At 51.0% G+C, this 57,671-nt stretch carries 57 protein-coding genes (2 of these 57 running past the window's edge); 46 read left to right on the plus strand and 11 right to left on the minus strand.

What is annotated here, in order from left to right:
* Positions 1 to 1,255 carry the 3' portion of an ABC1 kinase family protein gene (locus FYJ52_RS06430; protein WP_154576404.1) on the plus strand. It extends 386 nt beyond the left edge of the window, so the window shows 1,255 of its 1,641 coding nt (coding positions 387–1,641); its start codon lies off the left edge, out of view; it ends in the stop codon at positions 1,253 to 1,255.
* A gap of 103 nt (positions 1,256 to 1,358) precedes the next feature.
* Here the strand turns inward: FYJ52_RS06430 and rpe are convergent, their stop codons facing one another.
* The 7 genes from rpe to dnaA all read right to left on the minus strand — a co-directional run bounded on the left by rpe (position 1,359) and on the right by dnaA (position 10,836).
* Entirely contained in the window at positions 1,359 to 2,009 is a 651-nt protein-coding gene (gene rpe, locus FYJ52_RS06435; protein WP_154576405.1) for a ribulose-phosphate 3-epimerase, read from the minus strand.
* 21 nt (positions 2,010 to 2,030) lie between these two features.
* Positions 2,031 to 4,571 (minus strand): DNA gyrase subunit A, encoded by a 2,541-nt coding sequence (gene gyrA / locus FYJ52_RS06440; protein ID WP_154576406.1) that lies wholly within the window; start codon positions 4,569 to 4,571, stop codon positions 2,031 to 2,033.
* A gap of 21 nt (positions 4,572 to 4,592) precedes the next feature.
* Positions 4,593 to 6,512 carry a DNA topoisomerase (ATP-hydrolyzing) subunit B gene (gyrB, locus tag FYJ52_RS06445; protein WP_205960785.1) on the minus strand — a complete coding sequence of 640 codons (1,920 nt, stop codon included), beginning with the start codon at positions 6,510 to 6,512 and terminating at the stop codon, positions 4,593 to 4,595.
* A gap of 54 nt (positions 6,513 to 6,566) precedes the next feature.
* Complete coding sequence (recF, locus tag FYJ52_RS06450) at positions 6,567 to 7,685, minus strand: DNA replication/repair protein RecF (protein ID WP_154576408.1); 1,119 nt, start codon at positions 7,683 to 7,685, stop codon at positions 6,567 to 6,569.
* On the minus strand, positions 7,682 to 7,909 hold the full coding sequence (locus tag FYJ52_RS06455) for an RNA-binding S4 domain-containing protein (RefSeq protein ID WP_154576409.1): 228 nt from the start codon (positions 7,907 to 7,909) through the stop codon (positions 7,682 to 7,684). Before FYJ52_RS06455 ends, recF begins: the two co-directional genes overlap by 4 nt.
* A 273-nt stretch (positions 7,910 to 8,182) precedes the next feature.
* Complete coding sequence (gene dnaN, locus FYJ52_RS06460) at positions 8,183 to 9,292, minus strand: DNA polymerase III subunit beta (RefSeq protein WP_154576410.1); 1,110 nt, start codon at positions 9,290 to 9,292, stop codon at positions 8,183 to 8,185.
* A gap of 179 nt (positions 9,293 to 9,471) precedes the next feature.
* Positions 9,472 to 10,836, minus strand: a complete 1,365-nt coding sequence (dnaA, locus tag FYJ52_RS06465) for a chromosomal replication initiator protein DnaA (RefSeq protein ID WP_328598778.1) — start codon at positions 10,834 to 10,836, stop codon at positions 9,472 to 9,474.
* Between the two features lie 384 nt (positions 10,837 to 11,220).
* Between dnaA and rpmH the strand changes: the two genes are divergently transcribed.
* The 17 genes from rpmH (at position 11,221) to rpsR (ending at position 23,566) form a co-directional block, all read left to right on the plus strand.
* Entirely contained in the window at positions 11,221 to 11,355 is a 135-nt protein-coding gene (rpmH, locus tag FYJ52_RS06470; protein WP_154576411.1) for a 50S ribosomal protein L34, read from the plus strand.
* A 58-nt stretch (positions 11,356 to 11,413) separates the two neighbouring features.
* A complete protein-coding gene (rnpA, locus tag FYJ52_RS06475; protein WP_328598779.1) occupies positions 11,414 to 11,752 on the plus strand; it encodes a ribonuclease P protein component in 339 nt (112 codons plus the stop codon).
* Positions 11,749 to 11,991, plus strand: a complete 243-nt coding sequence (gene yidD / locus FYJ52_RS06480) for a membrane protein insertion efficiency factor YidD (protein WP_154576413.1) — start codon at positions 11,749 to 11,751, stop codon at positions 11,989 to 11,991. Before rnpA ends, yidD begins: the two co-directional genes overlap by 4 nt.
* Before the next feature lie 50 nt (positions 11,992 to 12,041).
* Entirely contained in the window at positions 12,042 to 12,944 is a 903-nt protein-coding gene (gene yidC, locus FYJ52_RS06485; RefSeq protein WP_154576414.1) for a membrane protein insertase YidC, read from the plus strand.
* 13 nt (positions 12,945 to 12,957) lie between these two features.
* The gene (gene jag, locus FYJ52_RS06490; protein ID WP_154576415.1) at positions 12,958 to 13,650 is read left to right on the plus strand and encodes an RNA-binding cell elongation regulator Jag/EloR; all 693 of its coding nucleotides are present in this window, start codon (positions 12,958 to 12,960) and stop codon (positions 13,648 to 13,650) included.
* A 98-nt stretch (positions 13,651 to 13,748) separates the two neighbouring features.
* A complete protein-coding gene (mnmE, locus tag FYJ52_RS06495) occupies positions 13,749 to 15,140 on the plus strand; it encodes a tRNA uridine-5-carboxymethylaminomethyl(34) synthesis GTPase MnmE (protein ID WP_154576416.1) in 1,392 nt (463 codons plus the stop codon).
* A 19-nt stretch (positions 15,141 to 15,159) separates the two neighbouring features.
* Positions 15,160 to 17,046 carry a tRNA uridine-5-carboxymethylaminomethyl(34) synthesis enzyme MnmG gene (mnmG, locus tag FYJ52_RS06500; protein ID WP_154576417.1) on the plus strand — a complete coding sequence of 629 codons (1,887 nt, stop codon included), beginning with the start codon at positions 15,160 to 15,162 and terminating at the stop codon, positions 17,044 to 17,046.
* On the plus strand, positions 17,039 to 17,758 hold the full coding sequence (rsmG, locus tag FYJ52_RS06505) for a 16S rRNA (guanine(527)-N(7))-methyltransferase RsmG (RefSeq protein WP_154576418.1): 720 nt from the start codon (positions 17,039 to 17,041) through the stop codon (positions 17,756 to 17,758). Before mnmG ends, rsmG begins: the two co-directional genes overlap by 8 nt.
* Positions 17,759 to 17,804: 46 nt before the next feature.
* Positions 17,805 to 18,647, plus strand: coding sequence for a ParB/RepB/Spo0J family partition protein (locus tag FYJ52_RS06510; protein WP_154576419.1), 843 nt, complete (start codon positions 17,805 to 17,807; stop codon positions 18,645 to 18,647).
* Between the two features lie 35 nt (positions 18,648 to 18,682).
* On the plus strand, positions 18,683 to 19,459 hold the full coding sequence (locus FYJ52_RS06515) for a ParA family protein (protein WP_154576420.1): 777 nt from the start codon (positions 18,683 to 18,685) through the stop codon (positions 19,457 to 19,459).
* The gene (locus FYJ52_RS06520; protein ID WP_154576421.1) at positions 19,449 to 20,351 is read left to right on the plus strand and encodes a ParB/RepB/Spo0J family partition protein; all 903 of its coding nucleotides are present in this window, start codon (positions 19,449 to 19,451) and stop codon (positions 20,349 to 20,351) included. The genes FYJ52_RS06515 and FYJ52_RS06520 overlap by 11 nt, the downstream gene beginning before the upstream one ends.
* A gap of 9 nt (positions 20,352 to 20,360) precedes the next feature.
* Positions 20,361 to 21,257 (plus strand): hypothetical protein, encoded by an 897-nt coding sequence (locus FYJ52_RS06525; protein WP_154576422.1) that lies wholly within the window; start codon positions 20,361 to 20,363, stop codon positions 21,255 to 21,257.
* Positions 21,258 to 21,327: 70 nt separating this feature from the next.
* Positions 21,328 to 22,230 (plus strand): mechanosensitive ion channel family protein, encoded by a 903-nt coding sequence (locus tag FYJ52_RS06530; protein WP_154576423.1) that lies wholly within the window; start codon positions 21,328 to 21,330, stop codon positions 22,228 to 22,230.
* Positions 22,211 to 22,393, plus strand: a complete 183-nt coding sequence (locus FYJ52_RS06535) for a DUF951 domain-containing protein (RefSeq protein WP_154576424.1) — start codon at positions 22,211 to 22,213, stop codon at positions 22,391 to 22,393. The genes FYJ52_RS06530 and FYJ52_RS06535 overlap by 20 nt, the downstream gene beginning before the upstream one ends.
* Before the next feature lie 158 nt (positions 22,394 to 22,551).
* Positions 22,552 to 22,839, plus strand: a complete 288-nt coding sequence (rpsF, locus tag FYJ52_RS06540; RefSeq protein WP_154576425.1) for a 30S ribosomal protein S6 — start codon at positions 22,552 to 22,554, stop codon at positions 22,837 to 22,839.
* Positions 22,840 to 22,873: 34 nt separating this feature from the next.
* Positions 22,874 to 23,311: a single-stranded DNA-binding protein gene (locus tag FYJ52_RS06545; RefSeq protein WP_154576426.1), complete on the plus strand. Its 438-nt coding sequence runs from the start codon at positions 22,874 to 22,876 to the stop codon at positions 23,309 to 23,311.
* Between the two features lie 24 nt (positions 23,312 to 23,335).
* A complete protein-coding gene (gene rpsR / locus FYJ52_RS06550; RefSeq protein WP_154576427.1) occupies positions 23,336 to 23,566 on the plus strand; it encodes a 30S ribosomal protein S18 in 231 nt (76 codons plus the stop codon).
* A gap of 105 nt (positions 23,567 to 23,671) precedes the next feature.
* On the opposite strand, the gene FYJ52_RS06555 is transcribed toward rpsR, so the two are convergent.
* Positions 23,672 to 23,944, minus strand: coding sequence for an acylphosphatase (locus FYJ52_RS06555; protein WP_154576428.1), 273 nt, complete (start codon positions 23,942 to 23,944; stop codon positions 23,672 to 23,674).
* A gap of 153 nt (positions 23,945 to 24,097) precedes the next feature.
* Here FYJ52_RS06555 and FYJ52_RS06560 point away from each other — a divergent pair, with 153 nt between their 5' ends.
* The 16 genes from FYJ52_RS06560 to FYJ52_RS06635 all read left to right on the plus strand — a co-directional run bounded on the left by FYJ52_RS06560 (position 24,098) and on the right by FYJ52_RS06635 (position 43,571).
* Positions 24,098 to 25,063 (plus strand): DUF2232 domain-containing protein, encoded by a 966-nt coding sequence (locus FYJ52_RS06560; protein WP_205960786.1) that lies wholly within the window; start codon positions 24,098 to 24,100, stop codon positions 25,061 to 25,063.
* A 2-nt stretch (positions 25,064 to 25,065) separates the two neighbouring features.
* A complete protein-coding gene (locus FYJ52_RS06565; RefSeq protein ID WP_154576430.1) occupies positions 25,066 to 27,036 on the plus strand; it encodes a DHH family phosphoesterase in 1,971 nt (656 codons plus the stop codon).
* Entirely contained in the window at positions 27,033 to 27,479 is a 447-nt protein-coding gene (gene rplI, locus FYJ52_RS06570) for a 50S ribosomal protein L9 (RefSeq protein ID WP_154576431.1), read from the plus strand. The genes FYJ52_RS06565 and rplI overlap by 4 nt, the downstream gene beginning before the upstream one ends.
* A gap of 14 nt (positions 27,480 to 27,493) precedes the next feature.
* On the plus strand, positions 27,494 to 28,870 hold the full coding sequence (gene dnaB, locus FYJ52_RS06575) for a replicative DNA helicase (protein WP_154576432.1): 1,377 nt from the start codon (positions 27,494 to 27,496) through the stop codon (positions 28,868 to 28,870).
* Between the two features lie 36 nt (positions 28,871 to 28,906).
* Positions 28,907 to 29,755 (plus strand): 16S rRNA (cytidine(1402)-2'-O)-methyltransferase, encoded by an 849-nt coding sequence (rsmI, locus tag FYJ52_RS06580; protein WP_154576433.1) that lies wholly within the window; start codon positions 28,907 to 28,909, stop codon positions 29,753 to 29,755.
* 106 nt (positions 29,756 to 29,861) lie between these two features.
* Entirely contained in the window at positions 29,862 to 31,823 is a 1,962-nt protein-coding gene (metG, locus tag FYJ52_RS06585; protein WP_154576434.1) for a methionine--tRNA ligase, read from the plus strand.
* A gap of 241 nt (positions 31,824 to 32,064) precedes the next feature.
* On the plus strand, positions 32,065 to 32,820 hold the full coding sequence (sufC, locus tag FYJ52_RS06590) for a Fe-S cluster assembly ATPase SufC (protein WP_154576435.1): 756 nt from the start codon (positions 32,065 to 32,067) through the stop codon (positions 32,818 to 32,820).
* Positions 32,821 to 32,835: 15 nt separating this feature from the next.
* On the plus strand, positions 32,836 to 34,251 hold the full coding sequence (gene sufB / locus FYJ52_RS06595; protein ID WP_154576436.1) for a Fe-S cluster assembly protein SufB: 1,416 nt from the start codon (positions 32,836 to 32,838) through the stop codon (positions 34,249 to 34,251).
* A gap of 5 nt (positions 34,252 to 34,256) precedes the next feature.
* Positions 34,257 to 35,327, plus strand: coding sequence for a SufB/SufD family protein (locus tag FYJ52_RS06600; RefSeq protein WP_205960787.1), 1,071 nt, complete (start codon positions 34,257 to 34,259; stop codon positions 35,325 to 35,327).
* A gap of 10 nt (positions 35,328 to 35,337) precedes the next feature.
* Complete coding sequence (locus FYJ52_RS06605) at positions 35,338 to 36,573, plus strand: aminotransferase class V-fold PLP-dependent enzyme (RefSeq protein ID WP_154576438.1); 1,236 nt, start codon at positions 35,338 to 35,340, stop codon at positions 36,571 to 36,573.
* Complete coding sequence (gene sufU / locus FYJ52_RS06610) at positions 36,566 to 37,039, plus strand: Fe-S cluster assembly sulfur transfer protein SufU (protein ID WP_154576439.1); 474 nt, start codon at positions 36,566 to 36,568, stop codon at positions 37,037 to 37,039. The genes FYJ52_RS06605 and sufU overlap by 8 nt, the downstream gene beginning before the upstream one ends.
* A gap of 301 nt (positions 37,040 to 37,340) precedes the next feature.
* Positions 37,341 to 38,822, plus strand: coding sequence for a 4Fe-4S dicluster domain-containing protein (locus tag FYJ52_RS06615; RefSeq protein ID WP_154576440.1), 1,482 nt, complete (start codon positions 37,341 to 37,343; stop codon positions 38,820 to 38,822).
* Between the two features lie 168 nt (positions 38,823 to 38,990).
* The gene (gene trpS, locus FYJ52_RS06620) at positions 38,991 to 40,037 is read left to right on the plus strand and encodes a tryptophan--tRNA ligase (RefSeq protein ID WP_154576441.1); all 1,047 of its coding nucleotides are present in this window, start codon (positions 38,991 to 38,993) and stop codon (positions 40,035 to 40,037) included.
* A 177-nt stretch (positions 40,038 to 40,214) separates the two neighbouring features.
* Positions 40,215 to 41,369 carry a 1-deoxy-D-xylulose-5-phosphate reductoisomerase gene (gene dxr / locus FYJ52_RS06625; RefSeq protein ID WP_328598780.1) on the plus strand — a complete coding sequence of 385 codons (1,155 nt, stop codon included), beginning with the start codon at positions 40,215 to 40,217 and terminating at the stop codon, positions 41,367 to 41,369.
* A complete protein-coding gene (dxs, locus tag FYJ52_RS06630; RefSeq protein ID WP_154576442.1) occupies positions 41,332 to 43,284 on the plus strand; it encodes a 1-deoxy-D-xylulose-5-phosphate synthase in 1,953 nt (650 codons plus the stop codon). The genes dxr and dxs overlap by 38 nt, the downstream gene beginning before the upstream one ends.
* A gap of 11 nt (positions 43,285 to 43,295) precedes the next feature.
* Positions 43,296 to 43,571, plus strand: a complete 276-nt coding sequence (locus tag FYJ52_RS06635; protein WP_154576443.1) for a GNAT family N-acetyltransferase — start codon at positions 43,296 to 43,298, stop codon at positions 43,569 to 43,571.
* Between the two features lie 59 nt (positions 43,572 to 43,630).
* Here the strand turns inward: FYJ52_RS06635 and FYJ52_RS06640 are convergent, their stop codons facing one another.
* Positions 43,631 to 44,188, minus strand: coding sequence for an LOG family protein (locus FYJ52_RS06640; RefSeq protein WP_154576444.1), 558 nt, complete (start codon positions 44,186 to 44,188; stop codon positions 43,631 to 43,633).
* Between the two features lie 45 nt (positions 44,189 to 44,233).
* Entirely contained in the window at positions 44,234 to 45,859 is a 1,626-nt protein-coding gene (locus tag FYJ52_RS06645; protein ID WP_154576445.1) for a putative manganese-dependent inorganic diphosphatase, read from the minus strand.
* Positions 45,860 to 46,011: 152 nt separating this feature from the next.
* Here FYJ52_RS06645 and rlmN point away from each other — a divergent pair, with 152 nt between their 5' ends.
* The 5 genes from rlmN to FYJ52_RS06670 are packed head-to-tail and all read left to right on the plus strand — an operon-like array spanning position 46,012 to position 51,068.
* On the plus strand, positions 46,012 to 47,034 hold the full coding sequence (rlmN, locus tag FYJ52_RS06650; protein WP_154576446.1) for a 23S rRNA (adenine(2503)-C(2))-methyltransferase RlmN: 1,023 nt from the start codon (positions 46,012 to 46,014) through the stop codon (positions 47,032 to 47,034).
* A 4-nt stretch (positions 47,035 to 47,038) separates the two neighbouring features.
* On the plus strand, positions 47,039 to 47,782 hold the full coding sequence (locus FYJ52_RS06655; protein ID WP_154576447.1) for a Stp1/IreP family PP2C-type Ser/Thr phosphatase: 744 nt from the start codon (positions 47,039 to 47,041) through the stop codon (positions 47,780 to 47,782).
* 1 nt (position 47,783) lies between these two features.
* Positions 47,784 to 49,496: a Stk1 family PASTA domain-containing Ser/Thr kinase gene (pknB, locus tag FYJ52_RS06660; RefSeq protein WP_328598781.1), complete on the plus strand. Its 1,713-nt coding sequence runs from the start codon at positions 47,784 to 47,786 to the stop codon at positions 49,494 to 49,496.
* 2 nt (positions 49,497 to 49,498) lie between these two features.
* Positions 49,499 to 50,407, plus strand: coding sequence for a ribosome small subunit-dependent GTPase A (rsgA, locus tag FYJ52_RS06665; RefSeq protein WP_154576448.1), 909 nt, complete (start codon positions 49,499 to 49,501; stop codon positions 50,405 to 50,407).
* Positions 50,400 to 51,068: a thiamine diphosphokinase gene (locus FYJ52_RS06670; RefSeq protein WP_154576449.1), complete on the plus strand. Its 669-nt coding sequence runs from the start codon at positions 50,400 to 50,402 to the stop codon at positions 51,066 to 51,068. The genes rsgA and FYJ52_RS06670 overlap by 8 nt, the downstream gene beginning before the upstream one ends.
* A 62-nt stretch (positions 51,069 to 51,130) precedes the next feature.
* Here FYJ52_RS06670 and rpmB read toward each other — a convergent pair whose 3' ends face one another.
* On the minus strand, positions 51,131 to 51,319 hold the full coding sequence (rpmB, locus tag FYJ52_RS06675; protein ID WP_154576450.1) for a 50S ribosomal protein L28: 189 nt from the start codon (positions 51,317 to 51,319) through the stop codon (positions 51,131 to 51,133).
* 210 nt (positions 51,320 to 51,529) lie between these two features.
* Between rpmB and FYJ52_RS06680 the strand changes: the two genes are divergently transcribed.
* The 7 genes in view from FYJ52_RS06680 to FYJ52_RS06710 are tightly spaced (at most 32 nt apart) and all read left to right on the plus strand, a layout consistent with a single transcriptional unit that may run on beyond the window.
* On the plus strand, positions 51,530 to 51,883 hold the full coding sequence (locus FYJ52_RS06680; RefSeq protein ID WP_154576451.1) for an Asp23/Gls24 family envelope stress response protein: 354 nt from the start codon (positions 51,530 to 51,532) through the stop codon (positions 51,881 to 51,883).
* Between the two features lie 16 nt (positions 51,884 to 51,899).
* On the plus strand, positions 51,900 to 53,531 hold the full coding sequence (locus FYJ52_RS06685) for a DAK2 domain-containing protein (protein ID WP_154576452.1): 1,632 nt from the start codon (positions 51,900 to 51,902) through the stop codon (positions 53,529 to 53,531).
* A gap of 13 nt (positions 53,532 to 53,544) precedes the next feature.
* Positions 53,545 to 55,599: an ATP-dependent DNA helicase RecG gene (gene recG / locus FYJ52_RS06690; protein ID WP_154576453.1), complete on the plus strand. Its 2,055-nt coding sequence runs from the start codon at positions 53,545 to 53,547 to the stop codon at positions 55,597 to 55,599.
* A gap of 8 nt (positions 55,600 to 55,607) precedes the next feature.
* Positions 55,608 to 56,225 (plus strand): 16S rRNA (guanine(966)-N(2))-methyltransferase RsmD, encoded by a 618-nt coding sequence (gene rsmD, locus FYJ52_RS06695; protein ID WP_154576454.1) that lies wholly within the window; start codon positions 55,608 to 55,610, stop codon positions 56,223 to 56,225.
* Positions 56,194 to 56,688, plus strand: coding sequence for a pantetheine-phosphate adenylyltransferase (gene coaD / locus FYJ52_RS06700; RefSeq protein ID WP_154576455.1), 495 nt, complete (start codon positions 56,194 to 56,196; stop codon positions 56,686 to 56,688). The genes rsmD and coaD overlap by 32 nt, the downstream gene beginning before the upstream one ends.
* Positions 56,681 to 57,130 (plus strand): hypothetical protein, encoded by a 450-nt coding sequence (locus tag FYJ52_RS06705; RefSeq protein ID WP_235901558.1) that lies wholly within the window; start codon positions 56,681 to 56,683, stop codon positions 57,128 to 57,130. Before coaD ends, FYJ52_RS06705 begins: the two co-directional genes overlap by 8 nt.
* Positions 57,131 to 57,162: 32 nt before the next feature.
* Positions 57,163 to 57,671: the 5' portion of a CvfB family protein gene (locus FYJ52_RS06710; RefSeq protein ID WP_154576456.1), read on the plus strand. 355 nt of this gene lie beyond the right edge of the window; the window shows 509 of its 864 coding nt (coding positions 1–509); its start codon is at positions 57,163 to 57,165; its stop codon lies off the right edge, out of view.

Raw genomic sequence — 57,671 nt, forward strand, 5'->3', positions numbered from 1 at the left:
GGTCAAAGTGCAGCGCCCGGGCATCGACGAAACCATGAAAATCGATTTGTCGATTTTGAGCCAGCTGACGTCCCTGCTTCAGCGCACCGGTGTCACCGGCGACGTCATCGATTTTAAAATGGTGCTCTCGGAGGTGGCAGCGACCGCCCGTCAGGAGATGGATTTCATGAACGAAGGGCACAACGCCGAAATCTTCGCCCACAACAATTCCGACATCCTTTACGTCGACTGTCCGACCATTTTTAAACACTACACCACGTCCAACGTGCTGATGATGTCTTACATGGGCGGCATCGACATCGACGACACCGACCATCTCGTCGCACAAGGCTACGACCTCGAGGAAATCGCGGTCAAACTCGTCGAAAACTACATCAAGCAAATCGTCGACGACGCCTTTTTCCAGGCCGACCCCCATCCGGGCAATATCCGCATTCACGACGGCAAAATCGGATGGATCGATCTCGGCATGATGGGCACCTTGAGCCGGCGGGACTGCGAGCTGTTCCGCGAGGCCATTTCAGCCGTCGCCGCTCAGGACATCAGCGCAATCAAAACTGTCGTCCTCAACTTAGGCGACCATACCGACAAAATCGACCACACCCGTCTTTACGCCGACCTCTCTGATCTGATGGATGAATACGGCAGTGTCAATATCGGCGAAATGAGCTTGTCAGAATTTCTGCAGGATCTGCTCCACATCTGCAATGAAAACCACATTCAAATGCCCCAGGGGATCACGATGCTGGTGCGCGGTGTAATGACCATTGAAAGCGTCGTGGCCAGGTTGGACCCGAACGCGAGCATCGTCAGCGTCATGCAGCAGCACATTCTCGAGCCGACCCTTAAAGAACTCGATCTCAAGACGACAGCGAAAAAACTGAGCCGCAGTCTGCTCAGCGCCGGCACCCACACACTGGAGCTGCCGGAAAATTTAAATAATCTATCGAAGGCCGCGCTGAAGGGGCAGTCCAAAATCAATTTGGAACTGGTGGGCAGCGAGGCGCCGATCAAGCAGCTCGGCAAAATGGTCAATCGGCTCGTGCTGGCGGTCATCACCGGCGCGCTGCTGCTCTCGTCGAGCTTTCTCGCCATCACCGACATGACGCCGAAAATTCTCGGCATCCCGGCACTGGCTTTCTTCGGCTACCTCGGCGCGTTGGTCCTCGGCGGCGGCACCCTCTACAGCGTGTACCGCAGCTGGCGAACAAAGAAAAAACGCCGCCCCTTTTTCTTTCCCAAAGAAAAATTATAACCCGTTTTCTGCAATTCAACCCGATGCACCAGCATCGGGTTTTTTACGTTCTGTGCATCTAAAAAACGGCCTGCCGAAGCAGACCGTTGATTAAAAATTGAACTTAAAATAATTGTTTAAACTTGTCGATATTGGACTGAATATCGCCTTTAAACAGGCAGGAGCCCGAGACGATGGTATCGGCGCCGGCCTCGAGAATTTCGGGCAAGGTATCGAAATTGACCCCGCCGTCGACTTCCAGGCGGATGTCCCGCCCAGAGGCGTCGATCATGGCGCGAATGGCCTTGAGCCGTTCTGTGGTTTCCGGAATGTAGGACTGGCCACCAAATCCTGGATGCACGCCCATGACCAGCACCATATCGACCCGATCGAGGTAAGGTTTCACCGCGTCGACCGGCGTTTCCGGAGAAATGACCACCGCTGGATGACAGCCGAGATTTTCGATTAAATCGAGGCAGGCGTCGGTATCGTCGTCCGCTTCGACGTGAACTGTAATGGTGTCGGCGCCGGCCTTTGCGAAACGTTCGATATAGGCGAGAGGGTGCGTGATCATCAGATGCACATCAAAAGGCAGATCGACCGATTGTCTGATCTGCGCCACTTGATCCGGCCCCATGGTGATATTCGGCACAAAGTGGCCGTCCATGATGTCCACGTGCAGCCAGTCAGTGCCGGCTGCTTCCGCTTCTTTTAAATGATCACCCAATCGGGTGAAATCCGCGCTGAGCATCGAAATGGAAATAAGTGTTTTCATGGTTCATTTTCCTTTTATTGTTTATTGATTTTCATCGTCCGACAACATGTTGACCTGTTCGGCCGTCGCGTTCGATTGTGTATCGCCGTCGGCAGATTCGTCGTCGGGCTCTTCATTCTGCACCTTGCAGATGGTCGCAATGCGTTCGTCACCTTTCAGGCGCATCAGGCGCGTGCCCTGGGTCGAGCGGCCAATTTGAGTAATGTCGTCGGTCTTGAGCTTGATCACGATGCCTTCGTTGTTGATCATCATGATTTCCCCGCCGTCTTCAATGACGTTAAAGCCGACGAGTTTGCCCGTTTTTTTCGAGCACTTGTAAGTCTGCACGCCCTTGCCGCCGCGGTTCTGAATGCGGTATTCATCGCCGGAGGTGCGTTTGCCGTAGCCCTTTTCAGCGACACAGAGCACCTTGCAGTCCTCGGAGAGAATGTCCATCCCGACGACGTAATCGTCAGGCCGCAGCGAGATCCCGCGGACGCCCATCGACGTGCGCCCGGTCGGTCGAACATCTGCGACGTGGAATCGAATCGCGTAACCGTCGTGGGTGCCCATCACAATATCTTGGCTGTCGTCGGCGATACGCACGTTGATCAGCTCGTCGCCGTCCTTGAGTTTGATACCGTTGATCCCGTTCTTCCGGCTCGACGAGTAATCTGACAGCGGCGTCTTTTTGATTAGCCCCATCTTCGTCGCCATCGTCAAATACTTGTTCGCTTCTTCGAAATCCTTGATCTGAATCATCGTCGTGATGTTTTCATCGCTGTCTAAATCCAGAATATTGACAATGGCCGTTCCTCTGGCGGTTCGGCCGGCTTCCGGAATCTCGTAAGCCTTTAAATTATAATACTTGCCTTTGTTCGTAAAGAAGAGTAAATCGTCGTGGGACGAGCAGGTGAAAATGTGCTCGATAAAGTCGTTTTCTCGGGTCGATAAGGCCGAGATCCCCTTGCCGCCGCGCCGCTGTGAGCGGTAGGTGTCAGCCGGAATCCGCTTGACGTAGCCGATATGGGTCATCGTGACCACGACTTCTTCTTCTTTGATCAAATCTTCCATGTTGAAATCGTCGACGTCGATATCGAAGGACGTCCGACGCGGATCGCCGTATTTTTCCTTGAGTTCAACCAGCTGATCTTTGATGATGCCGAGGACCAGATTTTCGTCAGCGAGAATCGCACGGTATTCGGCAATTTTCTTCACCAAGGCTGCGTATTCTTCCTCAATCTTTTCACGTTCGAGACCGGTCAGGCGCTGCAGACGCATGTCCAGAATGGCCTGCGCTTGAATATCAGTCAGCGTAAAATTGTCCATCAAACGCGCCTTCGCAATTTTCGCATCGTGAGATTCTCGGATAATTTTAATGACGGCGTCAATATTATCGAGGGCGATGCGGTAGCCTTCCAAAATATGGGCCCGCGCTTCGGCCTTCTTCAAATCGAATTTCGTCCGGCGGACCACCACTTCTTTTTGATGTTCGACGTAATAATAGAGAATCTGTTTCAGATTCAACACCTTCGGCTGGCCGTCGACCAGGGCCAGCATGATCACGCCGTAGGTGTCCTGAAGCTGAGTGTGTTTGTACAGCTGGTTAAGGATGATCGTCGCATTGGTGTCCCGCTTCAAATCGATCACGATTCGGATCCCGTGCTTTAAGTCAGTTTCGTCGCGGATATCGGTAATGCCTTCGACAACCTTGTCCTTGACCAGTTCCGCAATTTTCTGAATCAGCTTCGCCTTGTTAACCATATATGGTAATTCGGAGACGATGATCTGCTGCTTGCCGCGCTTGGTCTGCTGAATCTCGACCTTGGAGCGGACTTTGATGCGGCCGCGGCCTGTCGCGTAGGCGTCGCGGATACCGGATTTTCCGAGAATAACCCCGGCAGTCGGAAAGTCCGGCCCTTTAATGGTCTGCATCAATTCGTTGACCGAAATTTCCGGATTGTCAATGTAAGCGATGGTCCCGTCGCAGATTTCGCCGAGGTTGTGCGGCGGAATGTTGGTGGCCATCCCGACGGCAATCCCCTGGGAGCCATTGGCCAAAAGGTGGGGGAAACGGGCCGGCAACACCGACGGTTCTTTTTCGGAGCCATCAAAGTTGTCGATAAAGTCGACCGTTTCTTTATTGATATCTCGGAGCATTTCGACGCCGACTTTGCTCATCTTCGCTTCGGTGTAACGCATGGCAGCGGCGCCGTCGCCGTCAATGGAGCCGAAGTTCCCCTGACCGTTGACGGTCAGATAACGGGTCGAAAAATCCTGCGCCATTCGGACCATTGCATCGTAGACTGAGGAATCGCCGTGTGGATGATATTTCCCTAAAACTTCCCCAACGATACGCGCCGACTTTCTAAACGGCTTATCCGGCGTCATGCCCATTTGGTACATCGCGTAAAGGATACGGCGATGCACCGGCTTGAGGCCGTCTCTGACGTCAGGAAGGGCTCGCCCAATGATAACGCTCATCGCGTAATCAATGTAGCAGTTCTTCATTTCGTCTTCGATCTTGACGTCGCGCAGATCCTTCGCCACTGATGTCATTTGATTATTTTCGTTATTGTCCATACTCTATCTTTCTATCCTTGCTTAAATATCCAGATTCTTGACTTTCTTCGCGTTGCGTTCGATGAATTCCTTCCGCGGCTGGACTTTATCGCCCATCAGCATCGTGAAGATTTCATCCGCGTAGGTCGCGTCTTCAATGCCAACCCGCAGCATGGTGCGCGTTTCAGGATTCATTGTCGTTTCCCAAAGCTGTTCCGCATCCATTTCACCAAGCCCTTTGTATCGCTGCAGGGCGACACGGCTGCGGTCGCGCCCGGCGAGACGGCGTTCGAGATCGGCGTCGTCGTAGGCGTATTCGATGTGTTTGCCCCAGCTGATCTTGTACAGCGGCGGCTGCGCGATGTAAACGTAGCCGTTTTCGATGAGCCCGCGCATGTAGCGGTAGAAGAAGGTGAGCAGCAGTGTTCTGATGTGGGCGCCGTCGACGTCGGCATCAGTCATGATGACGATTTTGTGATAGCGCGCTTTATTAATGTCGAAATCTTCGCCGATTCCCGTTCCGAAGGCGGTAATCATGCCGCGGATCGTGTCCGAGTTGAGCATGCGGTCAAGGCGGGCCTTTTCGACATTGAGGATTTTGCCGCGCAGGGGGAGAATCGCTTGAATTTCAGAGTTGCGGCCAACCTTTGCCGAACCGCCGGCGGAGTCCCCTTCGACGAGAAAGATCTCAGATTTCGACGGATCCTTTTCGCGGCAGTCCGCCAGCTTGCCCGGCAGGGACGTGCTTTCGAGGGCACTCTTGCGCCGGGTCATTTCCCGGGCGCGTTTGGCCGCCATCCTCGCGTGGGACGCCGAGATGTTTTTTTGAACGATGGCTTCCGCGATTTTCGGATTTTCTTCGAGGAAAGCGTCAAGTTCGCTGCTGACAATGGTTTCGACAATGCCCTTGACTTCTGGATTCCCCAGTTTGGTCTTGGTCTGACCTTCAAACTGCGGTTCAAGGAGCTTGACACTGACGATCGCGGTCAATCCTTCGCGGATGTCGTCGCCGGAGAGATTCTTGTCGTTCTGCTTCAGGAAATTGGCCTTCCGGGCGTAGTTGTTGATGGTCCGGGTCAGCGCGCTTTTGAAGCCGTTTAAGTGCGTGCCGCCTTCAGGGGTAAAGATATTGTTAGCGTAAGCGTAGATGTTTTCCTGATAGCCGCGGGTGTATTGGAAGGCGATTTCAACTTCGTAATTTTCCATCGATTTTTCGTAATAGGTGATTTTGTCGTAGAGCACTTCCTTGTTGCGGTTCATGTACTCGATATAGGACTTGATCCCACCTTCGTAGTGGTATTCGTGGCTCTGTTCCTGGCCTGAACGTTCGTCGGTCAAGGTGATGGAAACCCCTTTATTGAGGAAGGCCAGCTCGCGCAGACGGTGTTCGAGAACATCGTAGTCGTACACGGTTTCGTCAAAGATGTCGGCGTCGGGTTTGAAACTGATTTTGGTACCGGTGCGGTTGGTATTGCCGATGATTTCAAGCTCCGAGGTCTTGTTGCCGTGTTCAAAGGTTTGGCGGTAAATGTTCTTGTTCTGTTTAACTTCGACGGTCAGCCATTCGGACAAAGCGTTGACTACCGAGACGCCGACGCCGTGAAGACCACCTGAAACTTTGTAGCCCCCGCCGCCAAATTTGCCGCCGGCGTGCAGCACCGTCAGAGCCAATTCAACGCCAGTTTTGCCTTCCTTGTGGTTGATGCCTGTCGGGATGCCGCGGCCGTCGTCGGTGACGGTAATGATGTCGCCGTCGCCGATGGTGACGACGATTTTATCGCAATAACCTGCCAGAGCTTCGTCGATCGAATTGTCGACGACTTCGTAAACCAGGTGGTGAAGCCCTTGTTTGCCGGTGCTGCCAATGTACATCCCCGGCCGTCTTTTAACGGCTTCCAGTCCTTCCAATACCTGGATCTGGTCCGCGCCGTATTCATGTGTTGTCGTTGTCGTTTCAGACATAGTCCCTCCTGTAATCTTAATCATAAATCGTGATGCTCACGATCAGCTGCTGCGTTATCTTGAGATTTGATGGCCATTCTGCACCGTCACAATGCGCTTCATTTCGTCCGGATACCGATCTGCAAACCGGCTGTCTGTGCAGGTGATCAGCGCCTGGGTCTGGCCAAGGATATCGAGTATTTTTTCCTGGCGCCTGTCGTCCAGCTCCGACAATATATCGTCGAGGAGCACGACGGGGCGCTCGCCGGTCATCTTTTTGTAGATGTCAATTTGTGAAAGCTTCAGGGCGATCGCCGCGGTGCGCTGCTGCCCTTGAGAGGCGAACTTGCGCGCTTCCATTCCGTTGATGTCAATTAACAAATCGTCGACGTGGGGGCCGCAGACCGTCGAACCCTTCGCAATATCCTCATCCCGGCCGGCTTTTAGTTTTTCGGCGAACCGTTTTTGAATCGCATCCTGATCTGCAGCCGCTTCAGCAATCAAATTGCTCGAATAGCTCAGGCTCAGCTTCTCTTTGTTGTCGGACAGGGAAGTGTGGAGCGCCCGAGCCGTCTCGTTGAGGCGTTTGAGATAGGCCAGGCGGTAAATCACGACTTTGGCGCCGTTTTCGACGAGCTGCGCATCCCATCCCTCTAAAAGCACCGCCATCGACGGCGAACGCCTGATCTCCTTGAGTAGGGCATTGCGCTGAGACAGTGCTTTCTTGTAATTTTTGAGAACCGGCAGATAGCCGGGCAGATAGCCGCTGATTTCTTCATCGATGAATTGTCGGCGCCGCGCCGGACCGGCCTTCACGATGCGCAAATCGTCGGGTTCAAACAAAATGGTGTGCAGAAGCCTGTGCGCATCTTTCTGACGGCGGCCTGAATGCCCGTCCACGACCCACGCTTTGTGCCCATCTTTCACTTGAAGGGCGAGCCGATGATGACTGCCTTTGGACACCGTCTCCGCCTCGACCGCAAAGCCGTCGAAACGAGGATCGCCCTGCATCATCAAATCGGCGGTCCGGTTAGTCCGGTGGGAATAGCCGCGGGAAAGTAAAAACAGACCCTCGAGCATATTCGTCTTTCCCTGGGCGTTGGCCCCGGTGATGACGTTGATGCGCGGCGACAGCTCAAAGGTCTCGTCCTGATAGTTGCGAAAATGGCGAAGCGTCAGCCGCTCGACGATCATGGCGCGTCGTCGGCCTTGACCTCAAGAGCCTCGCCGAGTCCTTCCACTTGGATTTGATCCCCCGGGACAATTTTCTTCCCCCGGGCTGTGACGACCTCGCCGTTGACCGTGACCATTTCGTCCAAAATCATCGCTTTCGCCACAGAACCGCTCTCGGCAATGCCGGCGAACTTCAACAGCTGGTCCAGTTTAATGAACTTAGAATAAATCTGAATGGTTTTCATCGTAATCTTCTTTTTTTATCCTTAATTTCGTCATTTTTAGCTTACACCCTTTTTTTCTTAAAAAAATAATTTACTGGGCTGAAAAATGCTTTTTTCGCTCTTAAATCATAATAAAAAGGGCTGGGCCCTATTATATCAAATAAAAAGAGAATTTGCACGCGCTTTCAAAGGCTTTCACGCAAATTCTCTCAGGTTTTTTCAGTCAATATTTAGGATTCCAATTTAATTGAAAGCTTCTATATACAAGCTCTGACTTCTCCGCTTTACTCATTATCACATATCGTCAGACACGCGGACCGGAAGAATCAGCGTGAGAAAGCTTTCGTCGTCCCCGACGATCAATGCCGGCCCCACCGGATTGGTCAGGCGAATGGTAATGTCGTCATCAGAAATGGCGCGCAGAGCGTCGATGATAAACTTCGAATTAAAGGCAATGCGCAAGTCGTCGCCGGTTTTATGAATCGGAATGACTTCGTGCACTTCACCGATATCCGCGTTGGAAGTCAAGGTCAGCTCGTCGATACCGATGTCGAGTTTAATCAGATTATTTTTACCTTCCCGGGCGAGCAGCGCGGCGCGCTCTGTACTGTCGAACAATTCCTTTCGGCTCAGCGTAATTTCCGTATTGGTTTCCTTGGGAATGATATGCTGGTAATTAATGAATTCGCCTTCAAGCAGGCGGGAAGTGAACTGTGTATCGCCGATGGTGAAAAAGATCTGAGACTTTGAGAGGTTCACCTGGATTTCGTCGTCAACCCCGGAAAGCATTTTTTCCAGCTCCGTCATGCTCTTGCCCGGGACAATGACCGATACCGGCTGATTGATCGCCTTAGAGAGTTTGCCGCGGCGCAGCGCCAGCCGGTAGCCGTCGAGGGCCACGACCGTGATTTGGTCGTCTTCCAATTCGAGCTTCAATCCCGTGAGGACCGGAATATTTTCTTTCGTCGCGACGGAGTAAAGCGTCCCTCTTATTAAATCGTAGAGGGTTTCCGCCTGAATTGAAAAGGTAAAATCGTCGATGATTTCTGGAAAAGCCGGAAAATCTTCCGGCGACATTCCCTTAATCGTATAATTTGAAAGTTGACACGTCATTTTTAATGTATCTTTGCCGGTACTTTCAAAGTAAATATCCTCTCCAGAAAGTCTGCGAACTAAATCTGAAAGGAAATTGGACTGCATGATGATGGCACCGTCCTGTTCAATATGGGCGGGGAGTGTCGTTTTAACACTGATCTCCAAATTCGTAGACGTCAGGATAATTTTTTGGTCTGTGGCTTCCATGAGAATCCCTTCGAGAATGGGCATAGTGGTTTTTCGGGCAACGCCTCTGGATACGATGGACAGGGCGTGAACGAGATCGGCTTTAGAACAATCGAATTTCATAGTGTGCTCCTTGTTTGGGTTGCAATGTATAAATATTAATTTATTTTAGTAATAATAATGATAGAACCTGTGCAAGCTGTGGATAATTAATGATTTCCCGAAATAGCGGGATTTGATGACAAAATAATGTGTGTATCCACATGTGTACAGGCTGTGGAAAACTGTATATAACCTGGGGATTACTCGCCTTTAATTTCGCTTTGAATCCTAAGCACCAGATTTTTAAAGTCGGTGTTTTTTTCGATGTTTTCGCTAATTTTTTGGCATCCGTGAATCACCGTAGAGTGATCCCGCCCGCCGAAAGCCTCACCAATGGCAGGCAGTGACATCGACGTCATTTCCCGGCAGAGGAACATGGCAACCTGCCGCGGCGTCGTAATCGCCTTGGTGCGTTTTTTGCTGTTCATGTCTTCGACTGTGGTGTTGAAATACTTAGCGGTGATTTCCTTAATGTAGTCGGCATTGATTTCGTGTTGTTTTGAGACGAATAAATCCGCCAGCGCTTCCTTTGCAAAATCCAGAGAAATTTTTTCGCCGTGCAGTTTAGAGTAGGCGACGACCGTTGTCAGAGCGCCTTCCAGTTCACGAATGTTGGAGTGAATGTTATTGGCGATAAAGCTGAGAACGTCGTCGGGGATATCTTCGTTGTAGGATTCCGCCTTTTTTCTCAAAATCGCCATCCGCGTTTCAAAGTTTGGCGCGGAAATATCGGTGATCAGGCCCATTTCGAATCGGCTGCGCAAACGTTCGGCCAGCTTTGGAATTTCCCGAGGGGGCCGGTCTGAGCTGATAACGATCTGCTTGTCTTCGTCGTGCAATGCGTTGAAGGTATGAAAAAATTCTTCTTGGGTCCCTTCTTTTCCGGACAAAAATTGGATATCGTCGATGAGCAGAATGTCGACATTGCGGTAACGGTTTCGAAATGAGGTGTTGCTCTTGTTCTGGATCGCGTCGATGAATTCGTTGGTAAACGTTTCACAGGAGACGTAGACCACGCGTTTTTCCGGAGTGTAGGTCATGATGTAATTGCCGATGGCCTGCATCAAGTGTGTCTTGCCCAGACCGACACCACCGTAGATAAAGAGCGGGTTGTATTGTTCTGAAGGCGCTTCGGCGACAGCGACGCAGGCTGCGTGAGCGAAACGGTTGTTTTCGCCGATGACAAAACGTTCAAAGGTGTATTTGGGATTGATGCCGGAATTGTTGTGAATTGGCGGCCTTTCTTCGGGTTCGGGTTCCTTTGGATTGTCGGGTTCGGCGCCGTCTTCCATTTCGTCAATTTCGCTTTCATCAAATATAAAACAGGCCTGAATGTTCTTCTTATTCATAGCATAAGATAGGGCGTTGCTGACCAAGGCTTTATGGCGGTTTTCCAGAATAGATTTGTTAAAGACGTTGGAATTTGGAACCAACAGATAAAAATTATTTCCGCGGATAGCCACAGGTTTAAGCGGTTCAAACCAAGTGGCAAAACTGACGATTGGCATTTCCTCTTCAATAGAACTGAGTGCCTTTTCCCATATTTCGTTTAAAGAATCTTCCACATTTTTCTCCGTTATATTGTTTAGTTTTGTGGATAAGCGTTCAGTGAGGTAGGCTTTTAACACATTGTGGATAAAATTTCCCCCAAGAAATCCTGTTGATTTTTTGGAATGAGACTTCTTTTTCCACACTTATCCTCAGATTTATCCACAAATTGCTGTAAAATGTGGATAAGTATTTGTGTAAACTGTTGATAATGTGCATACATTATAGCAAAATCCCATTATGCATTCAAGCTTTCCACAATTCATTGAGTCGTCAATTTTTAACAATTCCCTTGACAGAGCGGGACCGCTCATAATATAATCTTCAGGTAATATGGGAATTTTTAATTTGGTCTTTTTGTATTCAATTTATTTAATGTAGAGAATAGAGAGGAGCATGAAATGAAACAGACATTTCAGCCAAAAAACAGACAGAGAAAGAAAGAACATGGATTCAGAAAAAGAATGTCCACCAAGAATGGACGCCTTGTATTAAAAAGAAGAAGACAAAAGGGTCGTTCTAAATTATCTGCATAAACACTGCTGACCGTTTCACAGACGGTCTTTTTTATAATTTGATTTGGAGTTGAGAGTTGTGAAAATAACTTCTCTGAAAAATTCGAAGAATTTCGATCGCGTCTTTCATCACGGGCAGCGATTCGGCAATCGGCATTTTCAATTTTATTATTTAAAAAATCGGAAAAGTACCAATCGTCTGGGTATTATTGTTAGCAAGAAAGTGTCGAAGCGCGCCGTTGTCCGCAATAAAGTCAAGAGAAGAATCAGAGCTTCTTATCAGAATGAGCTGGAACAGATTCAGCAGGGGTACGATCTGATCATCGTCGCGAAAAAGCGGTGCGCAGATGATCCTTACCGTGATCTCGATCGTTCATTAAGACATTTGTTTTACAAAACAAAGCTGGAAAAACCATGAAGCGATTATTGAATTTTCTGAGCCGTGGGCTTCAGAAGATTTTCTTGATTCTGATCCGGGGATATCAGCGGTTTATTTCGCCGCTGTTTCCGAGACACTGCCGGTTTTATCCGACCTGTTCGGCCTATTGCTACGAAGCCATTGTGAAATACGGGCCTTTTAGAGGCGGGGTTCTTGGAATAAAACGAATTCTGAGATGCCATCCCTTTAATCCGGGAGGATACGATCCAGTGCCTTAACGGTCAGCACCAATTCAAAATCAAAAACTCCAGGGAGATAATATTACTCAATGCATTTTTTATATCAAGGATTTGGCTGGGTTTTGTACCAGATTTTCCGATTGATCGGGAATTATGGGTACGCCGTTATTTTGTTCACCGTTATTGTCAAGACCATTATCCTGCCACTTAACATCAAGCAGACAAACTCGATGAAGGAAATGCAGGCGATTACGCCTGAGGTTCAAAAACTTCAGAAAAAATACAAGAACAATCCTGAAAAGCTCAACATGGAGACCATGAAGCTGTACAAGCTTTATAAGGTCAACCCGATGTCAGGCTGTCTGCCATTGCTGATTCAGCTGCCGATCATCTGGGGACTTTTCGGCGCCTTGCAGAATCCTCAGAAGTACGTCTTCACGTCCGGTAATCTGACTGCACTGCATCAATCCTTCTACTGGATTCCGAATCTGGGCAAACCTGACCCACTTTATATTCTGCCCATTATTGTTGTGGTGGTTACATTCCTGACACAGAAGTTCACGATGGATTATTCCACCGCAGATCCGGCGACGGCAACCTCTCAGAAGGTCATGATGTTTGTCATGCCGTTGATGATCGGCTGGTTTGCACTTAAAATGCCGGCTGGGGTCAGCTTGTACTGGGTGGCGCAGAGTGTTTATACCTTTATCCAGCAATTTATCGTGATGCGCAGACCGGTTAAACTCGTGCCGATCGAAGAAGCGGAACGCCGCGTCAAAGAACAGGAAGAAAAAGACAAGCGCGAAAAACGCGATAAGCTGAAAGCTTCGGCTGAAATCCGCCAGCAGGCGATGAACGCTCAGTTTGGCAGATCGACCCAGAAATCCAGCAAGATGAACAGACCTAAAACGAAACCGGCTTCCAAGCGTCGTGTGGTGACGAAGATCCCCCACAGCGACGAAAGGACCCACAAGCCGGATAAGTCGAATTGATGGAGCATAGTGAATGAGTCAAACGATAACTGAAAAAGGAAAAACGATAGACGAAGCGATTCAGAAGGCGCTTGAAACACTGTCGGCGGAAAGAGAACAGGTTGACATCAAAGTGATTCAAGAACCAGAAAGCGGTTTTATCGGTATTTTTGGAAAAAAGGAAGCCATCGTCGAAGTGACGCTGAATGCAGCCTTTGATCCGGAGGTTCAGGCGGAAGCTTATGTTGAAGATGAATCTCAAAAGATCCAGGCGCTGGCGTCGACATTTTTGTCTGACATGTTCAATGCGATGGATTTGGATGTGCAGATCAGCACAGCTTACGAAACTGAAGATGACGTATTAAAGATTGAATTGTCCGGTGACAAAATGGGACTGCTGATTGGCCGAAGAGGACAAACCCTCGACGCGATTCAGTATTTAACCAGTCTGGCTGTCAACAAACAAACCGATCACCATATCCGTATTAGTATCGATACGGAACATTACCGTGAAAAGCGTCAGCAGACCCTCGAAAATTTGGCCCATAAAATGGCTAACAAGGTCGCACGCAGTCATCGGAAATTCTCACTTGAGCCGATGAATCCAGGAGAACGCCGCATTATTCATGCGACGCTCCAGGACGATGGCCGGGTTTACACCTACAGCGAAGGACAAGATCCTTATCGCTACGTCGTCATAGATTTGAAAGAAAACGATCAGGAATAACACGTCCATACAAACTGGTGAAAGCAGTTCGTGATGGGGATGTGCGGTTGCACATGTCCAAACTGCTTTCACTTTTTTTATTATAAAGGGGAAAGATTATGAACAATGTATTAAATGACGATGTCATTGCCGCAATCTCGACACCGGTGGGTACCGGCGGGATCGGCATCGTGCGGATGTCAGGCGCTGATGCGCTTAAGGTGGCCGACCGCGTTTTTGTCTCGCCATCAGGGAAAACGGCTGCGTCTTTTGCGTCTCACACCGTTCATTACGGGCATGTGGTTGGAAAGGATGGCAAAATCATCGATGAGGTGATGCTCACCGTAATGCGCGCGCCCAAAACCTATACCCGGGAGGATATTGTTGAAATCAATTGTCACGGCGGAAATGTTGTCGTCGGGATGGTGCTTCAGGCCGTGATCGATGCAGGAGCCCGTTTGGCAGATCCCGGTGAATTTACACAGCGCGCTTTTGTTAATGGACGGATCGACTTGTCTCAAGCAGAAGCGGTTATGGATGTGATCGATGCGAAGACCGAAGCTGGTGTTTCTTATTCACTCAATCAGTTATCTGGCGGGCTTTCAAAAAAATATCAAGGCATCGACGAAGAATTATTACATCTTTTAACTTATATTGATGCGGCGTTAGATTATCCGGAGTACGACGTCGAGGAAGTCACCGAGAAGGAGTTGGATCAGGATATTCACCATATGATGGATGAGATCGATACATTGCTTCAGTCGGCCAAAGTTGGAAAGGTTGTCCGTGATGGGATTGACACAGTTATTCTCGGTGAACCTAATGTTGGAAAATCTTCACTGATGAATAAATTGCTTCGTGAAGACAAGGCGCTGGTCACAAATATTCCCGGGACGACTCGGGATACGATAGAGGATTATATTAACATCGGTGGCGTACCCTTTCATATCATCGATACTGCCGGCATTCGGGAAACTGATGATGTGATTGAAAAAATGGGTGTTGAACGCGCGAAACAAATGGTAAGTCAAGCAGAATTGGTTCTTTATATCGAAGATGTTTCACGTGAAACGTCAGAAGATGATAAACAATGGCGATCACTGCTCGCAGGAAAAAAAGTTCTACATATATATAATAAGGTCGATCTGATCGATAAAAGCGATCAAGAAACGATGAAGGATCGTTTGGACACGAATCAAATTGTCCTGTCGGTTAAGAATGAGGAAGGACTCCAGGCCTTAAAACAGAAAATGGTGGAGCTGGCGGTCGGTTCAGAATCGGCTGTGCGTAAAGCTGATCCGATCGTATCCAATGTTCGGCACATTTCACTGCTCAAGCAAGTTCGCCGGAATTTGGAAAATGCCCTCGAAAGCATGACCATTGGCATGTCGGTCGATATCATTGCCATCGATTTGAAGGACGCATTGGATAATTTGCGAAAAATTACGGGTCAGTCTTTGGGCGATGATATCATCGATCAGATTTTTGCGCAATTCTGCCTTGGAAAATAAAATATGAAAGGAGAAGTAAATGGCATATCAAGCTGAAAGTTATGAAACCATCGTCATCGGTGCGGGTCACGCCGGCTGCGAAGCAGCTCTGGCGACCGCGCGCAAAGGCCACAAGACTTTACTTTTGGCCATTAATTTGGATTCCGTCGCGATGATGCCGTGCAACCCGTCGATCGGCGGAACCGGCAAAGGCCATCTCGTTCGGGAAATTGATGCACTCGGCGGCGAAATGGGAAAGAACATCGACGCGACGATGATCCAATGCAAAATGCTCAATACGGGTAAAGGCCCAGCTGTGCACTCGTTGAGAGCACAGGCGGACAAAAAGGCTTATCAATTCCGAATGAAGGAAGTGATTGAGAATACACCGAATTTGACACTGCGGCAGCAGGAAGCGACAAAATTAATCATCGAAGATCGTCACATCAGAGGGGTGCAGGTGCGCACCGGCGCGATTTACGCCTGTGAAACCTGCGTGGTGTGTACGGGGACTTATCTTAACGGTAAAATTTTCATGGGAGAGGTTCAGTACGACGGCGGTCCCAACGGGATGTTCCCGGCACAATTTTTATCTGATAGTCTTCGCGAAGCTGGATTTGATTTGCAGCGGTTTAAGACGGGGACGCCGGCGCGTGTCGACGAAAAGACCCTCGATTATTCTAAGATGAAGGTACAAAAAGGAGACGACGAAATCACACCCTTTTCCTTTGAAACAGAGGCTATCGATATTGACCAAATCGATTGTTACCTGACGTACACAAATGAAGCGACTCACAAAATTATCCGCGACAATTTAGAGCGCAGTCCATTGGTGACAGGAGATGTGGTCGGCGTCGGCCCGCGGTATTGTCCGTCGATTGAGACAAAGGTCATGCGTTTTGCTGACAAAGATCACCATCAGATGTTTATGGAACCTGAAGGGCTACATACCCGCGAAGTTTATGTGCAGGGGATGTCGTCGTGTCTTCCGGAAGAAGTGCAGATTGCATTGTACCGCACGGTACCGGGTATGGAGCACGTGCAGTTTATGCGCTCAGCCTACGCCATCGAATACGATTGTATCCATCCAACAGCCCTTAAGGCAACACTGGAGAGCAAGGATATCCACGGTTTGTTCTTCGCTGGCCAGATCAACGGCACTTCGGGTTACGAAGAGGCCGGCGCACAAGGAATCGTCGCCGGGATCAACGCAGGGCTCTATTTGGAAAAAGCAGAGCCGATGATTCTCGACCGATCCCAAGCTTATATCGGCGTCCTCATTGATGATATCATCAATGAAGATGCTAACGAACCCTATCGGATGATGACGTCCCGTGCAGAGTACCGTCTGCTGCTTCGTCAGGATAACGCTGATTTAAGATTAACGCCTATTGGACGTCGGGTCGGACTGATCTCAGACGAACGATATACACATTTCTTAGAAAAGAAGGCTGCGATTGAAAAAGAAAAGGAACGGTTGAGGACGACGACGGTTTCACCGACGGATACAGTCAACGACGTGTTAAAAGAAATGGGCACGACGCCGCTGAGCTCAGGGATGCCGATGGCGCAATTGCTTAAACGCCCGGAAATCGCGTACGAATCGCTGAAGCCGATCGATTCGAAACGGCCAGAATTGTCTAAACAGGTTAAAGAAGAAGTGGAAATTCAATTGAAGTACGAAGGGTACATCCAAAAGCAGGATCGTCAAGTGGTTCAATTTAAGAAGTTGGAAGAAAAACGCATCCCAGAGGGAATTGATTACACTGACATTCAGGGACTGCGCCTTGAAGCCATTGAAAAGCTGAAATCGGTCCGCCCAATGTCTATTGGACAGGCGTCACGAATTTCCGGTGTTAATCCTGCTGACATTGCCGTTTTGCACGTTTATCTAGAAAATCACAGAGAGCTTTTTAAAAATGATTGATCAGGGATACCAAAACTTTAAAGACGTCTTCATTTCTGAATCCCCAGTCGACATCAGTGAAGACAAGATTCGTCAGCTCTACGCGTTTATGATTGAAATGAAGAAGACCAATGCCCACGTCAATTTAACGCGAATCGTTGACGATCGGGATTTTATTGAAAAGCACTTACTTGACGCGGTCACTTGTCCCCTCAAGGCAGAAGCGCATGAAATTCTCGATGTTGGTTCTGGCGGTGGCATTCCAGGCGTGCCCCTGGCGATTTGCCACCCGGATAAACATTTTACACTGCTGGACAGCACTGGCAAAAAAATGAAAGCCGTTGAAGAAATCGTGAATGCCATTGGTCTGAAAAATGTCAGCTTTTTAATCGGCCGCGCTGAGGATTATGGAAAAAAAGATCAATATCGGGAACAATTCGATGGCGTCTGCGCCAGAGCGGTGGCGGCGTTTAATGTGCTCGATGAGCTCTGTGCACCTTTTCTCAAGGTCGGCGGAACTTTTTATGCGTGGAAAGGACAGCAGGCGAAAGCGGAAATTGAGGAAGCGGGGAATGGTCTCAGCCGATTGGGACTGGGGTCAATTCGCATCACACAGAATTTAATACTGAAAAAAGCAGCGTTTCATGTTATAATTCAATGTGACAAAATCGGCAGTACTCCGAAAAAATATCCAAGAAATTACGGGAGAATTATCAAAAAGCCTTTAGCCTGATTGACGGAGTGCGATGTTTCACGTGAAACATCAGGAGCTTAAGTGTATGAGAAAAAAGAAAAAAGATTTATTAAAAGGCCGAAAGCAAAATGAAGGAAACCGCATTTTAGAGGTGCCTGTTGATCAAATTATTCCGAATCCCAATCAGCCGCGGCAGGTGTTCGACGAGGAACATTTAAAAGAGTTGTCCGAATCGATCAAGACCTATGGTGTGATTCAGCCAATCCAGGTGCGGAAATTGGACGCCAACCTATACGAGCTGGTTTCGGGGGAACGGCGGCTGCGTGCGTCAAAGCTCGCTAAGCTTAAAACCGTTCCAGCGATCGAGGTAAAAATCAACGATCAAGATTCGGCAGTTCTGGCCATCATCGAAAATGTCCAACGTGAGGATTTGAATTATTTCGAAGAAGCTGAGAGCTATCAGCAGCTCATCAAATTTTACAACATGACGCAAGAGCAGGTTGCCAAGCTGATCGGAAAATCTCAATCCTTTGTTGCGAACAAACTGAGATTGATCAAAATGGACAATGAAGTCATTGAGGCGGTTAAACAAGCAGGACTCTCGGAACGCCACGCCCGTGCGCTTCTCAAGGTGCCGGATAAGGACATTCAACTTGAAGTGATTGACCAAGTGAAACGGCGCGATTTAAACGTCAAGAAAACGGAAAACCTTGTTGAGAAAATCCGCAACGAGGTATTGGTGAACAATTACGATGAAACCATCACACCGGGTAAAAAAGCCAGAGTTAAATCCTTTATCAATGCGCAGATTTATTTAAACACAATTAAAACGGCTTTTAAGGAAGTACAGCGTACGAAACAGGACGCCAAGTATAAAGAGACAGAAAAAGAAGATAAAATTGTTGTGACGATCACGATCCCCAAATAAGGGAGGCGCGGATCATCCACTGGAAAGGAAAGCCAATGTCAAGAGCAAAAGTGATATCAATATTTAACCAAAAGGGAGGCGTCGGAAAAACAACGACGTGCATGAATCTGACAGCGGCGCTGAGTATAGACGGGTACCGCGTTTTGACCGTCGACATCGACCCTCAGGGGAATACGACCAGCGGCTTCGGAATCGAAAAGAACGATCTCGACAAAAGCATTTACGACGCGCTGATCAACGGTCAGGATCTTAGAGAGGTTATTTTAACCACTGGATTTGATCGACTCAACCTGCTGCCCTCCAACATCGATTTGGCCGGCTCGGAAATTGAACTGGCGCATATGTCTCAGCGGGAAACCCGGCTGCGAAAGGTGCTCGATCCAATTCTCGAGTATTACGACTACATCTTTATCGACTGTCCGCCATCTTTGGGTCTGCTGACCATTAATGCGCTGACGGCATCAGACTCGGTGCTGATCCCTATTCAATGCGAATACTACGCATTGGAAGGTGTTGGCCAGTTGATTTCCACGATCAGTTTGGTTAAAAAAGGGCTGAACCCGAAAATCGAAATCGAAGGCGTTTTGATGACGATGTACGATTCCCGAACGAATTTAGCGGTTCAAGTTGTCGGAGAAGTGAAGTCTTATTTTAAAGAAAAAGTGTACCGCACGAAGATCCCGAGAAATATTCGCCTGGCTGAAGCACCGAGTTTTGGCGAAACGATTTTTGAAAATGCGCCAAATTCCAAGGGCGCGATTGCGTACGCAGAACTTGCAAAAGAATTTATCGGGAGGGAACATGTCAAGTAAGAAACACCACAATGGCTTAGGCAAGGGCCTGGCTGCGCTGATCTCCGACGATATCCATTTCGATGAAAACGGCGGCCTGGAAGAAGCTCAATCAGAGTCGAGTTCGCATCAAGATGGTCAGTTGATTGTCGAGCTGCCTATTGGAAAAATACGTCCCAACAGGGATCAGCCAAGAAAACATTTTGACCAGCGGGCGCTCGAAGAGCTGGCAGCGTCGATTAAAGAACACGGCGTTCTGCAGCCCCTTGTCGTCAAGCAGGAGCAAGGCGCATATACGATCATCGCAGGCGAACGGCGCTGGCGTGCAGCGACATTAGCCGGGATGGACACGGTGCCGGTTGTTGTCAAGGATATGTCGGACCGGGAAGTAGTCGAAATTGCGTTGATCGAAAATGTCCAGCGTGAGGATCTCAACCCGATCGAAGAAGCGATGGCCTTTGAACAGCTAGCGAAGCATTACAATTTAACACAGGGCGAAATCGGCATTCGCATTGGCAAAAGTCGTGCAGCGGTGACCAATGTGATGCGGCTGCTGAAGCTTCCGGATTCGGTGAGAAAGATGGTGCTTAACAACCAACTCAGCGGAGGACACGCCCGAGCGCTTCTGGGGCTAGACGACGCCGAAACGATGGCAGATCTGGCGCAGAAAGCCATTGAGCGCAATTGGTCGGTTCGCGAGATGGAAGATCAAGTGCGGCGGCTGAAAAAACCGCGTCCTCAAAAAGAGAAAAAGCCAAAAGATCCGTATCTTGTCGATGTCGAAGACCAATTAAGAAATCATTTAGGCACGTCCGTTACACTGACTCCAAAAAATAAAAAGGGGAGCGGGAAGATCACGATCGATTATTCCTCGACCAATGAATTAAATCGGATATTGGATTTGCTCAAATAAGGAGGCAATATGAATAAAGGAATACGATTGAGGAGGCGGCTGAATTCATTGTCGACAGCCCTTTTGGCGAATATATTGAATTTGCTGCTCATCTTAATCTTAAAGGGCATTCTCGATGTCGGCGTCAAATCGAACGGCCACTACAATATGGTTTACGGTGTAATCGAATTGGTCGTCATCGTCGGATTCTGGATCTATTTTACGTACGCGGCGTTTAAGTCTTCAACAGATGACGATGACAATCAAGTTTTCGGCAAGTATTTACTTTATTCACTCTTGCCGACGGTGATCATGGCGGTGCTGACCACGATGATCATTTTAAAGGGCCATGCCGGCATCCGTTTTCTGAAAGTTTGGAACGCCTTTACGTTTGTTGTTTCGCCGACATTGTACTTGTTCCTGCCATTTGGTGCGTTGGCGGTTTGGTTCGGCAGCCGCGTGCCATTTATCGCATTTATGTACATTTGCGTGGGGGTGATTGCGGCGGCACAATTCATTGGCTACGCTTTCGGCGCGCAGTCCAGGAAAGTCAGCGAAGCGAAAGATCGCAAACGCAAAGCGTTGGAAGACAAATACATGCTCGAACAACAGGAAAAATCTGAAGCCGGTGAAACGGCCGAACCGCAGGCGGCGCAGCCTAAGCCAGGAACGCCAAAAGCAAAAACGCGGCACAAACGGCCTGACGGCAACGATCCATTAAGCGATGTTGAATCGCCGGCGGTCATCGAAACCGAAGCCTTTTCGCCGATTACCGATGAAATGATCGACAAAGTGCTCCGCGAGGAACGCAAAAAGCAGCGGGAAGAACATCAGCAGAAAAGAAAATCGGAACACTCGAAAAAATCCAATGACCCCAAATGGGTCAGTACTAATCAGAAGGACATCAACAAACGGACAAAGAAATAATGCAAATGAAAATGCAGCTTCTGCTGCATTTTTTATTTAAAAAGGGAAGGGTAATATAAAAGGAAGTAAAATGAACGAGATCGATCAAACTTATTTCGGCAGAGTCTGGGCGCATTTTGTCGGCTCTATTAACACAGATATCATTATTAATAAGGTCATCAGCGTCGTACTAACCATTTTGGTCATGTGGATCGCGTCGAAGATTTTGACGGCTATCATCAGACGGGCGTTAAAAATCACAAGAAAAAGCCCGTTGACGAACACGAAGGAAGACGAAAAACGCAGCACCACCATTGCGAGATTGACGCGATCCATCGTGAATACAACGATCATGATCGTCGGCATCTTGGTTATTTTGTCATATTTCATTAATATTTCGGCGTTAATCACGGTCGCCGGTGTCGGCACGGTTGCCGTCGGCTTTGGGGCAAAGCGCATCGTCGAGGATGTGATCTCCGGCATTTTCATCATCATGCAGGAACAATTTTTCGTCGGTGATTACATTGAGCTCGACGAAGGGCATAGCGGCATTATCGAAGATATTTCGACGATGATGACCTCCGTCCGTCAAGATGATGGCAGTTTGTACGTCGTGCGCAACGGCGAAATCAATCATCTGGTCAACCGTTCGCGGGGTTACTACCGCAAGAGCGTGGATATCAAGGTGGACGGCAGTGCCAGCGTCGTCGATGTGACGAAAATTGCCAACAAAGTCTGCGACATCGTTTTTAATGACGACAAAACACTTTTTCCGGTCCGTCCGAAGGTACTAGGGATGACCGATATGGACGGCTCGTACGCGACGCTGCGGCTCTTCGTTTTCTCGGATGCGCTGCATTCGTTGAGCGCTGAAGTCACGATGCGTCAGGCCATTTATCAGGCAATGGAAAAGGCCGGTGTCGCCATTCCGAAAAACACGGTCTGGGTTGTTGAAGAAAAGGAAGCGAAAAACAATGGCAGACCGGCAGTATGAAATCGGCGATGTGGTCGAAATGAAGAAAGGGCACCCTTGCGGCGCGAACCGCTGGGAAATCATTCGAATGGGTATGGACATTCGCCTGAAATGCGAAGGATGCGGACGAATCGTCACGCTGCCCCGGCAGAAATTTGAGAAAATGCTCAAAAAAATCTTATAAGTTCCAGAAAAATCTTGATTCTTTTAACGGGAGTCTGATATAATACTCACAGTTTGTATCCTTGCACAGAGGGTGCGATTTCAATTTCTTGAAAGTTGTACTCCTGCCGAACGGCAGGCCGAAACTGTGCCAAAATTAGACCATGAGGAGGTGAAACCATGAAGGCTTACGAAACAATCTTTGTTTTAAATCCGGATATGGAAAAAGAAGCGATGGACGCCATTATCAATAACGTGAAATCTGTTATTGAAACAGCTGGCGAAGTGAAAGGTGTCGACGAATGGGGTAAGCGCAAACTCGCTTACGAAATCGCGAACAAATATACCGAAGGGTATTACGTTCTGATTACATTCAAAGCTGAACCGTCAGTTCTCGATGAATTGAACCATCGTTACTTAATTAACGACAATATCATCCGCGATATGATCGTTGCAATTGAAGACTAATTATTTTTGATCAATTAGGAAAGGAAACGGAGCGATGAATAAGGTTATTTTAGTTGGGCGTTTAGCACGGGATCCGGAACTGCGGACCACGACAAACGGCACGTCTGTATGTTCGTTTGCCATCGCAGTAGATCGCCGTTTCAAACGGGACGGTCAGCCCACGGCTGATTTCTTTAACGTCACCGCGTGGGGCAAACAGGGCGAAGTCATTAGTCAATACCTGCGCAAGGGCCGCCAGATTGCCATCACCGGTCGTCTTCAGACTCGGAATTATACCGCGAACGACGGAACGAAGCGTTATGTGACGGATATTGTTCTCGAAGAATTCGACTTTATTGGCAGCCGCAGCGATGCCGGTGCGTCGATGAACAATAGCCAGCCCAACAACAATAACAGCGTGTCACTTGACGGCAATGACGATATCGATGAAGATTTCCATCTGCTGGCAGATGACGACGACGTGCCTTTCTAAGCTCCATCGATAAGGAGAAATATTATGCCAAGACCATTCAGAAGAAGAAGAAAAGTTTGCGAGTTCTGCGAAAACGAAGATTTAAAGGTCGATTACAAAGACGTTGCCACTTTGAGAAAATACGTTTCTGAAAGAGGCAAAATCTTACCGAGACGTGCAACTGGCGCTTGCGCAAAACATCAGCGCAAAATTACTCAGGCAGTTAACCGCGCTCGCAACCTCGCTTTATTGCCATATCAGTCAGACAACTTTTAATAAGCATTTTAAGCTAATAAAAAACAGAAGGAACGGATTCCTTCTGTTTTTTATTTTAACGCTTAATTTCACCATTTATTTAGTTCTGTTTTCTTAAGTATATTACTAATATCTAACGTGGAATACCGTCTCATCTGGTTCAAGTGGCATTTGTTTTCGTTTAAGGGAAGCAACGCGAATCCATCGGGATTCAGTTTGGAGCTTTTGGATAAAAAAATCAATATTGCCGGGATCGCCCTGGACTTCCATTTCGACGTCGCCGTCGGAGCAGTTGCGGACCCACCCAGTCAGGTTGTAAAGATTGTCCAGGTGCGAGGCGGTGTAGCGAAAGCCGACCCCCTGCACGCGGCCGGATACGAGCATATGATAACGAATCATGATGACCTCCGAATACAAGAATTCAAAATCATTATGACCATTTTAACACAACTCCCGATTTTAATAAGCGGGAGTTAATGAAAAATAAAAAGGGCTGTGCTATAATATTTCATTACGAAAATTGACAACAGTTTAATGGTAATAGAGGTTTTTATGAAAACAAAATCAATTTGGGAACCCATCCTTTACGGCGCCATCGCCGGGATTGTTCCTTGTTTGTTTCAACGCATCCCGATATTGATCTTTTTGTATTTGTTCATCCCGATTTTGTGGGTGGATTTGGGACGCCGGGAAGGATTCAAGAAAACAATTTGGCCGACGGTGATCGCACCGATTGTGATGATTGCGACGCGAAATCCCGTAATGATTTTTACCTGTACGCTTTATCTGGCGCTGGCTGGCATCGGTCTGTCCTGGATGTACGAGAAGGAGATGGGTGAAAAGCATCGGATGATTTTTGCGTACGCAGCCATTTTCTTCTCAATCATCGGCGGCATGGTGATCTATCAAGTCGTACATCACACGGCATTCATCGCGGTGCTTGCCAAAGGCATTGAAGCCTATGCCAAAAATATAACAGCTGCGTATCAAAATACAGATATTTTCACAAAAAGTCAAATCGCGCAGGTCCAGGCCGCAGCCAATACCTTAACGGATCAGACGAAGCAGGCCCTGCCGTCGTTCTTTTTAATTCTGCCATTCTTTGCCGCGTGGATTTTGGTCATCGCCTGCGACAAAACCGTCAGCCGAACTCGGCCGGCCGCGCAGCCGCTGAAGCCGATCAGTCATTGGATGATGACAAAACCGCTGCGCAATTTTCTGTTGATCCTGTTGATCGTTTTGCTCATCGCACAATTTACGGTGGGGGCGGGCAATATTTACATCACAACGCTGAACAATCTCGTTGACCTGGGCTTTTCAATGATGGGCCTGTCGTTTTTATACTGGGTTTTCAATCGGCGGCTTCCAAAGGAAAGCATGGGCCGCAAAATCCTGATCTGCGTTGTGCTGCTGATCATTCCATCCAGTGCGATGTTCTTGTCATTGATCGGTATCGTGGATGTCTACACGAATATGCGTCTGATCATTGTACTCAGAGATAGCGGCAGGAGACGGTAGTCATGAATAAAATATTTACATCCTATACTTTACTGGCGGTGATTGGTGTAGCCACAGGGCTTTACATTTGTCAGGATCATTTTATCCTTGGAGCGGTGATCATCGCCTTGACCTTCGCGGTTGTGATCGGTGCGCAGATCGTCGAACATCAAAAGATCAAAAAGGCCTTGTCGACCAAAAAAATGATCGAGCGCAAGGTTTCAAAAATCACCCACGACCGCATGTACGAAATGCCCGTTGCTATTACGATCACATCGGAAGATGGCCGGGTGCTTATGACCAATCGAATGTTTGTGCGTCAATTCGGCAAACAGACCAGTAAAGCCGGCACGAATTTCATGGCAACCATCGGAATTGATCCGAAAAAAGTCAAAGGCGACGGAACATTTCACGAATTAAATTACGAAGACCACTCCTACCTGATGAGCATTACGGAATTTTTCAGAGCGGACAAGCGCAAGTTGCTGTTTCATCTGTTTGATATCACTCAAATCAAAAACAGCGAAGCCCATTACCGCCACAGCCGGACGATTCTCGGGTATATTCAAATTGATAATTACGAGGATTTGAGTGAAAGCTTATCGCCTCAATGCCGAACGGAACTCTTTGCACAAATCGATGTCGTGCTGAATCGATGGGCGCAGAACAACGGTGCTGTCCTTCAGAAATTTGAAAACAGTCATTACTTGATGATTTTTTCGCACGACGATCTCAAAAAGATGGAAACCGACCATTTCCGTGTGCTCGATGAAGTTCGCGAGCTCAGTAAAGAAGGCGGGGCGGTTTCGCTGTCCATCGGGATTGAAGATTCCGAAGAGCATTCGGCGCTGCCCGAAGCCGAAGAAGGGTCCCGCGCCGCGCTGGACATCGCGCTGGCGCGTGGCGGCGACCAATGCGTCGTTCGGAAAGACGACCACAATATTTACTACGGCGGTGAAACCGAAGCAAAGGAAAAACGTACGAAGGTCAAAGCCCGGGTCAAGGCTCAGGCGTTGCAGGAACAGATTGTCGAAGCGCGCAATGTGGTAATCATGGGCCACCAGATGCCGGATATGGACTGTGTCGGCTCGGCCATCGGGCTGATTGGCGCCTGCCGGGCGCTCAACCGCGAGGCGAAATTTGTCCTCCAGGAAATCAATGTCAGCATCCGCTCGCTGATGGATTATTTGAGTAAAGATGCCAATTATTCGGAGTGCTTCATTAAACCCCAGGAAGCGGAAGATTACATCGAAGAAGGCACGCTGTTAATCGTCGTCGATACACAGAACAAGAATTACGTCGAGATGCCGGAACTCGTGGATCAGGTCCGCAACAGCGTGCTCATCGACCATCACCGCCCATCGGGTACGGCGATTAAGGCCTCGGTGTTCTCTTACATTGAAGCCTACGCGTCGTCGGCCTGCGAGCTGGTCTGCGAACTGCTCCAGTATTTCAGCAAAAAAGATGTCATCGGGAAAACCGAAGCCAATGCGTTGATGGCGGGGATCTGCATGGATACTAAAATGTTCATGTCTAAAACCGGCGTCCGCACTTTCGAGGCCGCTTCCTATTTGAAACGCAGGGGCGCGGACACGGTGATCGCAAAGACCCTGCTTCAAAACGATATCGAAACCTATGCAGCGCGTACCGAAGCGGTCACCAACGCAGAATTTTACGATAACGCCATCGCGATTTCACTCTACGAAAATCACAGCGATAACGGCAAGCTAATTGCGGCACAAGCGGCAGATGAACTGCTCAATATCCGCGGTATTACAGCCTCCTTTATCTTACTGAAAAACGATGAAGGCATCTGCATCAGTGCACGTTCCATGGGAGAGGTGAACGTTCAACTGATTTTGGAAAAACTCGGCGGCGGCGGCCACCTGACGATGGCCGGCGCCCAGTTAAATGACTGCGACGATCTGCAGGAAGCCCGAAAAATGCTGATCGACGCCATAGAATCCTACAAAGAAGGGAAAACAGAATCATGAAAGTAGTATTATTAAAAGATGTAGCAAATGTTGGAAAAGAAGGCGAAGTCGTCAATGTTAAAAGCGGCTACGGCAACAATTTCTTAATTAAAAAAGGCTTAGCGGTCAAAGGGACGAAGGAAAATATTGAAAAGGCAAAAGCCCATCAGGCTGAATTGGCGAAACAGCGCGAAGAAGCGCGTCAGGCTGCGATCGATCTCGCGAAGAAGCTGGACGAATCACAGCTGGTAATCAAAGAACGGGCCGCCGATGACGGTGTGCTGTTCGGCTCGGTAACCAACAAAAATATTGCCGAACATCTGGAAGCTGATCTCGGACTCGTGGTCGACAAACGTAAAATCGATATGCCCGAAGCCATCCGGAACGTCGGCCACTTTACGGTTAAAATTAAAACGGCGCCGGGCGTGATCGGCAAATTGACGGTTATCGTCACTGAAAAATAAGAAATTCCAATGCGATGCCTGCTGTAAAACCTAAAGAGCTGCCCCACAATTTGGAGGCAGAGGCCTCTGTTCTGGGCGGACTCATTGTCAATTCTGAACAATTGATGACGGCCGAGGAACATCTCCGGCCCGAAGATTTCTTTTCGGCTCGGAACCGGCTGATCTACGAGACCATGCTGAAGATGCGTGAAGAAGGCATTCCCATTGATTTGGTTACGCTGACCGAACGTTTGGCCAATCTGAACCTGATGGAAAAGATCGGCGGGCCGGTTTATCTGGCGGAACTTCAGAATGCGACGCCGATGCTGGCCAACTTCGAGCATTACTGCACGATCGTCCAAGATCAGGCACTGATCCGCCGGCTCGTCGAAGCGTCGTCCAGCATCATCGACGATTGCTACGGCGAATTTGACAACGTATCAGACGTCGTCGAAAAGGCTGAGGAGAAAATTTTTAAAGTTGCAGAAGGACAGATCACTGGTGACTTTGCAAGCGTTCGGGACGTCGTCAACGAGACGCTGGACCATATCGAAAAGGTCCGCGAGGCTGAAGGTGAGCTCACCGGACTGGCTACTGGATTTTCCGAACTGGATTTCAAAACCTCTGGCCTTCAAAAATCAGATTTGATTTACGTCGCAGCGCGTCCATCAATGGGAAAGACCGCTTTTGCGTTGAACCTGGCGCAGCACGCGGCGATTCACGAAAACGCAACGGTTGCCATTTTCAGTCTGGAAATGTCCCGGACGCAGCTGCTCCAGCGTATGCTGTGTTCCGAAGGGCTCATCGACCTGTCTAAGGTTCGCAAGGGGACATTGAGCGACGAAGAATGGCAAATTCTCGGCGACGCCTCGGCACGGCTTTACGGGACAAATATTTGGATTGATGACACCGGCGGGCAGACCCTGGCCGATCTTCGGGCAAAGACCCGGCGAATGAAAGCCGAAAAGGGACTCGACTTGGTGGTCATTGACTATTTGCAGCTGATGAGCGGCCGGGGCCGTTCAGAAAACAGACAGAATGAAGTCTCGGAAATTTCCCGAGGATTAAAAGCGCTGGCCAGAGAGCTGGACTGTCCGATTATTTGCCTGTCGCAGCTGAGCCGTGCGCCGGACGGCCGTCCGGATCACCATCCGCTGCTTGCGGACTTGAGGGAATCCGGCTCTATCGAACAGGATGCCGATATCGTTCTTTTTTTGTACCGCGAATATTATTACGACAAGGAAAACGGCAATCCCTACATGGCAGAGCTGGATGTCGCCAAACAGCGTAACGGCCCGACAGGCCGGATCAATTTAACCTGGCGCCCAGAGTACACCCGCTTTATGGATTGGGCGGACGATAAGCAGTATCCGGATGCGCCTGCATCGGCGCCGGCGAACGTGCCCTTCTAGCGCCGTTAATTTTTTCGATTCAGATAAGGAGACCACATGCCACTGTCAATTGTCGGAACCCCGATCGGCAACCTTGAGGATTTTTCCGTTCGGGGCGTTAAAACCCTCGAAGAAGCGGATTTGATCGCGGCGGAAGACACCCGCAACACGATCAAGCTCCTCAATCATTTTGATATTCACACGCCGATGACGGCGTACCATAAATTTAATGAGAACGCCGTGACGGACGAGCTCGTCGAAAAAATGAAAGCCGGCGCGCACGTCGCGCTGGTCTCTGACGCGGGCATGCCGGTGCTCTCAGACCCGGGACGGATCTTGATCCGCGCCTGCCAGGACGCCGGGATTCCGGTTACGGCAGTTCCTGGCCCAACGGCTTCGGTGACCGCCGTCGCGCTTTCTGGCATCAATTGCCAGCATTTCGTTTTTTACGGTTTCCTTGGCAAATCGAACCAGTCCATTCAAGAAGGGCTGGCCGCGATTGAAAAGTCGCCTTGGCCGGTTGTGATTTACGAGACACCTCACCGGCTGTTGAAAACATTGTCGAAGATGGCAGCACAATTTCCCGATCGGGAAATGAGTATTTCCCGGGAAATAACCAAGCGTTACGAACAGACGCGGCGGGATTCAGCCGCGGGGCAGCTCAATTATTTTACTGAGAATCCGCCGAAAGGGGAGTTTGTACTAGTCATCGATGGCACCGGCGAGGAAGCGGCAGCGAGCGACGCGGCATCCAGTCTGTCGGAAGGGCCGATTGCCGACCACATGGCTCATTATCTCAATCTGGGCATGGGGGAAAAAGACGCGATGAAGGCAGTCGCGAAGGACCGGGGCATCTCGAAGCGGGAGGTCTACAAAATGGTCAAAATCGACGGGGAAACCTCGTGACCCGGGGCTATTGAACATTTAAATGGGATAAATTATAATATAACTCAGAGAAAAGATATCAGGAAACAAAAGCGGACCGCGCTTTTGATCAGAGAGGAATGATTTTATGCCAGAATCAAAAAAAACCTTTTATGTGACAACGCCGATTTATTATCCGAGCGGCGATTTACACATCGGCCACACCTACACGACTGTCGCGGCAGATACGCTGACCCGGTTTAAAAAACAACAGGGTTATGACGCCTACATGCTGACCGGGACTGACGAACACGGCCAGAAAATCCAAAAGCTTGCGGAAGCAGCTGGGGTGACGCCGAAGGCTTACGTCGACAAGACCGTTGCGAAAATTAAAGACTTGTGGAAACTGATGAATATTAATTATTCCCAGTTCATCCGCACTACCGATGAAGAACACGTCAAGAGCGTTCAGAAAATTTTTAAACGTTTCTACGAACAGGGCGATATTTATAAGGGCACTTACGAAGGATGGTACTGTACGCCGTGCGAATCCTTCTGGACGGAAACCCAGCTCGTCGACGGGAAATGTCCGGACTGCGGCCGCCCAGTCGAAAGAGCTCACGAAGAAGCCTATTTTTTCAAAATGAGCAAATACGCCGATCGTCTGCTCCAATACATCGAAGATCATCCGGGCTTTATCCAGCCCGAATCCCGGAAGAATGAAATGATCAATAACTTCATCAAGCCGGGTCTGCAGGATCTCTGTGTCAGTCGCACCTCCTTTAACTGGGGCATCCCGGTGGATTTCGATCCGGGCCATGTGGTTTACGTTTGGATCGACGCGCTGAGCAATTACATCACGGCATTGGGCTACTTAAACGACAAACCGCAGCTGATGGACAAGTATTGGCCGGCCGATCTGCATCTGGTTGGGAAGGATATCATCCGATTCCACACAATATACTGGCCGATCATGCTCATGGCGCTGGACTTGCCGCTGCCGAAGACGGTTTACGGCCATGGCTGGATTCTGCTCAAAGGCGGCAAAATGTCCAAATCCGTGGGGAACGTTGTCGATCCGGTGGAACTCGCGGAAAAATACGGGGTCGATCCGCTGCGCTATCACGTGCTCAAAGAAATGAAGTACGGTTCTGACGGGGTTTACAACGAAGATCTGCTGGTTGCCAACATCAATTCAGATTTGGCCAATGACTTAGGGAATCTTCTGTCCCGGACCATCGCCATGACTGTGAAATATTTCGGCGGGGTGATCCCAGCAACACAGCGGGCCGGCGATCACGACGACGAGCTGAAACAGACCGCGAAGGCGGCCATTGAAGCGTATGCGTCCTATATGGATCAGCTGGACTTCAGCCGCGCCCTTCAGGCTATTTGGAAACTCATCGGCCGCGCCAATAAATATATTGACGAAACAGAACCGTGGGTTCTCGGCAAGGATGACACTCAGAAGGACCGCCTCGCAGCCGTGCTTTATAATTTGACAGAAACCCTGCGCATCGTTTCGGTACTGATCGCGCCGGCGATTCCGGAAACAGCGGAAAAAATGAGCGGGATATTAAATCTCACACCGGATATTCAAACCTGGGACAGCATCCAGACCTTCGGACAGTATCCAGTGGGGACGGAAGTGAAAAAATGCGCGCCGCTCTATCCGAGAATTGATGTCAAGCAGTACCAGAAGGAACAGGCTGAAAAGGAGAAAGCGCAAAAAGCCAAAGCGCAGAAAGAAAAGAAAGCGAAGTCAAAAGCTGATCCGCAAACACCAGGGATCATTACGATCGATGACTTTGGCAAAGTCAAAATGCGGGTCGCGGAAGTTTTGTCCTGCGAAAAGCATCCAGATGCGGATAAACTCCTCGTGTTCCAGCTGGACTTTGGCGATGAAAAACGCCAGATCGTCTCCGGGATTGCCAAATGGTACAAGCCGGAAGAACTCGTCGGCAAGAAAATCATTGCCTGCACAAATTTGAAGCCCATTAAACTCAGAGGGGTCGACTCTAACGGGATGATTCTCTCCGCTGAAAAGGATGGGGCACTCCGCGTGTTGACAGTGGACGGCGATATGCCGGCCGGGTCAGACGTCGGATGATTAATATAAATAGCGTATATATTAAAAAGAATCACAAAGAATTTCTTTGTGATTCTTTTTTTACTTGAAATTATACGTTCGTATCGCCGATGTGGTCATGTCCTTGATTAAGTTTTTTCAGTATAAACAATGAAAATTTTCAGGAAAATGAGAAAAAAGTTGACGGGTTTAATAAAAAGTAATATACTTACGATTGTATTCCGAGTAATTCACTTGGATATTAAATTGGAGGTAAATTATCATGTCAAATCCATTACTTAAAGTCCGTCAACTGACGGTTAATGTTGAAGATAAAGAAATTCTGCACCAGGTCGATTTGGATATCGCGACCGGCGAGACCCATGTTCTAATGGGACCGAACGGTGCAGGAAAATCCACACTGGGGTACGCATTGATGGGCAACCCGCGCTACGACGTCACAGGGGGCAGTGTCCTGTTCGATGGCGCCGATCTTTTGGATTTGTCGGCAGATCAGCGTGCCAAATCTGGCTTGTTCCTGTCTTTCCAGAATCCACTGGAAGTGCCGGGCATTACCCTCGGCAATTTCATCCGCAATGCGGTTGAACAGCGCACCGGTGAACGGGTCCGCCTTTGGAATTTTAGAAAGCAGCTGGAAAAAGAATGTGAAATTCTTGATATGGACCCAAGCTACGTCGACCGCGATTTAAACGTCGGGTTCTCCGGCGGCGAAAAGAAAAAAGCAGAAATTCTGCAGTTGTTGATGCTCAAGCCAAAGCTGGCCATCCTCGATGAAACGGATTCCGGTCTGGACGTCGACGCGGTCCGTACGGTTTCCAAAGGTGTCGAAGAATATCAGAAGCAGGAAGACGGTGCGCTGCTCATCATCACGCACAATACGGGCATTTTAAGCTCCTTAAAGGTTGACCACACCCACGTGCTTGTGAACGGTCAGGTTGTTGGCGGTGGTGACGCGTCACTGGTCGACGAAATCAATCGCGACGGCTACGAAAAATACGAAGCCAAAGCAGCAAAATAAATCGGAGGACGGCTGATGAGTAAAGAAAAAACATACGTCGAAGACGTCGATCGGTCGTTGTACGATTTCCGGTACGACGAAAACGATCAGGATTTTTATAAAGTCGACAGCGGGTTGACACCTGAAATTGTCGAACAGATTTCTGAAGAAAAGAACGACCCGGACTGGATGCGGGATCTGCGACTGAAATCTTTAGAGATTTTCAACCAAAAGGGTATGGGCCAGTGGGGGCCGCCAATTGACGGGCTAAATATGGACGACATCGTCACGTACGTGCGGCCTAAGACCAAAATGAGCGCCAATTGGGAAGACGTGCCGAAAGATATCAAAGACACCTTCGAACGTCTCGGCATTCCTCAGGCGGAACGTCAGTCTCTGGCTGGGGTCGGTGCGCAGTACGACTCTGAACTGGTGTACCACAACGTCCGCAAAGAAGTTGCGGAACAAGGTGTTGTTTACACCGATATCGAATCGGCGCTTCACGGCGAATATGCGGATATGATCAAGGACCATTTCATGCACTTAATCACCCCTCGCGATCACAAATTTGCGGCTCTTCACGGGGCGGTCTGGTCCGGCGGTTCTTTCGTCTACGTGCCAAAGGGTGTTTCCGTTGAAATCCCGCTGCAGTCCTATTTCAGACTCAACGCGCCGGGCGCTGGACAGTTTGAACACACATTGATCATCGTCGATGAAGGAGCGGACCTTCACTTTATCGAAGGATGTTCAGCACCGAAATACAACGTTGCCAATCTTCACGCCGGTGCGGTCGAACTCTTTGTCGGCAAGAACGCAAGACTGCGCTATTCGACGATCGAAAACTGGTCGAAAAACATGTACAATTTGAATACCAAGCGGGCCAAAATCGAAGAAGGGGGCAAGATGGAATGGGTCTCCGGTTCTTTCGGCTCCCACGTTTCCTATTTGTACCCGATGACGATTTTGGACGGTGCCGGCGCACAGATGGAATACACCGGCATCACCTTCGCCGGCAAGGGGCAGAACCTCGATACCGGGATGAAAGTTGTCCACAACGCACCGGACACGACTTCAGCGGTATCCGCTAAGTCCATTTCGAAGGACGGCGGGATTTCCACTTACCGCTCTTCGGTCGTTGTGACCAACAAAGCGAAAGGTGCGAAATCTTCGGTGAGCTGCGCATCGCTGATGCTTGACGACATTTCGAGATCCGACACCATTCCGGCGATGGACGTCCGGACGCAGGATGCCGATGTCGGCCACGAAGCGAAGATCGGCCGAATCAGCGACGAAGCGGTCTTCTATTTGATGTCCCGCGGCATTTCCGAAGAAGATGCCCGGGCAATGATCGTCAGCGGTTTTGCGGACAACGTCTCCAAGGAACTGCCGCTGGAATACGCAGTTGAAATGAACAATTTGATCCGTTTGGAAATGAAAGGAACGATAGGGTGATGACCATGAGCGCACAGGAACAATCAACCAATTTAGTCGTCAACCATCTGCCGGGACAAACCTGGAATTGGCTGAAGATGAACGACGCCCGCGTCGCAGTTGACGCACAGAGCGCCACCCTTGAAGCAGATACGGTCAAGCCGGAAGCACTCGCTGAAGGGGCAGGTCTCTCGCCAATCGGCGGCGGCATGGGTCCGGATTACGACAAGTGGATTCAGGGGATCGCACCAGCCGCGTACCACACCGAGGCCGGTCAGAAAATCGCGGCACCGCTGAAGCTGACCTACCAGCTGAAAAGCGGCGCGACAGGGGCCGCGTCAACGGCCTTCGACATCGCGAAGGACAGCGAGCTGACGATCATCATGGATTTTGCAGGGCAGAACGGCGCGGCAGGAACGTCCGGTTTTTCGACGAAGCTCCACCTCGCGGAAGGCGCCCTGGTGAAACTCGTTCAGATTCATAGAGGCGGTGCAGACCAGCGCATTTTCAACGATGTGGGGGCGGTGCTCGAAAACGACGCGCGCTTCGAAGTCGTCCAGCTTGTCATGGATGCGGCGGATACCTACATCGGCTGCCAGGCGGATTTAAAGGGAGACCGGTCGAGCTTCAAAGCGGACGTGGCCTATTTGGTTCAGAATGAAGATCTGCTGGATACCAATTTCGTCGCGCTGCATCACGGCAAAAAGACTGAAAGCACCATCAATTCTGCCGGCGTTTTGAGAGACAAAGCGGAAAAACTTTTCCGCGGGACCATTGATTTCAAAAACGGTGCGTCCGGCAGCGTCGGTAACGAAAAAGAAGATGTCATGCTCATGGACGACACCGTTATTAACAAGACGATTCCGCTCATTCTCTGCGCGGAAGAAGACGTTGAAGGGAATCACGGCGCGACCATCGGCAAGCTCGACGATGAGCTCATGTTTTACATGGAAAGCCGCGGCATGGCGGCTGATGAGATTTATGAATTGATCGCCAAGTCGAAACTCGAAGCGGCGAGCCGGCTGATTCCAGATCAGGCTGTCCGCGAAGATGTACAGGCATATATCGAAACGCACCAGCGTTTGGAAAAAGAATGAGGTGAAGGTCATGGGACAATCAAAGATTGATGTGGCGGCAGTTCGCAAGGAATTTCCAATTCTGAATCAGACCGATTTGGCATATCTCGACAATTCGGCGACGGTGCAGAAACCGCAGCGGGTTCTCGACGCCGTGACGCATTATTATCAGGCTGAAAATGCCAACCCCTTCCGCGGGCTTTACGATTTGAGTGTAGCGGCGACAGACGCCTACGAAGATGCCAGACAAAAGGTAGCGGATTTTATCAACGCGCCGAAAAAAGAAGACGTCATCTTCACCCGCAACGCCAGTGAAAGTTTGAATCTCGTTGCGTACAGCATGGGACGGTATTTAAACGTCGGCGAAGGCGACGACATCCTCGTCGGGATTATGGAGCACCACTCCAATATGCTGCCGTGGCGGATGCTCGCGGAACAGACCGGCGCGGCCGTGCATTACCTGAATTGCGAAAAGGACGGCAGCATCAGCGCCGACGCCTTTAAAGCGGCGCTGACGCCGAATACTAAAATTGTCGCGATCGCCGAAATGTCCAATGTGCTCGGGCGGATTCTGCCGATCGAGGAATTCGCGAAGATCTGCCACGAACAGGGCGCGATCATCGTCGTCGACGGAGCTCAGAGTGTGCCTCACTCAAAAATCGACGTGGCGGCGATGGATTGCGACTTCTTCGCCTTTTCCGGCCACAAAATGTACGCGCCGATGGGTATCGGTGTGCTCTACGGCAAAAGCCAGTGGCTGGACAAAATGCCGCCGTTTATGACCGGCGGCGAAACCATCGACATCGTGACGACGGACCGCATTGTTTGGACCGAAGTCCCCCATCGTTTTGAAGCGGGGACCGTCAACGTCGGCGGCGCGGTCGGCCTGGCGGCGGCCATCGATTTTATGAACGATATGGGTCTCGATCAGATCGAAGCCCGGGAGCTGGAACTGACCACCTACGCCATGGACCGGTTGAAAGCCATTCCGCACATCAATATTGTCGGGGCGGACGAGCCGGAAAATCATCACGGGATTCTCGCTTTCACCATCGACGGTGTCCACCCTCACGATATTACGACGATTCTGTCGGAAAATAACATTGCGGTGCGGGCCGGCCACCATTGCGCTGAACCGCTGCACCATTATTTAGGGGTGCCGTCGACGACGCGGGCAAGCCTGGCCTTCTACAACACGACGGAAGAAATCGACCGTCTGGCCGATGCAGTGGCCGCGATCAGAAAGGAAATGGGATACGATGAATAACCGAACTTTCTACAATGAAGTGCTAACGGAACACAACCTTCATCCGGCGCATAAGCACGAGCTGGAAAACGCCAATATGACTTGCGAAGGTTTGAACCCGAGCTGCGGCGACGACATTTGGGTTCACCTCGACGTGGACGACAACGGTATCATTCAGAAAGGGGCCTTTGAAGGGGACGGATGTGCGATCTCTCAGGCTTCCGCGGACATGATGTTCGATTTGATTATCGGCAAGACAAAAGAGGAAGCGCTGCGCCTTGCAGACCTTTTTCTCAAGATGATCAAGGAAGGGCATTTATCGGACGAAGAAATGGACGAGCTCGAAGAAGCGGCGTCTCTTCAGGATATTGCCCATATGCCGGCGCGTGTCAAATGCGCGGTGCTCGGATGGCACACCCTTAAGGAAATGCTGACCGGGGAAACTGATCAGGCCAATCCGCAGCCGGTCTCTACGGAAAATCATTAAGTACATAACATCATCATTTACCTCTATTTAACAGGGCTTTTGCCCTGTTTTTTTTATTTTCTACAACAAAATCGGGAAATCGTGATATAATGAAAACAATTAAACAAAAAAGATAATTTTTTGTCGAATTAGCAGTGGGTAAGGCCGGTAAACTCGGCTTATTTTTGCATTTAATTTGGAACATTATTTTGATACAATACTGTTAAAGAAATATCAATCTAAGGTAGAATGAATTTGAACGGACTGGCATGAGGAGAGCCGCCATTCCGTTTCGGTGCTGCACAAGAAGGAGGAAACGGCATTGAGTAATGATGGACGCATTATTTCGCTGAAGCATAAAGTTTTATATCACGTCGCGAAAAAAACATTTGAAGGTACGTTGGAAGAAGAACGGGACAATCTGCCGGAAGAAATCATTCCGGGGATGATCCCCCATTACCGCTGCTGTGTTTACAAGGAAAGAGAAGTGGTCCGCCAGCGTATCCGTCTGGCCGAAGGGAAAGCGCCGGGAGCCGTGGACAACGGCAATATCATCCAAGTCATTGAACCGGCCTGCGCGGACTGCCCGATTTCGAGTTATATCGTCACAGACAACTGCCAAAACTGTTTGGGGAAGGCGTGTTTGGGCGCCTGCCGCTTCGGCGCGATTCACCCCGGCGAAAAACGCTCGCGAATCGACGCGAACAAATGCCGAGAATGTGGGATGTGCGCCAAGGCCTGTCCGTACAACGCGATTGCGCACTTGGTCCGTCCGTGTAAAAACTCCTGCCCAGTCGGCGCGCTGACTTACGACGAAGACGGGCTTTCGGTCATTGATGAAGAAAAATGCATTCGCTGCGGCCAGTGCATTCACGCCTGTCCTTTCGGCGCCATTTCGACCAAGACCGCCATCGTGCCGGTCATCAAGGCGCTCAAGAGCGACACGCCGGTTTTTCTGATGATCGCGCCGGCGGTTGAAGGCCAGTACGGCAAAGACATCACCATGGCCAGCTGGCGGAAGGCCGCAAAGGAAGTGGGCTTCGAAGACTACATTGAAGTCGGCCTCGGCGGCGATCTGACCACGGCGGCAGAAGCGCCGGAATGGTACGAAGCCTTTAAAAACGGCGAAAAGCGCACCACGTCCTGCTGCCCGGCTTTTGTCAACATGATTCTGCGCCATTATCCAGAAAATAAAGACAACATTTCAACCGCCCTTTCGCCGATGTGCGAGCTGTCGCGGATGATTAAGGCGGAACATCCCGGCTGTATTACGGTCTTTGCCGGTCCATGCACCGCGAAAAAGTCCGAAGTCGTCGATCAGAAGATTCCGGGCAACGCCGATTACGTCCTGACTTTTGCAGAACTTCACGCGGTTATGAAGGCGGCCGGCGTCGAATTGGAACCGGTCGAAGAAAACTACCAGCAGGCGTCAATCTTCGGCAAACGCTACGCCGATGTCGGGGTGGCGCAGTCCTGTGTCGAATACATGAAGGAACAGGGCTACGAAGACGCCGATCAGATGAAGATCAAGAGCGTCAGCGGCGGTAAGGCCTGCAAGACGACGCTGATGATGATGGGCAAGGGGCGCTTACAAGAAGACTTCATCGAAGGGATGGTCTGCGAAGGCGGCTGCAGCCACGGCCCGCACGCCCACGACGACACCAATAAGGCCATGAAGGTTCGCGATAAGATGATCGAAGGCGCCGATCAGCGGACGATTACCGAAAACTTGAAGCGCTACGACCTGACGAAATTCAACATGCACCGGGAAGGCCCCTTGCCGGATCCGAAGGCCGCGAAATAAATAAAATAGAGAATAAATAAACGAAAACCCCAGCCGGAATGGCTGGGGTTTTTCTGTATGATGTGCCATTTGAGCTGACCGCGATCTGGAGAATTGCACCAAATGTCTCCGCATGATATAATACAAAAATGTAAACCAAAAACATCATCCATTCAAAGGAGTTTATAAATGAAGAAAATTATTTTAACCGGGGACCGGCCAACGGGCCGGCTGCACGTCGGCCATTACGTTGGGTCGCTGCGAGAACGGGTGCGGCTGCAGGATTCCGGTGAGTTCGACGATATTTATATCATGATCGCCGATGCTCAGGCGCTGACAGACAACGCGGAACATCCGGAAAAGGTGCGCCAGAACATCATGCAGGTGGCCCTCGATTACCTTGCAGTTGGGCTGGATCCGGAAAAATCCGTGCTGTTTATTCAATCGACCGTGCCGGAACTGACCGAGCTGACGTTTTATTACATGAATCTTGTGACCGTTTCCCGGGTGCAGCGCAATCCGACGGTCAAGGCGGAAATCAAGCAGCGCGGATTTGAAGCCAGCATCCCGATGGGATTCTTCTGCTATCCCGTCAGCCAGGCGGCGGATATTACCGCTTTCCACGCGACGACAGTGCCGGCGGGCGAAGACCAGGAACCGATGATCGAACAATGCCGTGAAATTGTCCGGAAATTCAACGCAGTGTACGGCAAAACGCTGACGGAGCCGGAAATCGTGCTGCCACAGAATCAGGCCAGCATGCGGCTGCCGGGGCTGGACGGCAAGGAAAAAATGAGCAAGTCCCTCGGCAACTGTATCTATTTGTCCGATGAGCCCGACGATATTAAGAAAAAGGTCATGTCCATGTACACCGACCCGAATCATTTGCGCGTGCAGGATCCGGGACAGGTTGCGGGCAATCCGGTCTTCACTTATCTGGACGCCTTTAGCGAACCCGGCGACTTCGAAGCGTTTTGGCCGGATTACGCGAACCTCGACGAAGTCAAGGCGCATTATCAAAAAGGCGGCCTCGGCGATGTGAAGGTTAAGCGTTTTCTGAACAGTGTGCTTCAGGAACGGCTGCGCCCGATTAGGGAACGCCGGAAGGCGTGGGAACAGCGTCTGCCAGATGTGCGCGACATCTTAAAGGTAAACTGCGAAAAGGCCGAACAGGTGGCGGCGAAGACTTTGGACGAAGTGCGCCACGCGATGCGCATCGACTATTTTGCCGATTGATGAGCAGGGATCATAGACCCGGGGCAACCCGGGTTTTTTTCGTTTAACGGGTCGAAAGACCGCGAACGTGGTATAATGAAACGATAAGCAAAAAATGAATTCTGTTAATGGATTTCGCGATAGCGAGGAGAATAAAATGAGCAATGTATTACTTCAAAATGAAGGGACGGTGATCCTGTGATCAAGCGGCATCTGGCCATTTTAGGTTCAACTGGTTCCATCGGGACGCAGACGCTCGACGTCGTGCGCATGCATCCCGACTTGTTTAAAGTGACGGCATTGGGGTGCGGCCGGTCGATTGATTTGGTCGAAAAACAGGCGCGGGAATTTGGCCCGTCGCTTGTGGCGGTTTACGACGAAGGGCAGGCGGATGTGCTGAAAATGCGCTTGTCAGATACCCAGATCCGGGTGGTTTCCGGGATATCCGGTTTAATTGAACTGGCGTCACAGCCGGAGGCGGACACAGTTGTCACGGCGATTGTCGGCATGATCGGTGTCGAACCAACTGTTGCGGCGATTGAAGCGGGCAAGGACATTGCTCTGGCCAATAAAGAAACCTGTGTCACCGCCGGGCATTTGATCATGCCGCTGGCAAAGGCGCACGGCGTGAATATTCTGCCGGTGGACTCGGAACACTCGGCGATTTTTCAATCGCTTCAAGGCAAAGCCGACTCTAAAATCAATAAGATCCTGCTGACGGCTTCCGGCGGACCCTTCCGCGGGATGAGCAGAAAAGAGCTTGAACACGTCACGGTTAAAGAAACCTTGGCCCATCCAACGTGGCAGATGGGACCGAAGGTGACGGTCGATTCGGCGACGATGGTCAACAAAGGGCTTGAAGTCATCGAAGCGCGGTGGCTTTTTGACGTGGATCCGGACCAGATTCAAGTCGTCATCCAGCCCCAGAGCATCATTCATTCAATGGTCGAGTATGAAGATCACTCCGTCATCGCGCAGCTGGCAACCTCCGATATGCGGGTGCCGATTCAGTACGCATTGACCTGGCCGAATCATCTGCCGTCGCCGGCGGACGCGCTGGATTTTGAAACCCTCAAATCTCTGAGTTTTGACGTGCCGGATAACGATACGTTTAAGGGGCTGCCGCTGGCGGTTTCGGCGATTAAAACCGGCGGCTCCATGCCCTGCGCTTTCAATGCGGCCAACGAATGGGCCAACGCGGCATTCCGCCGCGGCGAGATCCGCTTCCTCGATATCTACGACATCATTGAAAGCGTTATGGATGAGCATCAGGTGATAGCGTCGCCGACGGTCTCGGAAATACGGGAAATTGCACATGAAACATTTGAATACTGTGACAGACAATTTAAATAATAAGGCCAATAACAATCCGCGGCGCCCTCGATCTTCGGTTTTGTCCAGAATTAACAAAAACGGCGATATCCGCCGGATCGCTCCTCAGGATTACGATCAGTTGGCCTGGGAGATCCGCCGCTTTCTGATTCAGAAGGTATCGGTCACCGGCGGTCATTTGGCGTCCAACCTCGGGGCAGTTGAACTGACCATGGCGCTGCATTTGGTCTTCGATTTTTCAAAGGATCGCATCGTCTTCGACGTCGGGCATCAGTCCTACGTTCATAAGATTTTAACTGGCCGAAAGGACGATTTCGATACCCTGCGCCAGCACGGCGGTCTCAGCGGCTTTCCGAAGCGCAGCGAGAGCGCGACGGACGCCTTTGACACCGGCCACGCTTCCAACAGTGTCTCGGCCGCATTGGGGATGGCTTGTGCCCGAGATCTTAAAGGAGACGACAATGCCGTGATCGCCGTCATCGGCGACGGCGCGTCGACCGGGGGTATGTTTTTTGAGGCACTGAACAACGCGGGGCGCATGAAACGCAACGTCATTATCGTCCTCAATGACAATGACATGTCGATTTCTAGAAATTTAAGCGGGCTGTCTGTTTATTTGAGCGGCCTGCGCACGGCGTCGTCTTACACGGAGCTTAAAGATCATGTCAAGCGGCGGCTGGCGCACCTGCCCAGGATCGGCGAGCCCATTGCCGATCACCTCAGCACCGTGAAGACCGGGATCAAAAATATGATGATTCCGGAAATGCTTTTCGAAAATTTCGGTGTCACTTATCTGGGGCCGGTCGACGGGACGAATATTTCCCAGATGGTCAAAACTTTTAAAGACGCGCGGAAGCTGCAGAAGGCGGTCATTGTCCACGTTGTAACGAAAAAAGGCCGGGGCTATGAGCCCGCTGAGCGCCATCCAGACAAATTTCACGGTATCGGTCCATTTGAAATTGAAACCGGCCAGCTGAAACAGCCGAAGCGCAGGCCCAGCTGGTCAGATGTATTCGGACAAGCCCTCGTTGAAGAGGGCAGAACCTGTGACAAAATTGTCGCGATCACGGCGGCAATGGCCGACGGCACAGGACTGAAGCTATTTGGTATGCGCTACCCCAAACGATTTTTCGATGTGGGGATCGAAGAGGAACACGCGGTGACCTTTGCCGGTGGTTTGGCGTCTCAGGGCATGATTCCGGTGGTCGCTATTTATTCAACATTTCTCCAGCGCGCTTACGATCAGCTGCTCGAGGACGTCTGTCTGCAGAATCTTCACGTGATCTTTGCGGTGGACCGGGCCGGACTGGTCGGCCGGGATGGCGAAACCCATCAGGGCATTTTTGACACGTCCTTTCTCGCGCAGATGCCGAATATGACCGTGCTGGAACCGAAAAACGCCTGGGAGCTCAAGGCGATGCTTCACTACGGAATTCACCAGATAGATGGGCCGGTGGCCATTCGCTACAGCCGGGGCTCGGCGCCCGAAGGGTTTGCCGACCATACACAGCCCATTGAAGGCTTAAAGGCAGAGATCCTGCGGGATGGGCGAGATGCGGCGCTGTTGACCCTCGGCCATTTGTGTGAAACCGGCGCGGCCATTTGCGAGGGGCTGAAAACGCAGGCAGATGTTGACTGCGGCCTCGTCAACGTCCGCAGCATTAAACCGATGGATACGGAGATGCTCGAACGCATGGCGGAACGGGGCCCGGTGATTACCTTAGAGGATAATAGCCGAATCGGCGGGTTTGGGCAGCGGGCGGCCGCCTGGCTGGCTGAACACAAACCGGGCAGCCGCGTTTTGGTGCTGGCCGTGGAGGATCAATTTGTGCCTCACGGCTCGACCGACGAGCTGATGGCGGATCTCGGTTTGGACGCGGTGCACGCGGTGGATCGGATTGCAGCCTTTTTGAAAAAGCAAAAAGATAAAAAATAAAGGAGACAACCATGATCAATATTCAATTTCGCCCGGAAGAGATGCGGGCGGTCGCATTGGACGGTGAAAAAGTAATCGGTGAGTGCACAGTGAGCGCTTCCGGGCGCATCTGGCTTTTGACGCACACCGAGGTGGACCAGGCTTACGGCGGCCAGGGCATTGCCGGCAGGCTCGTCGACAGTGTCGTCGAAGCGGCGCGGGAACGAGGTCTGAAAATTCACCCGCTCTGCGATTACGCGCAAAAGCGTTTTGCTGTGAAAAAAGAATACGTTGACGTCGCAAAATAGGCGCCGCAAAAAAATAACCCGTTTCTTAATTTTTAAGAAACGGGTTATTTTAATTGCATTTATTGCCTTGACCGTTTGGCGATTTCGCGTTCGATTTCCCGGTAAATGGCCTCTAAATTGTCCGCGAAGACAATGGTGTCGAAGGTCGCTTGATCGAGAAAGCCCTGCGTAACCATTTCGCGGTATAGGTCGCGGACGGAATCGTAGAAATGGTCACTGTTGTAAAAAACAGCGGGTTTGTTGTGACGGTGCAGCTTGCGCAGAGAGATGATCTCCGTGATTTCTTCGATGGTGCCGGGACCGCCGGGCAGTGCGATGAAAAAGTCGCCTTCATCCCGCATGATCGTTTTCCGCTCCGCCATGGTTTTAACGGTGACGGTTTTGGTCAGGCCGTCGTGGGCGAGTTCAATTTCCTTCAAAAATTCAGGAATGATTCCGTACACTTCACCGCCGGCTTTCAGGGCGGCATTGGACACCGCACCCATCAGACCGGTCCAGCCGCCGCCGTAAATCAGGCGGTGCCCATTTTTGCCAATCCAAGTCCCCAGCGCTTCGGCGTCCTTGCGGTAGTGGGGCTGGTTGCCGAATTTTGATCCACAATAAACCGTGATGTTCATAAGACTCTCCTTTTGTCCTTTCTTAGGGTCAGATTATTTTTTAGATTATGCCTCTGAAGCAACGCGCATCAGCGGCGGTACAACTTGTTTCTTTCTCGAGAACATGCCCGGGAAGAATTGGCTGATATCTTCGTCTTCAATGCCAAAAGCGTCACGCACCAAATGGCGCTGTTCGCCGGCAATGAGCAGTTCGGAACCGCCGAGGACGATATCCGTCACCATGAGGATGGCCAGATCGGCGCCTTCTTTTTCACAGTTTTCCTGCATCTGAGCAAGCAAGTCCTTCAATTTGTTGAACAAACTCTTGTAGTCGCCTGTGTTAATCTGGGAAATTTCGATCTTGTAGTCGCCCATCGTAAAGATTTTGCGGTCGGCGCCGATGATTTGTTTCGGGGTCATGTCGCCCAGATTGGAACCGGCAATCAGCATCGACCGGCCGTATTCCCGCAGGTTGACGTCGGCGATTTTCGCCAGCGCCTGCGCCGCCTGCTTGTCCTGTTCGGTACAGGTCGGCGAGTTGAACAGCAGTGTGTCGGAGATGATGGCCGAAAGTAACAGTCCCGCTATTTTTTTCGGAATCGGGACGTCCTTTTCCTGATACATCTTCGTAATAATGGTACAGGTGCAGCCCAGCGGTTCGACCCGCATGTAAAGCGGCGCGTCGGTCTGGATTTCGGCGACGCGGTGATGGTCGATGATTTCAGCAATTTCCGCGTCTTCAAGGCCGGCGATGGATTGGGTTCTTTCGTTGTGGTCGACGAGGATGACCCGCTTGCGCTGATAATCGAGCAGCGAGGATTTGGTGATGGTTCCAAGAACTACCCCGTCATCGGTCACGACGGGGAAACGGTTGTGGGGCGAAGAGAGCATGTTGCTCTTGACGTCCGCCAATGTTTCAGAGACCATAAAAAATTCCATGGTGTCGTGATTGACGTACGGACGGATCGGCATGACCTGCTCGAGCAGGCGGATCACTTCGAATGTCGATTTCTCCGTCAGTATGGTGGTCCCGGTAAAGCCGTCGGGAATGGGGATGTCCATATCTTCCGGTACGTCGGAGATGATGACGTAAGCGTTGCCGCCGGCAAACGCCGTGTCCCGGGAGGAATCGTTGCGCGTGGTCAGCACGACGTCGTCAGGATTCAGTTTTGCGCCGGACGCCAGCTGAGAGTTGTTGTAGAAACAGCCCTTGACGTCGCCGCTCGGCGTATCGCCGATGACTCTGGCGTTCAAAGTTTTGATAATGTTGCGGTAAGGGGTCTTTGCTTTCATCAGACCGTCTTCCTGGAAAGGGTCGGAATAAGCGTGCATGATGTCTGGCAGGGAAATGATACCGATGAGTTTTTTCTGGTCGTCCACAACAGGGAGCGAACGTCCGGGGTTGTCGATGATCAAATTCATCGTGTGATTGATGGAATTTTCTTCGGTGACCATCGCGTCGTTGTTCAAATGAATATCGCTCACTTGGGGTTTGACGCTTTTGATCAGTCTCGGCGGTTTGACGTCGAAAGTATCTAAAGCAAACTGGGTTTCTTTGTTGATCGGCCCCAATCGGCAGGCTTCAGTCTCCGGGGAACCCGTTTCCCGCTTAAAATAGGCATACGCAATCGCCGAACAGATCGAATCCGTATCCGGCTTCTGATGCCCGAAAACATAAGTCATTTGAGACATAATACATCCTCCTTTTCCTAAACTCATTGTAGCAAAAACTCGATTTGTTTGGTAATGAATTATAAGCTTTATTCAGATAATTTTTTTTGCTATAATAGCTTTATATGAGTAATCTGGGTTTTTGGATCCAAAATCAGATTAAAAGAGGTCTCATGGAAAATTTATTTGGCTATAACTTAGAACAGTGTCAGCAGCTCATGGCGGATCTCGGGGAGCCGAAATTTAGAGGGAAGCAATTATTCCAGTGGCTGTACGAGAAAGGGGTCGAGACCCTCGACGCGTGCACCAATCTGCCGGAGGCTCTCAGGCGGCGCTTGTCGGAGGTGGCTGAAATTGACCACGGCGAGGTGATCCGGCGTCAACGCGATCCGGAGGACGGCACCGAAAAACTGTTAATCCGTTTTGCCGACGGCGCGTGCATCGAGACAGTTCTGATGCGCTATCACTACGGCCTTTCCCTCTGTGTTTCCAGCCAGGTTGGCTGTGCGATGGGATGCGCATTCTGCGCGTCCACGCGGGGAGGCGTGGTTCGGGATTTGAGTGCCGGCGAGATCGCCAGTCAGATTTACTGGGCTCAGGCGGTTTCGGGCGAACGGGTGAGCCGAGTCGTTGTGATGGGCATTGGCGAGCCGCTGGCCAATTTTGACAATCTGCTCGCTTTCATCGATTTGGCCAACACGGGCTTCGGCATTGGCCAGCGGAAGATCACCGTCTCGACCTGCGGGCTGGTGCCCAAAATGGACGAGCTGGCGGAAAAAAAGCTGGAGATCAATTTGGCGGTGTCGCTGCACGCGCCGACGCAGCAAGTGCGCGAGCGCATCATGCCGGTCGCCAAACGCTACGCGCTGCCGGAACTGCTCCAGGCCTGCACGCGCTATTTTAAGACGACAGGCCGGCGGATTACCTTTGAGTACGCACTGATGGACGCTGTCAATGACCGGCCGGAGGACGCAGCTGAGCTGATCCGCCTATTCCGGCATCAAAACATCCACATCAACTTGATTCGTCTCAACCCGATTTCAGACGGGACAATTGCCGGAAGCCGGCGGGTGGATGATTTTGCGAAAACTCTCCAGGACGGCGGCATCAACTGCACCGTGAGAAGACGAATCGGAAAAAATATCGATGCGGCCTGCGGCCAGCTTCGCCGCAGAACGCAGGAGGAAACAAGGTGATACAATGAAATGTGCTTATTCGACCAATATAGGGGCGAAGCGAAAATCCAATCAGGATGCTTATCTCGCGGCGAACGTCGAGAAGGACGGCATTCTCTATTACGTTTTTGCGGTCGCCGACGGATTGGGCGGTCATCGTTCCGGGGAGGTTGCGAGTCAGATCGCGATCGACAGCATCAAGGAACACATTGGCGAGATTCAGGATTTTACAAATTATCAGGAAGTCAACGCATTTTTTAACGATATCAACAAGGCGATCATTCACGAGGGGGTTATGCAGCCGGAAGAACTCGGCATGGCTACAACACTGACGATGGCCATCGTTCATGACGATAAAATGGTGATTTACCACGTCGGCGACAGCCGGGCTTACCGCATCAACGCCAGCGGCATCGAGCATCTGACGAAGGACCATTCACTGGTGCAGGCGCTGATCGATCGGGGCCGCATCACCCCGACAGAAGCGAAAGATCACCCGCAGAAAAACATCATCACCCGGGCATTGGGGACCGACGAAGTCTTGAAAGCGGATCTGTTTGAATATCGCTTATACCCCGGAGATCAGGTGCTGCTCTGCTCCGACGGGCTTTACAACATGGTCGGCGACGAGGAAATCCATCGCATCGTGATGGAAAACGACATCGAAGAAGCCACGCGCAAGCTCGTCAATCTGGCGAACTACAACGGCGGCACGGATAATATTACCTTGATTATTTTCAAACCAGAATTCCAAATGAAGGAGGATTGACGTGATCGGAAAAATACTGAACGACCGCTATAAGATCATCGAATTGATCGGACGGGGCGGTATGGCTTACGTTTATAAAGCCCAGGACATGAAGCTTAACCGTTATGTAGCGGTAAAAATCCTCCGGGAAGAATACACGGAAAACGAACAGTTTATTAAAAAATTTGACCGGGAATCTCAGGCAGCTGCGGGATTGTCGGACCCGAACATCGTCTCGGTGTACGACGTCGGGGTCGACAACGATGTTTATTTCATTGTCATGGAATACGTCGACGGCATTACGCTGAAACAGTACCTGACTCAGAAGGGCAGTTTGGATTACGAAGAAGCGACCAATTTTATCATCGATATCGCTGAAGCCCTCAAATGCGCCCATGACCACGGGATTATCCACCGGGACATCAAGCCCCAGAACATCATGCTGACGTCTGACCTGACGCCGAAGGTCACGGACTTCGGCATCGCCCGAGCGATCAGCAGCGCCACCATCACGATGACGAATCAGACGATGGGGTCGGTGCACTACATTTCGCCTGAACAGGCGCGGGGCGGTTTCGTCGACGCCCGATCGGATTTGTATTCCCTCGGGATTATGTATTACGAGCTGCTGACCGGCGAACTGCCTTTTGACGATGACAATTCCGTCTCCATTGCCATCAAGCACATTCAGGAGGACATCACACCGCCGAATCAGATCAATCCGTCCATTCCGCAGAGTGTATCAGACGTTGTGGTGCGGCTTTGTCAGAAAAAGCCGGAAGACCGCTACCAGAACTGCGAAGACCTCATTGAGGACTTAGATCAAATCATGCTGGACGCGTCGATCAGCCCAGTTGGGGAAACCGCGTCGACTGCGGATCTTTTTAGAGAGGAAGATCCTGCATCGACTGATGATATTACCGGCATCAACGATTTGAGAAAGAAAAAGAAAAACCGCCGGATCGCGTTGATCGTCGTGCTGATTGCAGCGGTGGCGGCCGGGATCATCGCTTTCGCCATGACCCGCCAGCGCGTGACCGTTCCAGATCTGACCGGCATGACGGAAAGCCAGGCGACGGCGGCCTGCCAGCAGCTTGGCCTCACGCTGGAGGTCAGCAAGCACGCGTACAGCGATAGTGTCGGCAAGGGCAAAATCATGGCACAGACACCGAAAGCCAATACGCAGGTTGTGAAGGGCCGGGCCATTCGCGTGACGATCAGCCGGGGCAAGAGCACCACAACAGTGCCGAGTGTGGTCGGCTTGTCGGAAAATGCGGCGGTGACGAAGATTGAAGATGCCGGATTGACGGTATCGGAAATCAAGCGAGAATACAACGATAATTACGATTCCGGTGTCGTGTTTGCCGTGTCGCCGAATACCGGTTCGAGCATTTCTAAAAACGGCAAGGTTGTGCTCTACGTGTCCAAGGGGCAGAATACAGCGTCCGTTCCGGGTATCGTCGGGCTGACGCAGAGCGATGCAGAAAGCCGTCTCCAGGCTAACGGGTTCAGCGTCGGCACGGTGACCCAGCAAAATTCTGACAGCTACGCGAAGGGCGTCGTGATCTCTCAGTCGCCGTCCGAAGGATCCAGCGTCACAAAGGGCTCGTCGATCAGCTTCGTCGTCAGCTCAGGACCAGCAGCAAAACAGGATACGGATGACGATCAAGGTGATGCTGACGCAAATAACAACAGTGGAAATAATAACAACACGTCATCTCAACAGGGCCATTAAATATGCAGCACCAATACAAACAAATTTCGCCGATCTCCGGACGCATCGTGAAGGGGATCGGCGGTTTTTATACCGTTGTCGATGCGGCGGGAATGGCGTACACCGCAAAGCCCGCAGGAATTTTAAGGCATCGCCGCCTGACGCCGATGGTCGGCGACTACGTTCAAATTGAAAAGGACGACAACCAGGACGGTGAGTACACCTTGACCGACATTCAGCCGCGGAAAAACGAGCTTGTGCGCCCGCCGGTGTCTAACGTCGATGTGGGTATTATTGTCGCGGCGCTCCGCGATCCGGCGCCAAATGGTTTTTTAATCGACGAAATGCTCGTCAGCTGTGAAGCACAGGGCATTGAGCCGGTGCTCGTATTTACGAAGCGGGATCTGGCGCGTCCGGAGGATATCAAAGGGGTGGCGGACTATCAAGCAACCCCTTATCCGGTGATACTCTCGGAACCAGACCAATGGGAAAAAGCAGCCGGTGAACTCGGACGAATCATTGCTGGCCGCTCGGCCTTCCTCGCCGGCCCCTCCGGCGTGGGAAAATCGACGCTGACCAACGCTTTACTCGGCGACGACGTGATGGCAACCGGGGGCTTAAGCAAAAAACTCGGCCGGGGACGCCACACGACGCGCCACGTAGAATTGCTTGCGCTGCCGCAGGGCGGATGGCTGCTCGACACGCCAGGATTTTCGGCGCTGAATATTGGCAAGCAGGTTCAAACCGAGCAGCTTGCGGATTGCTTCCCGGAATTTCCAAAAGGGCAGTGCAAATTCAACGACTGCCGCCATCAAAAGGAGCCCGGGTGCGCTGTGCGTGAAGGTGTCGAAGCCGGGCGCATTTCCCAAAACCGCTACGATCATTACATTCAGATGTTTGAGACTTTAAGAAAACAGAAAAAATATGGATAACAGGAAAAGAAAAGCCGCCGTTTTTACCGGCGGCGATTTATCAGATACGGCTTTTTACGCCAGGCAGCTCGAGCAGACACAGCCCGATCTCGTCATCGGCGTCGATAAAGGCGCAGAGCTGCTCGATCGTCTCGGCGTCACGCCCGATCTTTTGGTCGGGGATTTTGATTCGATCGACCCAAAGGTGCTGAAACGGCTGAGCGCGAAGGGCATTCCGACCGAGACTCATCCGGTGCGCAAGGACCAGACTGATACGGAATTAGCACTGACGCGTGTCCTCACGGTGTATCCGGACGTGATTTATCTGTACGGTGCGACGGGGACGCGCCTCGACCACATGCTCAGCAGTATCGACGCGATGACGATAGCCGCGGAACAGGGTGTTGAGATTCATTTGATCGACCCGCACAATGACCTTTCCTTATATAAAGGGCCGCAGCAGATGACGCTTGAATTGCCGGCCGGCCGGACGGTCAGTCTTCTGCCGCTGTCAGACACTGCCGGACCGGTGACGATTGCGGGGTTTGATTATCCCCTCACGGACGCGATGCTGACCCGCAGAACTTCAGGCTGGACAGTGAGCAATGTGACGACAGCGGCACCGCAGACCATTGACTTTGACGCCGGGTGGCTGCTCGTGAACGTTGTCCTTTCGGAATGATAAAATGCAAAAAAAAGAGCCTTTCGGCTCTTATTTTTTTGTAATATGGGAATGGGTCTTGATTATGCCCGTTCGACTTTGCCAGAACGCAGGCAGCGTGTGCAGACATATTCACGGCGCGGTGTGCCGTCGACCACAATTTTGATCTTCTGCAGATTTGGCTTCCACATTCTTTTATTGTGTTTATTGGAGTGCGCGACAGAGTTGCCGGAAACAACACCCTTGTGGCACACAAAGCATTCTTTTGCCATGGTCTCAACCCTCCTTATTCGAATCGTCTGTGTTAACAGTAAAGTATTATAACACAGGGTTTTAAAAGTTTGCAATAAGTTTTTCACTTTATTTTGACTTTATGGGCCTTAAGCGTTAAAATAAATTTATCTATAATTCAAGATCATTAAAATTGGATACTTGCGTCTAAAAGGCGCATTAATAAACGTTTCGATATAAAGGAGACGACAATGAAGTTGAAGTTGGAAAATGATTTGGGTCGAATTGAAATTTCCAGAAAAGCCATTGCCGATATCGCAGCCGATACAGCGATGCAGTGCTATGGATTGGTTGGGATGGCACATCAGCGCGGCACAGACGGGCTGATCGAACTCTTGACGCGGGAACGCTCGAGCAAGGGCGTCAGCGTCGTCATTGACGACGACGGCAAGCTGATCATCGATCTTTATGTGATCGTCGAACAGGTGATCAAAATTTCAGTAGTCGCTGAAAATATCATCTCAGCGGTTAAATATCAGGTTGAACGTCAGACCTCGATGAAGGTCAAACGCGTGACGGTGAACGTCGTCAGTGTCAGAGCATAAATTTCTGGAGGAACGAATGGAAATTCAAAAGATTGACGGCACGATGCTGCGAAAAATGTTCGAGTTCGGGGCCCAGAATCTTGAAACTTATAAAAGCAATGTCGATGAATTGAACGTGTTCCCGGTTCCGGACGGCGACACCGGAACCAACATGAGCATGACTTTTGCCAATTCGATACGGGAATTGGATAAACTGAAAAACGACGAACTCTACGCCGTTTCGAAGACCGCGTCCAGCGGCGCGCTGTTTGGCGCCAGAGGAAACTCCGGGGTTATTCTGTCTCAGCTGCTCCGGGGCCTGGCGAAAGCCAACAAGGGCAAACAAGTCCTCGATATTAAAGCCGCGGCTGACGGCATTAAGGCCGCAGCAGACACGGCTTACAAGGCGGTCATGAAACCGACGGAAGGGACGATTTTGACAGTCGCCCGGGAAATGGCTGAATTTGCTCAGGCGCACGAAGCGGAATACACGGATATGCTCGCCTTCCTGACCGATGTGCTCAAGCAAGGGCAGGATGCGCTTTCCAGAACGCCGGAGATGCTGCCGGTGCTCAAGGAAGCCGGCGTCGTCGACTCCGGCGGGCAGGGGCTGATCTACATTGTCGAAGGGGCTGTGAAAGGCCTTGCCGGCGAAGAGTTGGAACAGGCAGCGAAGCCGAAAATTTCAGACCGCGAACGTTTTGTCGACGACTCCAACATGAAACCGGAGGATATCACTTTCGGCTACTGTACGGAATTCATCATCAAACACGCGGAAAACGCAGACGAAAACGCCCTGCGGGATTACCTCTCCACCATCGGGGACTGTGTTCTCGTCATCAAGGACGACGATTTAATTAAAGTCCACGTCCACACGGACCACCCGGGGCAGGCCTTTGAAAAGGCGTTAACCATGGGCGCTCTGACTCGGATGAAGGTTGACAATATGCGTGAAATGCTCGGCGTTTCCGACGACGACAGCGAAGAGGAAGCCGAACCGGCCGGCGATCCTGTGCCTTACGGCTTTGTGGCGGTTTCTCCGGGAGATGGCCTCTCTGAAATCTTTAAAGAGCTCGGCGTGACCCGCATTATTTCCGGCGGTCAGACCATGAATCCGAGCACCGAGGATTTCACCGCTGAAATTGACAAAATCAACGCGGATCATATTTTCTTATTCCCGAATAACGGCAACATCATCCTCGCGGCCAACCAAGCGGCGACGATGTCCGAAAAAGACGTCCGCGTGATTCCCTCTAAGACCATTCCGCAGTGTATCACCGCGATGCTGAGCTTTGATCCTGATGTGGACTGCGAGGCAAACGAAAAGGCGATGACCGACGTCTTGGGTACGGTCAAGACCGGCGAAGTCACCTACGCGGTGCGGGACACGAAGATTGACGGCCAAGTCATCAACAAGGGCGATATCATGGGAATCAGTGGCGGCAAGATTCAAACGGTCGGCAAGGACGTCAGCGACGTGACGGCCAAATTGATCGACAGCTTAATGGAACCGGAAAGCGAATTGATTTCTATTTATTACGGCAACGGTTTAAAGGAAGAAGACACGACCGACCTGGTCGACGCGATTGAAGAAAAATACGAAGACTGCGATGTGGAAGTGAGCGAAGGCGCCCAGCCGCTGTACTACTACATCCTTTCCGTCGAGTAAAGGTCTGGATCCGATGAAATTAGAGGATGCCATTCGGAAGGTTCCTGGAATCGGCCCGAAGCGGGAAACGGCCCTTCGCGCCGAAGGGATCGAAACCGTCGGTCATTTCCTCGCACACTTACCGAAAGCTTACGTCGACCGCTCCAAGCGGTCCGCGTTAACGGCACAGACAGACCAACCGGTGACGGTTGAAGCAGTGATTACGAAAAAAGGGACAGTCCGGCATATCAGGCGGAATCTGTCCCTTTTTCATTGTGACATCGAGGACGATGACGGCCATCGTGGGCGGGTGACCGTCTTCAATCAGCCGTGGCTGAGCGATCGGCTTGAGGAAGACCAGTGGTATTATTTTTTCGGCAAAATCGATGAGAGCAAGGGGATGCCTGTGATGGCGAATCCGCAATTTGTACCCGTAGACAAACCGGGAAGTTTTTTCGATTTAACGCCGATTTACAGCAAAATCAGCGGACTCGGCAGCGAGGGCGTACACAAAATTGTCAGCCGGATTCTTAAGCCGAAAAATCAATCCGACGCGCTCGACGTTCCAGAAATATTGCCGGACTGGCTGCGGAAAAAGTACGACTTAGAAAGCGCGGAAGCCATGCTTGACGATTTACATCTGCCCAAAACGGCCGCGGACGTCGAACGGGGCAAACGGCGGATGAAATTTGAGGAAGCGCTGAAGATCAACATCGGCATTATGAAAAACCGCGTCGCTGGAGAGATGTCGAACGTCCATCTTTACCATCTGGCGTCGATCACGCGATTTGAGAATGGTCTGCCCTTTGCCCTGACGGCGGGGCAGAAAAAGGTATTGTCGGAAATTGAGGCGGATCTTTTGAGCGGCAAGGTGATGAACCGGCTGGTCCAGGGCGACGTTGGCAGCGGCAAAACCATCATTGCGGTGGCGTGCGCCTACTGGATGGCCCTTGGCGGTTATCAATGCGCCTACATGGCGCCGACCGAAATCCTGGCCCGCCAGCATGCCAAAAATTTTGACGCGTTTCTGGCGCCCTACGGCATTGCCGTGACGCTGATCACCGGCAGCATGAAAGAAAAGGAACGGGCCAATGCGCTGGCCCACATTGAAAGCGGCGAGGCGCAGGTCATTATCGGGACACACGCTTTGTTTCAGAAGGATGTACGGTATTACAACTTGGGTATGGTGATCACAGACGAACAGCATCGTTTCGGTGTCCATCAGCGGGGTGTTTTCGCGGATAAAGGGGAGCGGCCGCACATGCTTGTCATGAGCGCGACGCCGATTCCGCGGACGCTGGCGCTGGTGCTCTACGGCGATTTGGATCTTTCGGTGATCGACACGATGCCCGAAGGACGCAAGCCGGTCAAGACGTATTTTTATACCGAGAAGGCCATGTCGAAAATTTTAACCTTTATGGCCAAGTCGATGTCTGAAGGGCGGCAGTGTTTGATTGTCTGCCCGTTTATCGACGATTCGGCCGAGATGGAAGGCGTCCGGGACACCCAGAGCGTTTACAAGTCGGTGCAGCAGTATTACAAAGGGCTGTACCGCGTCGGCTGTCTGCACGGGAAGATGGCCGCGGCAGACAAACAGGCGGTCATCGATCGGTTCAATGACGGTGACCTCGACCTGCTGGTGGCGACGAGCATTGTCGAGGTGGGTATCGACGTGCCGAATCTGACGGTGATGGCGGTGATGAGCGCTGATCGGTTTGGCCTGTCCCAGCTGCATCAGCTGCGGGGCCGGGTCGGCCGCGGCGGTCAGCAGGCGTATTGTTTTCTTATTTCCAACAATTTGGGCGAGAAGACGGTCGAACGGATGAAGGTGATCGTCAACCATCACGACGGACGGGAAATTGCCGAGGCGGATTTCAGATTGCGGGGACCGGGCGATGTGCTGGGCACCCGCCAGCACGGCCTGCCGAGTCTTTCGGCTCTGGATCCGGCAGCGGACAGCGGGCTGATCGCCGAAACAAAAGACGTGGCCCTTGCGCTGATGCAATCGCCAAAAGCGGCAGATATGCGCTGCGTTTCGGCCCTGTCCAATGCCTTTGATCAAGGTGTGGGCAAGATTTCGATGAATTAGGAGGCAGCATGAGAATTACAGGCGGCGAACGCCGCGGCATGAAGCTGATCGAACCCAAAGGCCGGGACGTCCGGCCGACGACAGACAAGGTTAAGGCTGCGATTTTCAACGCGATTCAGTGGGACGTGCGGAACGCGGCAGTTTTCGTCGACTGTTTCGGCGGTACCGGCGCGATGGCCCTCGAAGCATTGAGCCGCGGCGTCGAAACGGCGTGGATATTTGACAGCGCCCGGGCGAGCATTCAGCTCATTCAGAAAAATGTCGAAAAGGCGCATTATACAGATCGCGCTCACATCGTCGAAGGACCTGCAGACCGGGGGCTTGACCAGCTGGCGGCAGCTGGCGTTCGGGCCGACCTGATTTTTATGGATCCGCCTTACCGTATGACGGAAGCCCCGGTCAAACTGGCGGAGCGGATCTCTCGGAAAAAAATTGTGAATTCCGGCGGAATCTTGATGATTGAACATGAGAAATCTGTTATAATGCCCTTAACTATGGGATATTTTACCCAAATCAAGCATAAAACTTACGGCATTACAGCAGTCGATTTTTACCGCTTTACGCCGTCTGAAAACGAAAAGGAGGCGCAGCGCGATGCGAATTGCCGTATATCCGGGCAGTTTTGATCCGGTGACAATGGGCCATATTGACATCATCCGCCGGGCGTCGGCCGTCGCCGACGAATTGCACGTCTGTATTTTGAAGAATCCGAAAAAGCATTGCTGGTTTTCCACAGAAGAGCGGCTCAATCTTCTTCGCGAGAGCACCGCAGAATTTGATCACGTGGTGATCGACACCTACGCCGGACTGCTGACGGATTATGCGAAGGAGATCGGCGCGTCGATGGTAATCAAAGGACTGCGCAACACGGCGGATTTCGAATACGAAGGCCAGATGGATTATTTTAATAAACGGCTGGCGCCGGAGATCGAGACGGTATACCTGATTTCAGACAATCGGTATTCGGTGCTCAGCTCGTCGGCGATTCGGGAGCTCATGACCTTCGGGGGCAACCTTGACGGTTTGGTTCCAGAGCCGGTGCTTAAGGCCGTCCGCCAACGTCAGGAGGAGCAGAATAACAATGGATAAAACAATGGCGCTAATCAAGGAGTTGGAAGAGCTGATCGACCGGGGCAATGCCGTGCCCTTTTCGTCGAAGGCGATGATCAATCCAGAGGAAGCGATCGAAATCATCGAAGAGCTTAAGGAAATTTTGCCGGCTGAGCTGGAGGAATCGAGGCAGATTGTCGCGAACAAGAAACAGATTTTGTTCGAAGCGCAGCAACAGGCAGACCAGACTCGGGAAAATGCATCCAAACAAATGAAGGCGATGATCGATAAGAATGAAGTGACCCATCAGGCACAGGTTCAGGCTGAAGCGATCATCAAAGCGGCGCAGGCGCAGGCGAAGGAAATCCGCACGGGCACGCAGCATTACGCAGACAACATTTTGTCCAAGCTTCAGGAGCAATTGGGCCAGCTCAGCAGTACAATTGGCGAGAATCGGAAAGAAATCCGGGATCTCCAGTAAAGGATTCGGACAAACGGGGACTAAAATAAAGTATGGAAGCGAATCATTCTCATTCACCCTTTAAGATTGGGCAGACGCAGACCCTTCAAGTCGACCACATGTCGAAGATCGGCGCGTTTTTGGCCGATCCGGCGCATCCGGAAGCCGGGACGGTGCTGCTGCCGAAAAAGGAAGGCGGCAGCGGCCTCGCTGACGGCGACACCCTTTCGGTTTTCGTCTACCTCGACTCGGAGGACCGGCCGATTGCGACGACTCGGGCGCCTAAAATCGAAATGGGGCAGATACGCCCGCTCACCGTGGTTTCGGTGACGAAAATCGGCGCCTTTCTCGACTGGGGTCTGGAAAAGGATCTGCTCCTGCCTTTTCACGAACAGACCGTACGGGTGCAGATCGGCAAGGAATATCTCGTTGCGCTTTATCTCGACAAGACCGGCCGGCCCTGCGCGACGATGAAGGTGTACGAACGGCTGAAAGCAGACGCGCCGTACAAGGTTGGCGATTGGGTGCACGGCTACGTCTACAACATCAATCCGAATGTCGG

It is taken from the genome of Pseudoramibacter porci (assembly GCF_009696145.1).
Lineage (GTDB): Bacteria > Bacillota > Clostridia > Eubacteriales > Eubacteriaceae > Pseudoramibacter > Pseudoramibacter porci.

Excerpts from the sequence above, each read along its gene's own strand:
- sufU (WP_154576439.1), top strand. The coding sequence starts at position 36,566 with ATGAATAACCGAACTTTCTACAATGAAGTGCTAACGGAACACAACCTT.
- yidD (WP_154576413.1), top strand. The coding sequence starts at position 11,749 with ATGAAGCGATTATTGAATTTTCTGAGCCGTGGGCTTCAGAAGATTTTC.
- rsmI (WP_154576433.1), top strand. The coding sequence starts at position 28,907 with ATGCCACTGTCAATTGTCGGAACCCCGATCGGCAACCTTGAGGATTTT.
- coaD (WP_154576455.1), top strand. The coding sequence starts at position 56,194 with ATGCGAATTGCCGTATATCCGGGCAGTTTTGATCCGGTGACAATGGGC.
- rlmN (WP_154576446.1), top strand. The coding sequence starts at position 46,012 with ATGGAAAATTTATTTGGCTATAACTTAGAACAGTGTCAGCAGCTCATG.
- FYJ52_RS06525 (WP_154576422.1), top strand. The coding sequence starts at position 20,361 with ATGAATAAAGGAATACGATTGAGGAGGCGGCTGAATTCATTGTCGACA.
- FYJ52_RS06680 (WP_154576451.1), top strand. The coding sequence starts at position 51,530 with ATGAAGTTGAAGTTGGAAAATGATTTGGGTCGAATTGAAATTTCCAGA.
- FYJ52_RS06705 (WP_235901558.1), top strand. The coding sequence starts at position 56,681 with ATGGATAAAACAATGGCGCTAATCAAGGAGTTGGAAGAGCTGATCGAC.
- rsgA (WP_154576448.1), top strand. The coding sequence starts at position 49,499 with ATGCAGCACCAATACAAACAAATTTCGCCGATCTCCGGACGCATCGTG.
- FYJ52_RS06510 (WP_154576419.1), top strand. The coding sequence starts at position 17,805 with ATGAGAAAAAAGAAAAAAGATTTATTAAAAGGCCGAAAGCAAAATGAA.
- rpe (WP_154576405.1), bottom strand. The coding sequence starts at position 2,009 with ATGAAAACACTTATTTCCATTTCGATGCTCAGCGCGGATTTCACCCGA.
- FYJ52_RS06560 (WP_205960786.1), top strand. The coding sequence starts at position 24,098 with ATGAAAACAAAATCAATTTGGGAACCCATCCTTTACGGCGCCATCGCC.
- sufB (WP_154576436.1), top strand. The coding sequence starts at position 32,836 with ATGAGTAAAGAAAAAACATACGTCGAAGACGTCGATCGGTCGTTGTAC.
- mnmE (WP_154576416.1), top strand. The coding sequence starts at position 13,749 with ATGAACAATGTATTAAATGACGATGTCATTGCCGCAATCTCGACACCG.
- FYJ52_RS06555 (WP_154576428.1), bottom strand. The coding sequence starts at position 23,944 with ATGATTCGTTATCATATGCTCGTATCCGGCCGCGTGCAGGGGGTCGGC.
- FYJ52_RS06535 (WP_154576424.1), top strand. The coding sequence starts at position 22,211 with ATGGCAGACCGGCAGTATGAAATCGGCGATGTGGTCGAAATGAAGAAA.
- FYJ52_RS06455 (WP_154576409.1), bottom strand. The coding sequence starts at position 7,909 with ATGAAAACCATTCAGATTTATTCTAAGTTCATTAAACTGGACCAGCTG.
- trpS (WP_154576441.1), top strand. The coding sequence starts at position 38,991 with ATGAAGAAAATTATTTTAACCGGGGACCGGCCAACGGGCCGGCTGCAC.
- FYJ52_RS06545 (WP_154576426.1), top strand. The coding sequence starts at position 22,874 with ATGAATAAGGTTATTTTAGTTGGGCGTTTAGCACGGGATCCGGAACTG.
- rpsR (WP_154576427.1), top strand. The coding sequence starts at position 23,336 with ATGCCAAGACCATTCAGAAGAAGAAGAAAAGTTTGCGAGTTCTGCGAA.
- FYJ52_RS06565 (WP_154576430.1), top strand. The coding sequence starts at position 25,066 with ATGAATAAAATATTTACATCCTATACTTTACTGGCGGTGATTGGTGTA.
- rsmD (WP_154576454.1), top strand. The coding sequence starts at position 55,608 with ATGAGAATTACAGGCGGCGAACGCCGCGGCATGAAGCTGATCGAACCC.
- rsmG (WP_154576418.1), top strand. The coding sequence starts at position 17,039 with ATGATTGATCAGGGATACCAAAACTTTAAAGACGTCTTCATTTCTGAA.
- FYJ52_RS06605 (WP_154576438.1), top strand. The coding sequence starts at position 35,338 with ATGGGACAATCAAAGATTGATGTGGCGGCAGTTCGCAAGGAATTTCCA.
- dxs (WP_154576442.1), top strand. The coding sequence starts at position 41,332 with ATGAAACATTTGAATACTGTGACAGACAATTTAAATAATAAGGCCAAT.
- gyrB (WP_205960785.1), bottom strand. The coding sequence starts at position 6,512 with ATGTCTGAAACGACAACGACAACACATGAATACGGCGCGGACCAGATC.
- FYJ52_RS06635 (WP_154576443.1), top strand. The coding sequence starts at position 43,296 with ATGATCAATATTCAATTTCGCCCGGAAGAGATGCGGGCGGTCGCATTG.
- FYJ52_RS06685 (WP_154576452.1), top strand. The coding sequence starts at position 51,900 with ATGGAAATTCAAAAGATTGACGGCACGATGCTGCGAAAAATGTTCGAG.
- yidC (WP_154576414.1), top strand. The coding sequence starts at position 12,042 with ATGCATTTTTTATATCAAGGATTTGGCTGGGTTTTGTACCAGATTTTC.
- rpmH (WP_154576411.1), top strand. The coding sequence starts at position 11,221 with ATGAAACAGACATTTCAGCCAAAAAACAGACAGAGAAAGAAAGAACAT.
- recG (WP_154576453.1), top strand. The coding sequence starts at position 53,545 with ATGAAATTAGAGGATGCCATTCGGAAGGTTCCTGGAATCGGCCCGAAG.
- mnmG (WP_154576417.1), top strand. The coding sequence starts at position 15,160 with ATGGCATATCAAGCTGAAAGTTATGAAACCATCGTCATCGGTGCGGGT.
- FYJ52_RS06670 (WP_154576449.1), top strand. The coding sequence starts at position 50,400 with ATGGATAACAGGAAAAGAAAAGCCGCCGTTTTTACCGGCGGCGATTTA.
- FYJ52_RS06640 (WP_154576444.1), bottom strand. The coding sequence starts at position 44,188 with ATGAACATCACGGTTTATTGTGGATCAAAATTCGGCAACCAGCCCCAC.
- rpmB (WP_154576450.1), bottom strand. The coding sequence starts at position 51,319 with ATGGCAAAAGAATGCTTTGTGTGCCACAAGGGTGTTGTTTCCGGCAAC.
- recF (WP_154576408.1), bottom strand. The coding sequence starts at position 7,685 with ATGATCGTCGAGCGGCTGACGCTTCGCCATTTTCGCAACTATCAGGAC.
- rplI (WP_154576431.1), top strand. The coding sequence starts at position 27,033 with ATGAAAGTAGTATTATTAAAAGATGTAGCAAATGTTGGAAAAGAAGGC.
- metG (WP_154576434.1), top strand. The coding sequence starts at position 29,862 with ATGCCAGAATCAAAAAAAACCTTTTATGTGACAACGCCGATTTATTAT.
- jag (WP_154576415.1), top strand. The coding sequence starts at position 12,958 with ATGAGTCAAACGATAACTGAAAAAGGAAAAACGATAGACGAAGCGATT.
- dnaB (WP_154576432.1), top strand. The coding sequence starts at position 27,494 with ATGCCTGCTGTAAAACCTAAAGAGCTGCCCCACAATTTGGAGGCAGAG.
- FYJ52_RS06645 (WP_154576445.1), bottom strand. The coding sequence starts at position 45,859 with ATGTCTCAAATGACTTATGTTTTCGGGCATCAGAAGCCGGATACGGAT.
- FYJ52_RS06520 (WP_154576421.1), top strand. The coding sequence starts at position 19,449 with ATGTCAAGTAAGAAACACCACAATGGCTTAGGCAAGGGCCTGGCTGCG.
- sufC (WP_154576435.1), top strand. The coding sequence starts at position 32,065 with ATGTCAAATCCATTACTTAAAGTCCGTCAACTGACGGTTAATGTTGAA.
- FYJ52_RS06515 (WP_154576420.1), top strand. The coding sequence starts at position 18,683 with ATGTCAAGAGCAAAAGTGATATCAATATTTAACCAAAAGGGAGGCGTC.
- rpsF (WP_154576425.1), top strand. The coding sequence starts at position 22,552 with ATGAAGGCTTACGAAACAATCTTTGTTTTAAATCCGGATATGGAAAAA.
- FYJ52_RS06655 (WP_154576447.1), top strand. The coding sequence starts at position 47,039 with ATGAAATGTGCTTATTCGACCAATATAGGGGCGAAGCGAAAATCCAAT.
- gyrA (WP_154576406.1), bottom strand. The coding sequence starts at position 4,571 with ATGGACAATAACGAAAATAATCAAATGACATCAGTGGCGAAGGATCTG.
- FYJ52_RS06530 (WP_154576423.1), top strand. The coding sequence starts at position 21,328 with ATGAACGAGATCGATCAAACTTATTTCGGCAGAGTCTGGGCGCATTTT.
- FYJ52_RS06600 (WP_205960787.1), top strand. The coding sequence starts at position 34,257 with ATGAGCGCACAGGAACAATCAACCAATTTAGTCGTCAACCATCTGCCG.
- dnaN (WP_154576410.1), bottom strand. The coding sequence starts at position 9,292 with ATGAAATTCGATTGTTCTAAAGCCGATCTCGTTCACGCCCTGTCCATC.